The organism is Frankiales bacterium, from assembly GCA_016125335.1.
Lineage (GTDB): Bacteria > Actinomycetota > Actinomycetes > S36-B12 > CAIYMF01 > Longivirga.
In genome coordinates this window covers 1-56,799 of the sequence record WGLY01000026.1, presented here as the reverse complement: position 1 = coordinate 56,799, position 56,799 = coordinate 1, and the positions used below count along the sequence as shown (strand labels likewise).

Sequence of the window (56,799 nt, the reverse complement as noted above, 5' to 3'; positions counted from 1 at the left end):
AGGGCGCGGAGGGCCGCCAGCCCGTCGTGGACGTCGGTGAACCTCGTGGTCAGCGGGGCCAGCCCGATGCGGATGCCGTCCGGATAACGGAAGTCGGGCACGACGCCGCGGTCCGTGAGCGCCTGGGTGAGGGCCGCCGCCTCCGGGTGGCGCAGGGTCACGTGCGAGCCGCGCCAGGCCGGGTCGCGCGGCGAGGCGAGGGTGACCCCGAGCCCGGCGAGCCAGGCGTCGGCGAGGTCGACGGCGTAGGTCGTGAGCGCCACGGACTTGGTGCGCACGGCGTCCATCCCGGCCTCGGCGAGCAGGCCGACGCCGACGTCCACGCCGGCCAGCGCCAGCGGCGACGGGGTGCCGGTGAGGAACCGGCGCACCCCGCCTGCAGGGACGTACTCGGGGCCCATGGCGAAGACGTCGTCGTGGCCCATCCACCCGGGCACCGGGTTGGCCAGCGCCGCGTGGTGCACGGTGCGGGCCCAGATCCACGCCGGGGCGCCGGGCCCGCCGTTGAGGTACTTGTACGAGCAGCCGACGGCGAGGTCCGCGCCGATGCCGGGCAGGTCGAGGGCCACCGATCCCGCGGCGTGCGAGCAGTCCCAGAGCATGAGCGCGCCGGCGTCCTGCACGGCGCGGGTGATGCCGGGCAGGTCGGCGATGGCGCCGGACCGGTAGTCGATGGCGGAGAGCAGCACCACGGCGACGTCGTCGTGCAGCACCGAGGCCACCTCGGGCGCCAGGACCGGCTCGACCTGCCCGGGCGAGCCGGGCTCCATCGGCCCGAACCAGCGCACCGACCCGCCGCGCTGGCGGGCCACCTCGGTGGCGACGTAGCGATCGGTGGGGAACTCGCCGCGGTGCACGACGACGGTCGTGCGGCCGGGGCGCAGGTCGAAGGCGGCGTGCAGGAGCTTGTAGAGGTTGACTGTGACCGTGTCGCACACGACGGTCTCGCCGGGCGCGGCCCCGAGCAGCGCGGTGCCGAGGCGGTCGCCCACCTGAAGGGGCAGGTCCATCCAGCCCTCGCCCCACGAGCGGATGAGGCGGTCGGCCCACTGCTCGTGCACCACCTGCTCCAGCCGGGCCGCGGTGGCCGCGGGAGCCCGGCCCAGCGAGTTGCCGTCGAGGTAGACCAGCGCCTCGTCGGGGATCTCGAAGCGGCTGCGGAACGCGGCCAGCGGGTCGGCGGCGTCGAGGGACTCGGCGTAGGAACGATCGAGGTCCATGCGTCCACCCTGCCAGGGGAGGGCGGACCGCGCCGCCGGGTCGGTCAGCCCCCCGCGGGCGATGCGACCGGGGTCGGCGCGCCGGCGGCGGCCAGGGTGGCGCGGGCCTGCTCGGCGGTGGGGACCACGACCTGCTCTCCGGGCACGGGCACCACGCGGCGCGCGACCAGGAACGGGTGGCCGCCGTCGGCGGGGAAGCCCCAGAACACCTCCACCTTCGCGACGTCGCCGCAGGCGTTGGTGTGCACCATCCACTGCGTGGCGCCGTGGTCCGGCGAGCCGAGGTACATCACGACGTGCTTGTAGGGGCACGAGCCGTCGGGGCAGGTGTCGTAGAGCACCAGGTCGCCCGGGCGCAGGGCGTCGGGCGCCACCTCGGCGTAGTGCGGGTCGAGCGCGACGCCGTCCCACGGGACCATGTTCCGCGTCGAGGGCGCCCAGCCGGGGCCGGCGGTGCCGAGCCCCGCCCCCTCGTGGAAGGCGCGGGAGACGAACGACGAGCAGTCGGCGCGGAAGGGCAGCAGTCGACCGGTGCCGCCGCAGGCGTAGGCCGCGCCGAGGTGCTGGAAGGCCCACGTGATGGCGAGCGCGGCCTGCGGTGTGGCGGCCTGGCGCACGGCCTTGGCGCACAGCTCGTGGACGCCGATCGCCTCGGACCCGTCGCGCAGGGTGCCCGGCACCTCCGTCGTGGGGCAGCCGTCCGGCCCGACGGCGACCTGCGGCGGGGCGACGGCGAGCGCCTTCAGCTGGGCGTCCAGCGCGGCGACGCTCGCGCGGGTGACGGCCAGCGCGGCGTCGGCGTCGGCGGAGGCCGTCCTCGCCTCGGCGAGCTGGAGGTCGAGGGCGTCGCGCCGCGCCACCGCCAGCGCGAGGTTCGTGCGCGCGGTGAGCGACGCGCTCACGATGCCGGAGGCGGTGTCGCGCAGGGTGCGGACGGTGTCCAGGCGCGCCAGGAACGCCTCGGGGCCGCCGGTGACCACGGTGCCGATCGCGCCGAGGCCGCCGTCGCCCTGCTGGTAGAGGTCGCGCACGACGTCGTCCGCGCTGCTCTGCGCCTGCGCCGCCTGCGCCGTGTCGAGCCACACCGCGGCGTCGGCGGCCGCGCGCTGGGCGAGCAGGCCGGACACGCCCGCGGCGGCCTTCTCGGCGGCCGCGACCTGGGCCGGGAGCTGACGCGCGGCGGTGTCGCGCAGCTCGGTGAGGGTGAAGTACTCGTCGTACTGGCCGAGGTCCGGGCCGATCCCGTCGTTGGGCGGCTGCGGCGCCAGCGTGGGCGAGGGCGCGGCCTGGGGCTGCGGTCCCGTGGCGGTCGGGTCCGGCGTGCCCCACACCGGGGTCCCGGCGTCGGGGCCCCAGGGGGTGGCCGTGTCCGTCGGCGCCGAGGGGTCGGCCGTCGGCAGGTCGGTGGGCGCGGCGGAGTCGGTGGGGGCGGGCGATCCGGTCGGGGTGTCGCTGGGCGAGGGGACCGCGGGGTCGGTGGGGCCGGCGCCGGCCGAGCCGGTCGGGTCCGGGGTGCTCGTGCCCGAGCCGGACGGCGTGGCGGAGTCCGTCGGGGTGGGCGTGGCGTCGGCGTACGCCGGGCCCGCCACGACCGAGAGCACCAGCGCGCACAGGGCGGCGGCGAGCACCGGGCGGCGGGCGCGGGGGGGCACGGGCCCATCCCTCCGTGCGTGCGGGTACGGACGGCGTACGACGGACGGACGCCGGGCGACGAGCGGGTGACCATCCGGTGACTCCGACGCCGGCCGGCGGCCACGCCGATCGTGCGGGGCTCCGCGACCAGCATGGGAGGGCCGGAAGTCCGTGTCATCGCCGGAAATTGGGGGGTGCCGCTCGCGCGTGGTCACCTCGCGGTCACGGTGCGTCCCGGCTCACGCGAGGGGGTGCCCGCCCGGACCGTAGGATCGCGACGACGCGCCGCGAGGTGCGCGGCCGACGTGGCGCAACTGGCAGCGCACCTGTCTTGTAAACAGGTGGTTGGGGGTTCGAGTCCCCCCGTCGGCTCTCTCGTGAGCTGCGGCGAAGCTCCCCACGATGTCCCGGGACTCCGGCCGCCCGGGTGCGAGGCCGGAGCCGGCGGTCCCTGCGGGCGGTGACATGCTGGCGGGGTGGGCAGCGGCGGGGTGGCACTGGCGGGGTCGACGTTCCTCGCCTCGGCCGTGGAGTCCGTCGAGGCCCTGACGATCGTGCTCGCGGTCGGCGTCACCCGGGGATGGCGGTCGGTGACCCTCGCCGTCGCAGCCGCGTTCGGGGCGCTGGCCCTGCTGGTCGCGGTGGTGGGGCCGGGCCTGGTCGCGGTGCCCCTGGACGCCCTGCGCCTCGTCGTCGGCGCGCTGCTGCTGGTGTTCGGGCTCCAGTGGCTGCGCAAGGCGATCCTGCGCGCGTCCGGCCTCAAGGCGGTGCACGACGAGGTGGCGATCTTCGCCCGCGAGGCGGCGGAGGCGCGCGAGCACGCCCCTGCCGACCCGCACGGCTTCGACGCCTACGCCTTCACCGTCGCGTTCAAGGGCGTGTTCCTCGAGGGGCTCGAGGTGGTCTTCATCGTCCTGACGTTCGGCGCCACTGCGGCGAACGTGCCGCTGGCCGCCGTGAGCGCGCTGGCGGCGGTGGCGGTCGTGGTCGCGGTCGGCTTCGTCGTGCGTGGCCCGCTCGCTGCGGTCCCGGAGAACGTGCTCAAGGGCGTCGTGGGCGTGATGCTCACCTCGTTCGGCATCTTCTGGGGGGCCGAGGGCGCCGGCGTCGTGTGGCCGGGGGGCGACCTCGCGCTCCCGCTCGTCGTCCTGTGCGTGGCTGCCTTCGCGGTCGCCTGCGTCGCCGGGCTGCGCGCCACGATCCCCGACGCCGCGAGGGCCGGGTCGTGAGGGCCGCGTCGTGAGGTGGGTGCGCGCCTTCGTGGCGTTCGTCTACGACTTCGTCGTCGGGGACGACTGGCGCGTGGCGCTCGGCGTGCTGGCCGGGCTGCTGGGCACCGTGCTGCTCGTGCGGGCCGGGGTCAACGCCTGGTGGGCCCTGCCGCTGGCGGCCGCCGCGGCGATGGGCGTGTCGCTGGGCCGCGCGCTGCGGCGCTCGTCCTGAGCGGACCCGTCCTCAGGCTCCGGCGCCCGGCGTCCAGCGCCCGTCGCCCGTCGGGCTGAGCAGCCGCGCCCGGTCGAGCTCGGCCGGGTCGACGTAGCGCGGGATGTCGGAGACGGACTGGGTCTCCACGAGGTCCTCGGCCGCCACCCTGGCCTCGTCCTCGAGCTCGGCCAGCGGCCGCCGGAAGGGGTTCGCCTGCTCCACCCCGCCAGTGTCGCCGTCCACGAGGATCCCGGCAACGACCGAGCGCGGGCGGCCATCGGGCCGGAAGGACGGTGCCGGGACCACGCAGTACCGTTCGCCGCGTGACCACCGAGGCCGAGGCGACGACGGGCGCGCGGCTCGATGTGCACCGCGTGCAGCGGCGCACCCTCGCCACGCTCTCGGCCGCGCAGGTGCTCGGCGGCGTGGCCGTGGCCGGATCAGTCGCGGCGGGGAGCCTCATCGCGGCGTCGCTGGCCGGCGACGGGTTCGCCGGGATGGCGCAGACCTTCGGCGTGCTCGGGTCGGCGCTGTTCGCGCTGCCGCTGGCGCACATCGCGCTCACCCGCGGGCGCCGGGCCGCGCTGTCCACGGGCTACGGCGTCGGCATGGCCGGGGCGGTCGTGGTGGTGGCGGCCGGCGTCACGCGGTCGCTGCCGCTGGTGCTGCTCGGCTGCCTGCTCGTGGGCGTCGCGTCGGCGTCGAGCTACCAGGCGCGCTACGCCGGCACCGACCTCGCCGAGCCCGCGCACCGCGCGCGGCACCTGTCGGTGGTCGTCTGGTTCGGCACGATCGGCGCCGTCGTGGGGCCGAACCTGCTCAACCTCTCCGGCGACCTCGCGCTCTCGCTGGGGCTGCCGCAACTGACCGGCCCCTACATCACGGCCGGGGTGACGCTCGGCCTGGCCGTGCTGGCGCTCCAGCTCTTCCTGCGGCCGGACCCCTACCTGCTGGCGCGCGACCTCGCCGCGGACCCGTCATCGGGGGCGCCACCGCGCCGCCCGGGCCTGCGCGACGGCATCGCGCACCTGCGCCGCCACCGGCGGGCGATGATCGGCGTCACGTCCGTGGCCCTCGGCCACGTCGTCATGGTGATGGTCATGGTGATGACGCCGGTGCACATGCGCCACGTGGACGTCTCGCTCCAGCTGATCGGCCTCGTGGTCAGCGTCCACGTGGTGGGCATGTACGCGTTCGCCCCGGTGGTGGGCTGGTGCGTCGACCGGATCGGGCGCGTGCCCATGGTGCTCGTCGGCGTCGGCGTGCTGCTCGGCGCGTGCCTGGTGAGCGGCCTGGCGCCGGCCGACTCCGTACCGGTGCTCGGCGTCGGGCTCTTCCTGCTGGGCCTCGGCTGGTCGTGCACGCTGATCGCCGGCTCCACGATGGTCACCGACGACATCGCCGAGAACGAGCGCCCCGCGGTGCAGGGCCTCTCGGACCTGGTCATGAACCTCGCGGCCGCGGGCGGCGGCGTGGTGGCCGGCGTCGTGGTGGCCACGTCGTCCTACTCCGTGCTGTGCGCGGTGGCCGCGGTCCCCGTGCTCGCCCTCGGGGCCGTCGCGCTCCCCGCGCTGCGCGCACCGGGTGAGGTCAGCACCGGCGACGCCGGCTGAGTCCGCTACGTACCGGCCGCCCAGCAGCCCCGCCGGTAGCCTCGGGGGAGGGCCTCCCGGCCCGCTCCGGGGCGACGTGCCCGGCCGGGCCGCTGCCCTCACGGACGAAGGAGAGCGGTGAGCCACGACCACGACCACGGGATGCGCGACACCGCGCTCGCCCACCGTGGCCCGCTCGCCGTGGTGCTGGGCATCTCCTCGACCATCCTGGTGGCCGAGGTCGTCGGCGGCCTGGTGTCCGGCAGCCTCGCGCTGCTGGCCGACGCCGGCCACATGCTCGCCGACGTCGCCGGTCTCACCCTGGCCCTCGTGGCCGCGACGCTCTCGCTGCGACCGGCCACGCCGGAGCGCACTTGGGGCTACCGCCGCGCCGAGGTGGTCGCCGCCGCTGCTCAGGCCGCGCTGCTCCTCGCGGTGGGCATCGGCGTCCTGGTCGAGGGGGTGCGGCGTCTGCTCGACCCGCCCGAGGTCGACTCCGGGCTGATGTTCTGGTTCGCCCTGCTGGCGCTGGGCGGCAACGCCGTGTCCGTGCTCGTGCTCACCCGGATCCGCCAGGGCAACCTCAACACCCGGGCCGCGACGCTCGAGGTGCTCGCCGACGCGCTCGGCGCGTTCGCGGTCGTGGTGGCCGCCGTGCTCATCGACCGGCTGGGCTGGCTGCGGGCGGACGCCGTCACCTCCATCGCGATCGCGCTGCTCATCGTGCCGCGCACCCTGCGCCTGCTGCGCGAGTCCGTCGACGTGCTGCTCGAGGCCACGCCGAAGGGGGTCGACCTCGGCGACGTGCGCAACCACCTGCTGGGGGTCGCGCACGTGCTCGAGGTGCACGACCTGCACGCCACGCAGGTGGCGACCGACCTGCCCGTGCTCACCGCGCACGTCGTGGTGGAGGACGAGTGCTTCCACGACGGGCACCTGCCGCTGCTGCTCGACGAGATGCAGAGCTGCCTCGCCGACCACTTCGACGTCGAGCACTCCACGTTCCAGTTCGAGCCGCCCGGCCACGGCGAGCACGAGCACCCGGTGCACGCCTGACGCGAGCCCGACCACCGCCGAGTGCTTGCCCGAGCCGCGTCAGCGGCAGATCATGGCGAGGCAGGTGGTGGCACGGTCGTCGAGCGAAGGCGCTGGGATGTCGGGTCAGGAGTGGTCGGCCGAGACCGTCGCCGGCATCGTGCGCGAGCACGCCCACCTGCGCGGCCCGCTCCTGCCGGTGCTCCACGCGGTGCAGGAGCGCATCGGCTGGATCCCGCCCGACGCCGTCCCTGTGATCGCGCACGAGCTCAACCTCTCGCGCGCGGACGTGCACGGCGTCGTCACCTTCTACGCCGACTTCCGCACCGAGCCGCCCGGCCGCACCGTGGTGGGGGTGTGCCGCGGCGAGGCGTGCCAGTCGCGCGGGGGCCGCGACCTCGAGGCGCACGCGCAGGACGCGCTCGGCGTGCCCTTCGGCGGCACGACGCAGGACGGCGAGGTCACGCTCGACCAGGTGTTCTGCCTCGGCAACTGCGCGCTGCCGCCGTCGGTCACGGTCGACGGCCGGCTGCACGGACGGGTCGACGCGGCGACGTTCGACCGGCTGCTCGCGGAGGCCCGGTGACCACGGTCTACGTCCCGCGCGACTCCGCGGCCCGCTCGGTCGGCGCCGACGAGGTGGCACTCGCCGTGCTGGCCGAGGCCGAGCTGCGCGGGGCCGACGTCACGCTCGTGCGGAACGGGTCGCGCGGCATGCTGTGGCTCGAGCCGCTCGTCGAGGTGGCCACACCGCAGGGCCGGGTCGCCTACGGGCCCGTGCGCGCCGACGACGTCGCGTCGCTGTTCGACGCCGGCCTCCTCGAGGGCGGCGCGCACGCGCTGGCGCTGGGCCCCACGGAGTCGCACGAGTGGCTGGCCCGACAGAACCGGCTCGCGTTCGCACGGGTGGGCGTGGTCGACCCGCTCTCGACCGACGACTTCCTCGCGCACGGCGGCCTCGCCGGGCTCCGGGCCGCGCTGGCGATGCCGCCGGCCGACGTCGTCGAGGCCGTGGTGGGGTCCGGGCTGCGTGGGCGCGGCGGCGCCGGGTTCCCCACAGGGATCAAGTGGCGCACGGTCGCGGAGGCCGACGGCCCGCTGAAGTTCGTGTGCTGCAACGCCGACGAGGGCGACAGCGGCACCTTCGCCGACCGCATGCTGCTGGAGGGGGATCCCTTCGCGCTGCTGGAGGGCATGGCCGTCGCGGCGCACGCGGTGGGCGCGACCGAGGGCTACGTGTACGTGCGATCGGAGTATCCCGACGCCGTCGCCACCCTGCGCTCGGCCGTCGAGCTGGCCCGCGCGGCCGGGTGGCTCGGCGAGGACGTCCTCTGCTCCGGGCTCACGTTCGACATCGAGGTGCGCGTGGGCGCAGGGGCGTACATCTGCGGCGAGGAGACCTCGATGCTCGAGAGCATCGAGGGGCGCCGCGGCACGGTGCGCCCCAAGCCGCCGATCCCCGCCCTGTCCGGGCTGTTCGGCCGGCCCACCGTCGTCAACAACGTGCTCTCGTTCGCCTCGGTGCCCGCCGTGCTGACCGGCGGGCCGGCGTCGTACGCCGCCCTGGGCACCGGCCGGTCCCGCGGCACGCAGGTGTTCCAGCTCGCGGGCAACGTCGCGCGCGGCGGGATCGTCGAGACCGAGTTCGGGCTCACCCTGCGCGAGCTCGTCGAGGGCTACGGCGGCGGCACGGCGTCGGGCCGCCCGGTGCGCGCGGTGCAGGTGGGCGGCCCGCTCGGCGCCTACCACCCGGCCGACGGCCTCGACGTCCGGCTCGACTACGAGGAGCTCGCGTCGGTGGGCGGCATGCTCGGCCACGGCGGCGTGGTGGTGTTCGACGACACCGCGGACATGGGTGCGCAGGCGCGCTTCGCGATGGAGTTCTGCGCCGTGGAGTCGTGCGGCAAGTGCACGCCGTGCCGGGTGGGCGCCGTGCGCGGCGTCGAGGTGATCGACGCGATCCTGCACGGCCCGTCCGAGGAGAGGGCCGGGCAGGCGGCGCTGCTCGAGGACCTGTGCGAGCTGATGGCCGACGGCTCGTTGTGCGCCATGGGCGGCCTCACGCCGCAGCCCGTGCGCTCGGTGCTGCGCCACTTCGGCGAGGACCTCGGGCTCACCCCCGTGGCGAGCAGGGACGGCACATGAGCACGCCGGGGCCGCGACGGGGCGGCGCGGGACGCAGCACGGTGCCGACGGAGGAGGTGCGCTGATGGGACGGACCGGGACGGTCGACCTCGGCACCCCGGCGGTGCCTGGCAAGGCGACGGTGCAGGTGGTGGTCGACGGCATCCCCGTGGTGGTGCCGCCGGGGACGTCGGTGATGCGCGCCGCGGCGCTGGCCGGCATCGACGTGCCGAAGCTGTGCGCCACGGACTCGCTCGACGCGTTCGGCTCGTGCCGGCTCTGCCTCGTCGAGGTGGAGGGCCGGCCGGGCACGCCGGCGTCCTGCACCACGCCGTGCACGCCGGGCATGACGGTGTCCACGCAGACGCCGAGGCTCGAGCGGCTACGGCGCGGCGTGATGGAGCTCTACGTCTCCGACCACCCGCTCGACTGCCTGACCTGCCCCGCGAACGGCGACTGCGAGCTGCAGGACATGGCCGGCGTCGTCGGCCTGCGCGAGGTGCGCTACGCCGAGGGCGTCAACCACCTCGACGGCCCCACCGACGACAGCAACCCCTACTTCTCCTTCGACGACAGCAAGTGCATCGCCTGCTCCCGGTGCGTGCGGGCGTGCAGCGACATCCAGGGCACCTTCGCCCTCACCATCGCCGGCCGCGGCTTCGACTCCCGCGTGGTCGCGGGTGCGGGCGAGTCGTTCATGCAGTCCGAGTGCGTCTCCTGCGGCGCGTGCGTGCAGGCCTGCCCCACGTCGACGTTGCAGGAGAAGACGGTCATCGATCTCGGAGTGCCCACCCGCTCGGTGCGCACCACGTGCGCCTACTGCGGCGTCGGCTGCTCGTTCGTCGCCGAGCTGCGCGGCGACCAGGTCGTGCGGATGGTGCCGGACAAGGACGGCGGGGCCAACGAGGGCCACAGCTGCGTGAAGGGCCGGTTCGCGTGGGGCTACGCCACGCACCGCGACCGGCAGCTGCGGCCGATGGTGCGCGAGACGACGTCGGACCCCTGGCGCACCGTCGACTGGGACGAGGCGATCGCCCACACCGCGCGCCGGCTGCGGGAGATCCAGGAGGAGCACGGCGTCGGTGCGATCGGCGGCATCACCTCCTCGCGGTGCACCAACGAGGAGGTCTACGTCGTCCAGAAGATGATCCGGGCGTCGTTCGGCAACAACAACGTCGACACCTGCGCGCGGGTGTGCCACTCGCCCACGGGCTACGGGCTCAAGCAGACCTTCGGCACCTCCGCGGGCACCCAGGACTTCCCGTCGGTGGAGCACGCCGACGTCGTGCTGCTGATCGGCGCCAACCCCACCGACGGCCACCCCGTGTTCGCCGCCCGGCTCAAGCGACGGCTGCGCGAGGGCGCGAAGCTGGTCGTCGTCGACCCGCGCCGCATCGACCTGGTGCGCTCGCCGCACGTCGCCGCCGAGGAGCACCTGCAGCTGCGCCCCGGCACCAACGTCGCGATCGTGAACGCGCTCGCGCACGTGGTGGTCACCGAGGGGCTGGTCGACCGCGCGTTCGTGGCCGAGCGCTGCGAGGCCGACAGCTTCGCCGCGTGGGAGGCGTTCATCGCGAGGCCGGAGAACAGCCCGGAGTCCGTGGAGCCGATCACCGGGGTGCCCGCCGACGCCGTGCGCCGCGCCGCGCGGCTCTACGCGACGTCGGCCGCCTCCGCCATCTACTACGGCCTCGGCGTCACCGAGCACTCGCAGGGCTCCACCATGGTGATGGGCATGGCGAACCTGGCGATGGCGACGGGCAACGTCGGCCGCGAGGGGGTCGGCGTCAACCCGCTGCGCGGGCAGAACAACGTGCAGGGCTCGTGCGACATGGGCTCGTTCCCGCACGAGCTCCCCGGCTACCGGCACGTCGGCGACGCCGCGGTGCGCGGGATCTTCGAGGCCGTGTGGGGGACGACGATCGACCCCGAGCCGGGACTGCGGATCCCGAACATGTTCGACGCCGCACTCGCCGGCGGCTTCCGCGGGATGTTCGTGCAGGGCGAGGACCTCGCGCAGTCGGACCCGAACGTCGAGCACGTGAAGGCGGCGCTCGGCTCGCTCGAGCTGCTCGTCGTGCAGGACCTCTTCCTCAACGAGACCGCCAAGTTCGCCCACGTCTTCCTGCCCGGCACCTCCTTCCTGGAGAAGGACGGCACCTTCACCAACGCCGAGCGGCGGATCAACCGGGTGCGGCCGGTCATGCCGTCGGCCACGGGTAAGCAGGAGTGGGAGGTGGCCTGCGAGCTGGCCACCGCCATGGGCTACCCCATGTCGTACGGCTCGGCCGCCGAGATCATGGACGAGATCGCCGCGACGACGCCCACCTTCGCCGGCGTCTCGTTCGACCGGCTCGACGCCGTGGGCAGCCTGCAGTGGCCCTGCAACGACGCCGCGCCCGACGGCACGCGCGTGATGCACGTCGACGGGTTCGTGCGCGGGAAGGGGCACTTCGTCGAGACGCCGTTCGTGCCCACCGACGAGCGCACCACGCGCCGCTTCCCGCTCATCCTCACGACCGGCCGCATCCTCACCCAGTACAACGTCGGAGCCCAGACCCGCCGCACGCCGAACGTGCTGTGGCACAGCGAGGACGTGCTCGAGGTGCACCCGCACGACGCCGAGACGCGCGGGATCGCGACGGGCACGCCCGTGACGGTCACCAGCAGGGTCGGCGAGACCGTGCTGCGGGCGAAGGTGACCGACCGCGTGCCGCAGGGCGTCGTCTACACCACCTTCCACTTCCCGGGCAGCGGGGCGAACGTGGTGACCACCGACTACTCGGACTGGGCCACCAACTGCCCGGAGTACAAGGTGACCGCCGTCGAGATCGCGCCCAGCACGCGGCAGCCGCTCACCGACGCGCAGATGGCGGCCGGCCAGGCTCCTGTCGGGGGCCGCGCGTGAGCTCCGCCGCGGACACCGACGCCACCCTGGTGCGCATGGCGAACCAGATCGCGGACAACGCGGCGTACCTGCCGCACGACGAGGCGGTGGCCATGGTGGCCGCGCACCTGCGCTCGTTCTGGGCGCCGTCCATGCGCGAGCGGCTCACGGCCTACGTCGACGAGGGCGGGGAGGGGCTCGGCCCGCTCGCCCGGGCGGCGCTCGACAGCCTGCGCTGACGCGCCTGCGGCGTCCGGCGCCCGTGTCCCGCGTCCGGCACGAGGTCACGTTCGGGCCACTGGCGGTCACGACGTCGGCCCGGCATGGCAGGGTGTCCCGGGCGCCCGTCACGGCGACAGTGCAAGCACCTCCCGGCAGCAGCTCCGGCCGCGCCGGGAGGTCCGGCGTGGAGGGGGAGTCGGCTCGTGGAGGCGCTGCGGCTCGCACTGCGCGGACTGCGCTGGCGGGCCGGGTCGTCGGCGGCGGTGCTCGTGGTCTCGGTGGTCGCCATGGCCGGCGCCGCCCTGGGCCCGCTCTACGCGTCCAGCGCCTCGGAGTCCCTGGTGCGCGACGCGCTCGCGAGCGCGCCCCCCGTCACCACCGGGGTGCTCTCGCGCGGCAACATCGCCGGGCAGACGCAGTTCACGCCGAACCAGCTCGCGCAGGCGGTGCAGGCGCGGGCGGCCGACCCCCGGCTCGACCCGTGGTACGGGCCGCCGACGCTGTCGCTGACGGTGCTCCAGGGCAGCCCCAGCATCGAGGGTCGCGCGCTCGGCGTGGCCGAGGTGAGCTGGTACCGCGGGCAGTGCGGCGGTGTCACGATCGTGTCCGGCCGGTGCCCGGACGGGCCCGGCCAGGCGATGGTGTCGGCGCGGCTGCTCAAGGACTCCCACGCCCGGCTCGGCACGACGATGCGCCTCGGCATCACCTCGGACCCGCGCGCCGACACCGTGACCCTGGTCGGCACCTACGACCCCACCACGGCGGACCCGGCGGTGTGGGGCCTGGCCCACCCGGACCAGTACTCGACGCCGAGCAACCCGGACGCGCCGGACATCCTCGACGAGGTGCTGGTCGACCAGGCCACCATGGAGCGCAGCAACGGCGACGTCGCAGCTGTCGCCTTCCGCGCGCTGAACGCGGAGTCGGTCCACCTCGGGGACGTCCCGGCGCTGCGCGCGACCGTCGCCACCGTCACCGACATCACCATCGCCCCGCCGCCGATCGTGGGCGCGCCGCAGATCTCCGGCGGACCGCCGGCGACGCTGTCGATCAGCGGGCTGCCGGACTTCCTCGACTCGCTCCAGCCCGTGCTCGACAACGTGGCCGCGACCTCGTTCGCCGTCACCGCGCAGCTGGTGCTGCTCGCCTGGTTCGTGCTCTTCCTCGTGATCGCGGCCACCAGCGAGGAGCGCTCCGGCGAGATCGCCCTGGCCAAGCTGCGCGGCATGACGCCGCGCTCCACCGTGGCGTTCGGCCTGGCCGAGCCCGTCATCCTCCTGGTGGTGGCCCTGCCCGTCGGAGCCGCCCTCGCCTACGCGGCCGACGTCTGGCTCACGCGTCGCTACCTCGTGCCCGGCACCGACGTCACCCTGACGCCGCTCGTGGGCCTCGCCCTGCTCGTGTGCCTGCTCGGCGGCGCGGTCGCCGCGGGCCTGGCGGTGCGCGGCATCCTCACGGCGCCGGTGCTCGAGCAGCTGCGCCGCACGTCCGGGCGGCGGGCCCGGCTGGTGCGCTCCTCGGCCGTGGACGCCGCCGCGGTCGCCCTGGCCGCCGCCGGCATCTACGAGCTCAACCGCGGCGGGTCCGACTCCTTGGCGCTGCTCGCCCCGGGCCTCATCGCGCTGGCGGTCGGGCTGCTCGCGGTGCGCGCGCTGCCCTGGCTCGCGCGCATCGAGGTGGCGCGCACCCGCCGCTCGCCGAGGCTGGCGTCGTACCTCTCCTCGCGCAACATCGCGCGCCGGCCCTCGGGCCTGCGGATCGTGGTGCTGCTCTCGCTCGCCGTGGGACTCGCGGTGTTCGCCGTCGACGGCTGGGTCGTCTCGGCGGACAACCGCGCCGACCTCGCGCGGGCGCAGGTGGGTGCCGCGCGCGTGCTGCACGTGCACGCCGGCTCGGCCGGGCAGCTGCTCGCCGCGGTCGAGCAGGCCGACCCGTCCGGCACGCACGCGATGGCGGCGACCCAGAGCGACAACGGGTCGGGCGGCCTGCTCACCGTGGACGCCTCCCGGCTCGCGGCCGTGACGTCGTGGGACCCCGGCTGGGTGCACATGGCGCCGGCCGACCTCGCGGCCGCGCTGCACCCGCCGCAGCAGACCGATCCCCTCCCCGTGCAGGGCAGCCTGACGCTCACCGCCACCTACCAGGGCCAGGGCGAGCCCGTGCTGCTCAGCGTGGTGGTCCGCAGCGCCACCGGCCTGCCGTCGTCGGTGACCATGGGCGTGCTGCGGCGGGGGAGCCACAGCTACACCGTGCCGCTACCCACGTGCGTGGCCGCGGCGTGCTCGCTCTCGGCGTTCACGTTCACCCACCCCATCGAGCTCCCGGCCACCAACACCGTGGGCACGGTCGTGCTGGGCGACGCGCGCGACGCGCAGGGGCCGGTCGACCTCACGGCGCCGGGGCAGACGGGCTGGCGCAGCGGGGCCTCGGGGCTGGTCAACCGGATCGACTCGGGGGCCGTCGTCACGTCGCTCGACGGCGGTGCCCTGCACGTGAAGATCCGCGTCGAGCCGATCGCCGACGGCGCGATCGAGGTCGCCGACCACCCGCTCTCGCTCCCGGTGCTCCAGGGCAGCAACGCCGTGAAGGCGAGCGGCGCGCCCGAGGGCTACGACGTCATCGCGGGTCTCGACGGACGCTTCACCGACGTGCAGATCCTCCAGACCGGCGTGCTGCCGAGGCTGCTGCGCTCGGGCACCATGGCCGATCTCCCGTTCGCCCTCGCCGCGACCGGCACCGTGACCGACCCGCTCGACTACCAGGTGTGGCTCTCGCCCGACGCGCCGGCGTCGATCGTGACCGACCTCCAGGCCTCGGGCCTGTCGGTGGTGCGCGAGGAGTCGCTCGACTCGACCCAGGCCGAGCTCGACCGCGGCGGCACGGCTCTCGCGCTGCGGCTCTTCCTGCTCGCCGCGCTGGTGGCGCTCGTGCTCGGCGCGGGCACGCTGCTGGCCAACGCCTACGTCGTGATCCGCCGGCGCGCGTACGAGCTCGCGGCCCTGCGGGCCATCGGCGCGCCGCGGTCCGTTCTCGTCCGCGCGGCCCGTCGCGAGCAGGTGGCGCTCGCGCTCACCGGCGTCGTGCTCGGTGCCGGTGCCGGCCTCGTCGCGGCTGGGATCGCCCTGCCGCCGCTGGTCGACAGCGCCGGCGCGGACGGCCCGCCGCTCTGGTACGGCCCGGCGTGGCTGCCGGTGCTCGCCGTGGTCGCCGTGATCCTGGCGGTGCTCGCCGTCGTCGCGGACGTCGGGGCCCGGCGCACCGTGCGGCGGGCCATGCCGGACCTGTTGAGGCAGGTGCAGGAATGACCGTCACCACGACGCGACCGGCCGGGCTGGCGGTGCGCTGCGAGGAGCTGGTGCACATCTACCGCACCGGCGACCTCGACGTCGTCGCTGTGCGCGGCGTGGACCTCGACGTCGCGCCGGGGGAGCGCGTGGCGCTGCTCGGTCCGTCCGGATCCGGCAAGTCGACGCTGCTGGGCATGATGGGCGGGCTCATCCCGCCGAGCGCGGGACGCGTGTGGGTGGGCGACGAGGAGATCGGCGGCCTGCCCGAGCGTGCGCTGCTGCGCATGCGCTCGCAGCGCGTCGGGCTGGTCCTCCAGGGCGCGGCGCGCAACCTGCTGGCCTACGCGACGCCGGCGGACAACGTGCGCTTCGCCAACCGGTCGCTGCCCCGGGCGCGCCGTCGATCGGCGATGCAGCCGCAGGAGCTGCTGGGGGCGCTCGGGCTCGGTGCGGTGGCGGACCGTCCGGTGCCACTGCTCTCCGGTGGCGAGCAGCAGCGGGTGGCGCTGGCCGTCGCGGTGGCGAACGGCCCGGGCCTGCTGCTGGCCGACGAGCCCACCTCGCAACTCGACCATCCCGCGCGCGACGCCGTGCTCGATCTCCTCGACGAGGTGAACGAGCGGTTCGGCACCACGGTCGTGGTCGTGACGCACGACCCCGAAGTGGGCCAGCGGCTCGGGCGCACGGTGACGATGCGCTACGGCCGTGTGGGGCAGGAGGGCCACCACGGCGAGCAGTTCGCCGTCGTCGGCAAGGACGGCAGCGTGCACCTGCCCGACGAGGTGGTGGCCGACTGGCCGCCCGGCACGCGCGTGATCGTCGAGCGCGACGGTGCCGAGGTGCGACTGCGCAGGAGCGAGACATGACGAGCGCGCATCCCGCTGAGCCCCGCGACGGCGTGACCGTCACCGCGCGCGGGGTCGTCGTCGTGCGCGGCGGACGCCGCGTGGTCGACGAGGTCGACGTCGACGTCGTGCCGGGCCGCGTGCTCGCGGTGACCGGGCCGTCGGGCTCAGGCAAGTCGACGCTGCTCACCGTGCTCGCCGGGCTCGTCCCGGCCGACGGCGGCACCGTCGACCCGGCCGACCGCGCCGCGCGCACCGGCGTCGTCTTCCAGGGCTACGGGCTGCTGCCGGTGCTCACCGCGGCGGAGAACGTCGAGCTGCCGCTGCAGCTGCGCGGCCTCGACCGCACGGTCGTGCGCGACCGGGCGCAGGCCGCGCTGGCGCGGGCCGGGCTCGCCGACGTCCCGGACCGCCTGGCGGAGGAGCTCTCCGGCGGCCAGCGCCAGCGGGTGGCCGTGGCGCGCGCCCTCGTCGTCGCGCCCGGGCTCCTCGTGGCGGACGAGCCGACCGCGGAGCTCGACGCCGACACCGCCGCGGTGGTGCTCGCCGCGCTGCGGGAGGAGGCTGGTGCCGGGGCCGCCGTCGTCCTAGCGACGCACGACCCCGAGGTCGCCGCGCTGTGCGACGACACGCTGCACCTCGTGGACGGGAGGGCCGAGCGATGAGCGACGCCGAGGTCCGCGCGGTGCTGGAGCACAAGCGGTCCGACCTGCTCGAGCGCATCGCCGGGATCAGCGCGGCCCCCACGGACAGCGGCGGCATCTCCTTCGGCAAGCGCGTGGGCGATGGCACGAGCATCGCCGTGGAGCGGCTGGCGCAGGTGGCCGCGCACGACCAGCTGCTCGAGCAGCTCGCCGACGTCGACCGCGCGCTGGCCAAGCTCGACGCCGGCACCTACGGCACCTGCGACGTCTGCGGCGGCCCCGTCCCCGAGGGCCGCCTCGAGGTGCACCCCTGGGCCACGCGCTGCGTCGCCTGCGCCGAGGCCTGACCCCGTCGTTACTGCCCGGATGACCGGATCTGCGGCCGTTCTCCGGTCATTGCGGCAGTAACGACGGGTCCCGGACCGGGAGGTCAGGGGGTGGTGACGCCGGGCAGGCTGCTCGCCCCGGTGTAGCCGGGGAACACCTCGCCCACCTGGGCCACGCTCGCGCCGGTGCGGTTGACGAGGACGTCGGCGAGCACGGCGCGGTAGTCCGTGGTGGCCGTGAGGTCGCCCTGGGTCAGCTTGTCGGCGGCCAGAGTGGGCCAGGTGCCGTGCACGCCCTGCACCACGTGCCCGCCGAGCACCATCATCACGTTGCCCCAGCCGTGGTCGACCCCGCCGGACTCGTTCTCCTGCACGCGGCGTCCGAACTCGCTGATGGTCACGAGGGTGGTGCTGTCGAGCCACGTGCCGAGGTCGGTCGCGAACGCCTTGAGGCCCCGGCCGAGCTCGAGCAGGTTGCCGCGCATCCAGCCGTTGTCGACCGTGCCGAGGCCGGCGTGCATGTCCCAGTCGCCGAGGTCGATGGTGAGGGCGCGCAGGCCGACGTCGGCCTTGATGAGCTGCGCCGCGTTCTTGAGCGCGTTGCCCAGGCCGCCGCTCGGGTACGACGCGCCGTTCGCCGGCGTGTACGACGCCAGCGACGCCGCGGTGTCCAGCGCGCCGAGGGTGCCGGCCGCCGAGTCGTGCAGGCCGGGGGGAGCCTGGTCGTGCAGCGCGTTGAGGGCCGCCGACCACTTGGCGCGGCTCGCCGCGCTGCCCGCTCCGCTGAGCCGGAAGCCGCTCACCGAGTCCATGCCGAGCACGGGATAGGGACCGGCCAGCGACTCGGGGATCGACGACGAGCCCATCTGCACGGCGCTGAAGGGACCGCCGACGGAGTGCAGCGCCAGCGTGCGGTCGAGCCAGCCGGACCGTGCGCTGGATCCCGGCGCGGCCCGCTCCATCTCGTCCATCGCCGAGAAGTGCGAGCGGTTCGGCGCGCTCATGCCCGCGGCGTGGACGAACGCGAGCTTGCCGGAGGTCCACAGCGCCTGGAGGTCGGCGAGGCCCGGGTGCAGCCCGAACATCGGGTCGAGCTGGAAGGCCGCCGACGCCGGCACAGCGATCGTGGGCCGGTTCGCGGCGTAGTTCGGGTCGCCGATCGGCGCGACGGCCGACAGCCCGTCGAAGCCGCCGCGCAGGGAGAGCACGACGACGGTGTCGCCGGACCAGCCGGGGTCGGCCGCGAACGCGGCACGCATGCCCACGGCCGGCCCGGCGGCGATGGCGACGGAGCCAACGCCGAGCGCCTTGAGCAGCGAGCGGCGGGTCAGGCGTCCGGCCCGCGCCCCCTCCTCGCAGCAGCCCTGGTCGACGGGACGGGCGGTGGTCTCGGTCATGACGGGCCTCACCGGAGGGTCGCGTAGGGCGAGTCCAGCAGCGCTGCCACGAGGGACGGCAGGCCGCCGGACACGGCGGAGGAGCTCGACGACACGGCCTTGTCGGCGGTGACGCCGAGGAAGGCGAGCATCGCGGTCTTGTGCGCGGGTGCCAGGACGCGGCCGAACATCCGACGGGCCACGACGTCGAGCAGCTCGCCGTGCGTCGCCGGGAGCGTGGGCCCCACGGCAGCAGCGAGCAGCGTCGGCCGCACGACGTCGGACGGGTACCAGCCCGCGACCATCGACATCGTGTTGTTCCAGCGTGTCAGGGTCGCGGCCGTCGACTCCCACGCGTCGGCGGTGTCCGGCTGCCCCGTCGGGAACGGCTGCCCGAACGGGTTGTGGCCGGCGTCGTCGGCCATGTAGACGAGCTGGAGCAGGGCGTCGAGGTTGTCGAGCGCCGGGGTGACTCCCATGCGCCGTGCCGTCGAGACCAGGTGCTCGAACGGGCGGGCGACCTTGGCCCCGATCGACTGCGCGAACTCGTGCGAGGAGAACAGCACCCGCAGGACCGGCACGATCGCGGTGTCGTGGGCGAGGTACGTCTTCGCCAGCAGCGACACCAGCCCGGCCGACGGGGTGTCGGACACGAAGCGCACCGCCAGCTTGCGCGCCAGCCGCTGCGCGGTCGCGGGGTGGTGGGCGAGGTAGCTCAGGTAGGCGTTCACCGCGGCCTCGCCACCGGTGTCGGTCGCGTTCGCGTGGCTGAAGCCGAGCACCTTCACCGCGCCGGTCCAGTGGTTCCAGGGCTGGTAGGCGTACTCGCCGGAGTCGGAGTCGACGCCGAGCCCGGTGAGCAGGCGGGCCGAGTTGATGACGCCCACCTCGCCGTAGCCCGCGTCGACGCCCACCGTGTGCAGCTCGAGCAGCTCGCGACCCTGGTTCTCGTTCGGGTGCTCGGCGGTCGAGTCACGGTTGTTGAGGTAGGTGAGCATCGCCGGGTGCTTGGTGACGGCTGCCAGCAGGTCCGCGAACCGGCCGAACGCGCGGGCGCGGATCGTGTACGCGTAGTGCGCCCGCGACTCCGCCGTGCCGTCGGCGTAGATGGTGACGTTGAAGTGGTTGCCCCAGAAGTCCTCCATCACCGTGAGGAGCTGCCGCTTGCTCAGCAGCGCGCGGACGGTGAAGTCCTGGAGCACCGAGTTGTACTGGTCCCAGCCGTTGATGGTGCCGGTCTCGATGCCGTGCTTGACCCGCCAGATCGCGGCCCCCTGCGCGGGCAGGCGGGACAGCACCTGGGCGCAGGCCGTGTCGCTGACGTGGCTCGGCGACATCTGGGCCTCGAGCCATCCGACGTAGCCCGTCGACCGGACCGCTGCGAGGTCGGCGTCGGTCGGCCCGTAGCCGGCCCGGTTGAGCAGGTGCCGTGCCCAGTCCGTGGTGTGGTACGCCGAGACCGCGGAGAACGGCCCGGGCGAGACCACCGTGACGCCGGCCGTCGGGTTGGGCTTGGGCTTGGCCGCGGCCTGCAACTTGAGCTGCAGGTAGCGCGAGAACACCAGCGCCCGCTTGGTCCGCGACCACACGTAGGGCACGCGGAACCACGTGCCGTGGGAGTTCTTGAGGTAGACCGCCGTGCCCACGAAGCGCGCTACGACGGTGGCCTTCGTCGCCTTCGTGACCGTCGTGACGTGGGTCGCGGAGTTGTACCGGTAGGAGACGACGCGGTAGATCGTCACCTTCTTGATCACCGGGGTGGTCGCGGTCGCCGTCGTGGCCTGCGCCGCCGGAGCGGCGGCCACACCGGTCGCGGCGGCGGCGACCACCGCGCCCGCCCCCAGGACCTGACGGCGCGAGACCGTCGTCGGGTCGAGTCCCATGGCACCCCCAGCGTGTGCTGCCGGACGTGCGCCCGGCCCTGTCGTGCGGGGGTCTTCGTCGTCGCCCTCGGCGCGGTTGCTGCGCCGAACGGGGATTCCCGTTGCGCGCGTTACGAAAGTCAGCCGAACGGCGCAGCCGGGGCGGCCCCACCTGCGGCTGCGCCCGCTGCCGCTCTGCGCCGTGTGGGTGGCGACGGCGCGGATGCCGGGACGCGAGAAGCGCCCCGCCGGCGGTCGGCGGAGCGCTCCTCGGGGTCCTCGGGCCGGCTTCCACGACGGTCCAGGATCTCGGACTGATCGACGTCATTATCGGTGGGACCGCCCGGCACCTGAGCATCCACCGGACGGACGGCGTCGGGCGCCGCGGGCCACCGCGCCGACAGCGTCATTCGTTCACCCAGCACTCGTCTGCTGTTCATGCGCTGCTTCTCCCGCCACCGCCCGGCGCATGGAGCATTCCGGCATCCGGCTGGCGCACGCCGATCCGCTCCCACGGCGCGACCGGCTCAGGCAGGTCGCGAGGCACCGGCGTGACGGAAGGACAGCGGTGGCGACCCCTCGGTTCCAGCTCGTCCCGGCCCGGGTCCCGGACCCGGACTCGGGCGTCACCGAATGGGTACGCGCCTCCGAGGCGACCGGACCGGTCCTGTGGCGGCTGCTCGGCGCCAACAACCGCGAGCTCGGCCGGAGCCCGGAGACCTACCCGGACGCGGCCTCGTGCGAGCAGGCGCTGCTCCGGCTCGCCGCTGCCCTCGAGGGGAGCGTCGCGGGCGTCGTGCCCGTGGCCGACGGCTTCGGCTGGCGGTGGCAGATCGTCTCCGAGGGCGAGGTGCTCGCCGCATCGGTCCGCGTCCTGGCGCACGAGCGCGACGCGCGCCACGCCCTGCACCAGTTCCTGGCCACCGTGCCCGACGCCCTCGGCCGGTGGCGGGCGAGCCATGGCTGGGAGGCCGTCACCACGCTCCGCCCCGGCGCCGACGTCGCCCTCGACGAGTCGGCGCTGCCCGTCGTCCACTACGGAGGCGCCTCGTGAGCACCATCACCATCGAGTCCGGACCGGGGCCGGCGCCGCGCGTGGTGGCCGGGTCGAGCCTCGACGCACGCCGCGTGTCCGCCTGGTTCGGCGAGCGCAAGGTGCTCGACCAGGTCTCGCTGCCCATGCCGGCGCAGACGGTGACGGCCCTGATCGGTCCCTCCGGCTGCGGCAAGTCCACCTTCCTGCGCATCCTCAACCGGATGCACGAGCTCGTGCCCTCCGCGCAGATGTCCGGTCAGGTGCTCCTCGACGGTGTCGACATCTACGACGCCGGCAACCGGATCACCGACACCCGCAAGCGGATCGGGATGGTGTTCCAGAAGCCCAACCCGTTCCCTGCGATGTCGATCGCGGACAACGTGACCGCGGGTCTCAAGCTCACCGGCACCAAGGTGGGGCGCGCCGACCGCGACGACCTCATCGAGCGGTGCCTGGTGCGCGCCGGGCTCTGGGCCGAGGTCAAGGACCGGCTGAAGCAGCCGGGCAGCGCGCTCTCCGGCGGGCAGCAGCAGCGGCTGTGCATCGCCCGCTCGCTGGCCGTGGACTCCGAGGTGCTGCTGATGGACGAGCCGTGCAGCGCGCTGGACCCCACGTCCACCCGGCGCATCGAGGAGACCATCCTCGAGCTCAAGGACGAGGTCACCATCGTCATCGTCACGCACAACATGCAGCAGGCCGCGCGGGTGTCGCAGCAGTGCGCGTTCTTCCTGGCGGAGCAGGGGACCCCGGGCGTCATCGTCGAGGCGGGGCGGACGGACGACATCTTCGGGAACCCGCAGGACCCGCGGACCAGCGACTACGTCCACGGACGGTTCGGATGAGCCACCAGGCCGTCCTCGAGCCCGTCGAGCCGGCCGCGGACCCGTCGGGCGACGCCCCTCGCCCGATCGACCGCAGGCCGTCCGGCCCGGACCGCGCCTTCCACTGGACGGCGCGCAGCATCGGCATCACCGTCCTGGTGATCTTCGGCGCCATCGGCGTCTTCCTCGGCTACCAGTCGATCCCCACCTTCCAGCGCTACGGCCTGTCGTTCCTCACCGAGAACGAGTGGCAGCCGCGGATCGACCAGATCGGCATCTCCGCGGTGATCCTCGGCACCATCGAGGTCGCCCTCGTCGCGATCGTGGTGTCGTTTCCCCTCGCGCTGCTCACCGCGCTCTACATCAGCGAGTACGCACCGCTGCGGATCAGGTCGTTCCTGGTCTCGGCCATCGACCTGATGGCCGCTGTGCCGAGCATCATCTACGGGCTCTGGGGCTTCTTCCTGCTGCAGCCGTATGCCATCTACGTCGCCCGGTGGATCAACCAGTACCTCGGGTGGATCCCCATCTTCCGAGTCGACGTCGACCCGGACCTCGCGGCGAACTGGCAGTCGAGCTTCACCTCCTCCGCCTTCATCGCCGGCCTGTGCGTCTCGATGATGGTGATCCCGCTGGCGACGGCGGTGATGCGCGGCGTGTTCGTGCAGGCCCCGCCGGGGGAGCGCGAGGCGGTCCTGGCGCTCGGGGGGACCCGCTGGGGCGTTGTGCGCTCCGTGGTGCTGCCCTTCGGGCGCGGAGGCATCATCGGCGGCACGATGCTCGCGCTGGGCCGTGCGCTGGGCGAGACCATCGCGGTGCTGCTGATCATCTCCCCGGCCTTCGACCTGAAGTTCCGCCCTCTCGAGGTCGGCACGATCACCACCTCGTCGCTCATCGCGGGACTGTTCGGCGAGGCGACCTCGAACCAGCTCTCGGCCCTGCTCACCGCCGGCTTCGTGCTGTTCCTCATCACCCTGGTCGTCAACACGATCGCCGCCGTCTTCGTCAACCGGAGCCGCAGCGGCGCCGGCACGGACATCTAGGGGCCCACGATGACCGCAGTGCGACCCGAGGCCGAGGTGCAGGTGCCGCCGGCGATCGGTGACACGGCCGAGGTCCCCGTCGTCGTCGGCCCGACCGGGCCGCCGGCGCCGCCGTCGGACCCCCCGCGCCCCGGGCGGCGGGCGGCCGACGTGCCGCGCATCATCGGCAAGCGCACCTCGGACGAGATCCTCAGCTTCCTCGGGTCCGGCGTCGCCTCCCTCTGCCTCACCTGGGTGCTCTACTCGCTCGTGCTCGGGCTGCAGGGAGTGCTCGGCTTCTGCATCGTCTGGTACGTCGCGTTCCTGGCGATGTACGCCGGGGTGACGGCGCTGTCGCAGCCGAGGACCCTCGTCGTGGACCGGCTGATGGAGGCGGTGGTGTCGGCCGGGGCGCTCGTGGTGTTCGGCGCGCTCGTCACCACGCTCGTCTACACGGTGATCAAGGGGATCCCGGCCCTGCTGAACGCCAACTTCTACACCGAGGACATGGCAGGCGTGCGGCCGACCGACCCGCTGTCCGCCGGCGGGATCCTCCACGCGGTCGTCGGCACGCTGATCCAGGTAGGGATCGCGGTGGTGATCGCGCTGCCGCTGGGCATCGGCACCGCCGTCTACATGACCGAGGTCGGCAGCACCGGCGCGCGGATCGTCCGCACGGTGGTGGAGGCGATGACGGCGCTGCCGGACATCCTCGCCGGCCTGTTCATCTACGTCACGCTCATCCTGGCGCTGGGCGTCCCCAGGTCGGGGTTCGCCGCGGCCATGGCCCTCACCGTGATGATGACCCCGATCATCGCCCGATCCGCCGAGGTGCAGCTGCGCGTGGTTCCCGGCGGCCTGCGGGAGGCAAGCCTGGCGCTCGGCGCGAGCCAGTGGCGCACCGTGCGCGGCGTGGTGCTGCCGACGGCGAAGGCCGGACTGGCGACGGCCGTGATCCTGGGCATCGCCCGGGCGATCGGCGAGACCGCGCCGGTGCTCATCACCTCCGGCGCCTCGACATTCCTCAACGTGAACCCGTTCCAGGACCCGATGAACTCGTTGCCGTTGTTCAGCCTCTTCGCGGTGCGCAGCGGCCAGGACCTCTACATCCAGCGCGGCTTCGGCGCCGCCACGGTGCTCCTGATCCTCGTGACGTTCCTGTTCGTCCTCACCCGCTGGCTCGCCCGCGACAAGCAGGGCCGCTAGCCGGGCGACGGCCCGGCCCGACGCACCCGCCCACCCCCGCGCGACACGAAGGACCCCACGACCATGCGCAGCACTCGAGCCCAGGCACTGGCCCTGGTGGCGGCGGCTCTCGTCGTCACGGCCATCGGAACCCAGCCGGCAGTGGCGGCCAGCCACGCCCTCATCCAGGGCTCCGGCTCCAGCTGGTCGGCCAACGCGGTCAACCAGTGGGTCGCGGACGTCCAGCCCAACGGCCTGCAGGTGGTCTTCACCGCGAGCGGGTCGGCGCAGGGCCGCAAGGACTTCGGGTACAAGCAGAACGACTTCGCGGTGAGCGACATCGGATTCCAGGGGGTCGACCCGGTCACCGGCGACACGGACACCTCGCAGGGACGCGACTTCGTCTACCTCCCGATCGTGGCGGGCGGCACGTCGTTCCCTTACCAGGTCCGGGTGGCCGGCAAGCTCGTCCGCAACCTGCGGCTCTCCGGCCAGACCCTCGCAAAGATCTTCACCAACCAGATCACGAACTGGAACGACCCGGCCATCACCGCGGACAACAACGGAAAGGCGCTCCCGTCGCTGCCGATCATCCCGGTGGTGCACTCCGAGGGCTCGGGCTCCTCGGCGCAGTTCACCGCCTATCTCGACTCGCAGTTCCCGAGCATCTGGCGACCGTTCCTCGGCACCAGCGGGCTCACCGAATACTTCCCGCGCAAGGGGAAGGCCATCGCGCAGAACGGCTCCGACGGCGTCATCAACTACATCGCCTCGGCCGCCGGCAACGGCGCGATCGGCTACGACGAGTACTCCTACGCGCTCGCGCAGGACTACCCCGTGGCCAAGGTGCTCAACAAGGCCGGCTACTTCACCCTGCCCGACCAGTACAACGTCGCGGTCGCGCTCACCAAGGCCGTCATCAACCAGGACAAGACCTCGCCCAACTACCTGCTCCAGAACCTCCAGCAGGTCTACACGTTCACCGACAAGCGGACCTACCCCCTCTCGTCCTACTCCTACGGCATCATCCCGACGGCGTCGAACGACCAGACCATGACGACGGCGAAGCGGCAGACCCTTGCCGACTACCTGTACTACTCGCTGTGCCAGGGGCAGCGCGAGATCGGCCCGCTCGGCTACTCGCCGCTGCCGATCAACCTCGTGCAGGCCTCGTTCGACCAGGTGGCCAAGCTGAAGGCAGCCGACCCCGGGGTCGACCTGACCAAGCGCAACGTGAGCTCGTGCAACAACCCGACATTCATCGCCGGCCAGCCCAACCGCAACTACCTCGCCGAGATCGCGCCGATGCCGCAGGCCTGCGACAAGGTCGGGGCCGGTCCCTGCACGGACTCGATCCCCAACACCGCGAACCCGGGCAGCAACGGCAAGCCGGGCGGGTCCACCGGCGGCAGCGGCTCGGGGAGCGGCTCGTCGTCCGGGGGCTCGAGCTCGGGCGGCTCGTCCGGCGGGAGCGGCGGCACGGGGGCCACGGCCGGCGGCGGTGGCGGTGGGGGCGGTGGTGGCGCCACCACCCCGGCGTCGGGCGGCACGGACCCGGGTGCGGCCCCCAGCATCGACCCGGCCACCGGGCAGGTCGTCGACCCGGCGACGGGCGGTAGCGGGAGCGGCGGTGGCGCGGGCGCGGCCGAGCCGGTCGCGGTCACCTTGAGCTCCTCCACCCAGACCGCCTCCGCGGTGCCCGTGTTCGCGCTGCTCACGGCGCTGGGCCTGATCGCGGTGATCGTGCTGCCACCGGTGATCCACCGCCGGCTCACCGCCCGACGGGGTGCGCCGTGAGGACCCCCGCCCGGCTCCTCGCGCTCGCCGCGGCCCTCGCCCTCGTCGCCTCGGGCGCGGCCGCCGGCATCCCCGGGGAGCAGACGGCACCGGCCGAGGCCGCGACGTCGGGCGGCCAGTCGACGACGAAGACCGTCACGGCCACCCGCACGCACCTCGACGCCGCCGGAAACGACGTGGCCACGACGGCGTACAGCATCTCGGTCACCGTCGGCGACACCCACGGCCTGCGCGACCGGCAGGCGGTCCCGGTCTCGTGGACCGGAGCGCCGCAGAGCGGGGGCATCGTCGCGGACCAGAACTCCGCGGCCGCGGTGGTGATCGAGCACCCCGTGGTGGTCCTCGAGTGCCGCGGCGTCGACTCCAGCACCGTGCCCGCCGCCCAGCAGCTGAGCCCGGAGACCTGCTGGACGCAGTCGTGGGCCGAGCGCTTCAAGGCCGACTACTCCACCGCCTACCCGGAGTGGCGGATGGACCGCTATGCCACGGCCGAGGAGCGGACGCAGTTCGCCGGCGCGCCGTCGCCGCGGCCGGCGGCCTGCACGGACATCGGGATCTCCGAGCGCTGGGTGCCGTTCGTGTCCGAGAGCGGCACTCGCTACTACGGCGGGTCCTCGGCCTGCGCCGGCATGCCCCCGGAGGCCACGTCGAACCTGACCGCCACCAACCTGCCGAGCAACGAGACCTTCGCGGTCACCGGGGCCGACGGCACGGGCTCGATCCTGTTCAACGTCCGCAGTGCCGACAGCAACGCCTCGCTCGGCTGCTCGGACACGGTGGCCTGCAGCGTCGTGATCGTGCCGGTGGTGGGCATCTCCTGCGACGAGGCCGGCGCGGGCCTGCCCGTGGCCGACCGTCCCCTCGCCCTCGACCTGCCCGACATCGACGCAGCCTGCACCAGCAACGGCAACTTCGCTCCCGGGTCGCAGTTCGTCCAGGGCGACCTCTCGTCGTCCGCGGTCAACGGCTCGCTGTGGTGGTCGGCGTCGAACTGGCGCAACCGGGTGAGCGTGCCGCTGCACTTCGCGCCGTCGGCGAGCGTGTGCTCGGTGGTGGGCGGGAAGGCGCCCATCGCCATCTACGGCTCGGAGCTCATGACGCAGGCGACCCTGCAGTGGGCCCCTCCGTTCTGCCTCGACTCGAAGAAGACGCCGTTCCAGCACGTGCAGACCGGTGAGCCCCAGGCCGCGAACCTGCTGAAGGTGGGCAACATCGAGGCGGCGTTCGCCAGCAACCTTCCCTCCGGGGGATACAGCAGGCCGGTGGTGAACGCCCCCGTGGCGCTCACCGGCTATGCCGTCACCTTCTCGATCGACGACGCGCAGGGACGCCTGCTGACGTCCCTGCGCCTCAACGCTCGGCTGCTCGCGAAGCTGCTCACCGAGTCCTACCCGTCCTACCTGGGGGTCAAGAACGGCAACCCGGCGGCCGGGATCCCGCCGGACGAGGGCTTGAAGAACAACCCGCTCAACCTCACCTTCGACCCGGAGTTCCAGGCGCTCAACCCCGACGTGCCCACCGACCTCAACATCGCCGCGGCCTCGACGATCCTCACCGTGAGCAGCTCGACGGACGTCATGACGGCGGTGACGAGCTACATCGACGCCGACCCGGAGGCGCACGCGTTCATGGCCGGAGAGCCCGACCCGTGGGGGATGACGGTGAACCCGGCGTACAAGGGGATGGCGCTGCCGGTGAGCACCTGGCCGCTGCTCGACGACTACGTCTACCCGTTCACCCGGGGCCAGAACGCCTGCTTCTACTACGCACCGGTGCCGTACCTGCCGCAGGTGGCCGCCCCGATGCTGCGCTTCGCCTACGTGACCCTCAACATGCAGTTCTCCATCGCGAACTCGCAGCTCAAGTGCACCAACCCTAACGCCAACGACTCGACCAACCTCTCGGCCGTGAAGCTGGTGGCACAGGGGCGCCAGACACCCGGACTGAGGTTCGTGCTCGGGATCACGAGCCTCGCCGACGCCGAGCGCTACCGCCTCGCCACGGCATCGCTGCAGACCTCCGGGGTGACGCCCTCCTCGACGAGGTTCACCGACGCGACCGGACGCAGCTTCGCGGCTCCCACGGACGCCGCGCTGAAGGCGGCTGCCGGGTTCCTCGCCCCGGACGACACCACGCACACCTGGGTCCTCCAGCGCACGAGGATGTCGTCGGACCCCGCCGGTGCCGGCGCCTACCCGGGCGCCATGCTCGTGTCGATGTCGGTGCCCACCACGGGTCTGCCCGCCACGGACGCCGCCGCCTACGCGGCCTTCATGACCTTCGCCGCCACCACCGGCCAGACCCCGGGGACCGACCCCGGACAGCTGCCGGCCGGCTACCTCCCGCTGAGCCCGGCCAACGGGTTGAGCGCGCTGTCGGCCTACACCGCGCGGGCAGCCGTCGCGGTCGCCGCGCAGAACGGCACCGTCCCCAGCGTCACCGGCCACGACCCGACCCCGACCCCGACCCCCACACCCCGGCCGACCCCCACGCGGACCACGGCGAGCTCAGGACAGAGCGGCGGCACCGGGTCAGGAGTCACCTACCCGACCACCACCCCGGACACCGGGTCGAGCGCGTCCGCGAGCGCGGCTCCGAGCCCGACGCCCACCCCGTCGCCGAGCACGTCGAGCCCGAGCGTGACCCCGGTGTCGCTCGGCACCACGCCCGAGTCGCCGATCGGGCCGGTGGGGGTGCTGCTGCCGGTGCTGCTGGGTCTCGGGCTCGCCTGCGTGCTCCTGGGCCCCGCACTCGCCTGGCGCCCGCGCGGGAGGCTGTGATGACACTCGTCGACGTGCGGCCGGACGACCCGGCGCTGCCGGTCCCGCAGCCGGCGCCTCCTGCGGGCCGGGCCGCGCGCCGTCGGGCGGCCCCTCCGCGCGAGCGCGGCCCACGCCGGCCTCTGGGACCCGGGCGCGCCCTGCTGGCGTGGGTGCTCACCGCCGTCGGGCTGCTGTGCCTGTGGCTCGTGCTGTTCGCGACGGTGCTCTCCGGGCTGCAGGCAGCCGGCGCGCAGCGCGGCCTCTACGACACCATGCGCGAGGAGCTGTCCCTGGCCACGGTCCCCGTGGGCGCGCCGATCGACCCCGGCGCGCCGGTTGCCCTGCTCACCGCCCCGGCGGCGGGCTGGCAGAACCTCGTGGTGGTCGAGGGCACGTCGTCCGGGATCCTTCGCGACGGGCCCGGGCACCGCGCCGACACCGTGCTGCCCGGACAGGCCGGGGTGGCCGTTCTCTACGGCAAGGGCGTCACCTACGGCGCCCCCTTCGGCCGGATCTCGGGGTTCCGCCCCGGCGACGACATCGACGTGGTCACCGGGTTCGGCGAGTTCCACTTCACCGTGAGCGACGTGCGCCGGGCGAACGACCCGCTGCCGCCGCCGCTGGAGCCCGGCACGGGACGACTCACGCTGGTGTCCGTGGAGAGCGGGCCGGGCCTGCAGTCGCTGCTGCCCGACCAGCTCGTCTACGTCGACGCCGCGCTCAAGGGCGACCCCGCCGCCGGCGGGGGCGGGCGTCCGGCGCAGGTGTCCGCCGCGGACCAGGCGATGGGCACCGACCCCGCCGCGCTCGTGCCGCTGCTGCTGTGGGTGCAGGCGCTCGCGCTCGTCGTCGTGGCGACCACGTGGGCCGCCGTGCGCTGGGGCGGCCGGCAGACCTGGCTGGTCGCCACGCCCATCCTGGTCGCCGTGCTGTGGGGCACCACCAACACGGCCATGGTGCTGGTGCCGAACCTGGCCTGACTCTCCCGAGGAACCTGCCCGTCGTCGTCATGTGAACCTGTCGTTCACCCGTCGTACGCCTGCCCTGCACCGCCGCGGCGAGGTCGTCAGCGCGGTGTCCGCGGCCGCTCACGCAGTGTCGACGTCCGGCGCGAACCGGCCACTGACCTCGGCCGAAACCCGTTGACGCACAGGGATTCCCAGCGGGGCGGTCGCGCCACCGATTAGGCCGGATGGGTTCATGAACAGTTCACCCGCGCCGCCCTGGCCGTACCCCTGACGCCGATTGACTCGCGCCGTTCGTCCACCCCACCTGTCCGGAAGGGGACAGCACATGCGCAAGGTCAGCAAGGTCAGCCTGGGTCTCGCGACGCTCGCCGCGACGGCCCTCTCCCTCGGCCTGGTCGGGCCGGCCACGGCCGATCCGTACCCGACCTCCGGTGACGCCGTGCTCGGCGGCTCCGACACGATCCAGTACACGCTGGACTTCGTGGCCGACGGCACGCCGTCCGGCGGAGCGGGGTTCAACGTCAGCAAGTCGAACCGCATGATGTCGTTCGACGCGACCGGCGACGCCAACGGCCGCGCGACGTACAACGCGGACGGCACGCCGCTCGCGACCACCATCGTGATGCGCGCCGGCAACGGTCCGGTGCCCCGGCCCAACGGCTCGCACGGTGGCGCCGGCGCTCTGTTCAACGCCCAGTACTTCTCCGGCGGCACGACCGCCGGCGTGCCGATGGAGAACATCGCGCGCATGTCGGGCCTGCCCTACTGCACGCTCGAGGACGGCGGGGCCGCGGCGGCCGGCTTCGGTGGTCTGCACACCTACAAGTTCGCGACCGAGAACCTCACGGCCGCGACCGCGACCGTCACCAACGCCCCGTCGACGATCTCGATCGCCGACCTGGTGAAGATCTACGACGGCACGTACACCACGTGGAACCAGATCCCGGGCAACTCCGGCGGCTCCACCGCCACGATCGACCCGCTCATCCCGCAGCCCGGCTCGGGAACGCGCAGCACCTTCGAGGCCGACCTCACGGCGGCCGGCTGGGGCGGCACCTATGGGCCGGCCGTGCGCCAGGTGCAGGAGAACGACTACGCCGCCCTCGACGGCCTCCCCAACGCGATCGCGCCGTTCTCCAACGGCCGCATCGGGCTGAACAACAGCGGCTTCTTCGGCGCTGCGGCGAAGAACAAGGTCGTCGCGGTCACCGGCACGGGCAGCTACGTGCACGTGCGCAACCTGTACCTCGTGGTGCGCCAGAACGACATCACCAGCACCACCCCGTACCTGCCCGGGTCGCCCTCCAACTTCGTCCAGGCCATCATCACCAACCCGAACTCGGCGGTGCGCAGCCCCGCCTACGCCGCGAACATCGCGGCCGCCGGGCAGACGCCGGCCTTCCAGGACCTCGGCCGGGCCAACGTGGCCGGCACGTCCTGCGACGGCTCCAAGTAGCACGCAGCCACACCGCACGGCACAGCTCGACCCACGCAACGCTTCCACGTTCGTTCGTCTGACGGGACAAGGACTGATCACATGAAGATCCGCAGCAAGGCCGTCGCCGGGGCGCTCGCCCTGGCGACGGCCGGGGCGCTCGCCCTCGTCGGGGCCTCCCCGGCGAGCGCGGCGGCGACGTCGCCGTTCGACCCCTCGGGCAACGGTGCCACCCAGGGCACCATCACGTTCTACGACTCCACGGGCGCGCCGATCACCCACGGCCCGCTCGCCACGCCGCCGGCCTACGCGGTCGCCGACACCTACTCCGGCCGCCCCGGCGACACGTTGGCGTCGCTCTTCGCCGTGACGCCGCAGAGCACGGCCCCGCCGTCCTCGTGGCCCAGCGAGCAGATCTCGGCCTCGGACGCCTACCCGGCGACGCTGCCGGGCGCGCTGGCCGGCAACACCCACGCCGCGGTGTCGAGCACGTTCCTCTGGTTCGACCCCGCCACCGGCCACCCGTTCTACTACCCGAACAACGACGCCAACACGGCGTGGCAGGGCCTCTACCAGCTGCGCATGTTCACCTCGGGCCCGGGCCAGTCGATCGACGTCACGCAGTACGCCTCGGCGACGATCGCGGTCGACCAGGTCGCGGGCGAGTGGACCCAGGTGTACCCCGCACCCGTCTACGGCACCTCGGTGACCACGCCGGTCGCGTCGGTGGCCAGCCCCGCGGCCCACGGCACCTCGATCACGCTGTCGGCCACGGCGACGGCCGCTGATTCGACCCACCCCGCGGGCACGATCCAGTTCAAGGACAACGGCGCCGCCCTCGGCGCGCCGGTGGCCGTGGACTCCTCCGGCGCGGCCACGAGCGCCAGCTTCGTGCCCACCGACGGCAACCACCTCTACACCGCGGTGTTCACGCCGACCAGCACCTCCTACACGGCCTCGGCCGAGTCGGCGGCGCTGTCCTTCGACGTGACCCCCGCGGCCACCGTCAGCGGTGTCGACCTCGGCGTCGACGTCGTGAGCGGCCCGGCCTACCAGCCGGTGACCCTCACCGCCACCCTCACCACCACCCCGCCCGGGTCCGTGGTCTCCGGCACGGTGACGTTCAAGGACAACGGCGTGACCATCGGCTCGAAGAGCGCGGCGCCGTACAGCATCACGCTGTCGACCTTCGCCGCCGGTGCGCACTCCTTCACGGCCGTCTTCGGCTCCGGCACCTCCGCGGTGACCAGCGCCGCGGTGTCCGCGACCTACGACGCGCCGTCCTGCACCACCTGCACCGACCCGCAGACGATCCAGGTGACGGTGGCTGCCGGAACGCTCACGATCAGCACGCCGTGGGGCCCGAGCAACCCGTTCGACCTGGGCACCATGCAGCTCTCGGCGGACGGCAAGCGCCTCACCGCCTCGGGCGACTTCGGCCGCGTCGCGAGCGCCGCCGACGGCGTCACCATCACCGACACCCGCGCCGGTGACCAGCCGTGGACGGCGTCGGTGACGGCGAACGACTTCAGCGACGGCACGAACGCCATTAACTCGGCGAACCTGTCGTTCGACGCCGTGGTCGCGAACTACTACAGCGGCAACGCGCTCAACGCCGCCACCAAGCCGATCGTCGTCAACGACGTGCCGACCCACACCGTGGACGGCTACGCGGTGGGCGACACGGCGTCGCTCGGTGACGGCCTCAACGGCGGCCCGCACCAGTTCGCCAGCGCCGTGCACGGCACTGGCACCGTCGGGGTCGGGGGCACGATGAACCTCGTCGCGCCCACGTCGACCGTCGCCGGCACGTACCAGGCCACGGTCACCTTCACCATCGCCTGACCGCACGTAGTGCACCTCGGGTCGTCCTCGCCGGCGACCCGGCGGAGGGGCGGGACGCGCGACGTCCCGCCCCTCCGCGCGTCCGGGGAATGTCCGCACCGCGTCGCCCGGCGTTCACCCGTCAGGAACCTGTCCGTCGTCTTCACTCGGTGGTGTGCTCCCATGTCCCGCACCGACGCCCGCCCCCCGTTCCGCGCCCTCGCCGCGGCCGTGCTGGGCGGCCTGGCCCTCGCCCTGCTCGCCCCGGGCACCGCGGCACGGGCCGACACCTCCACCCCCTCGCCGGCGCCGAGCACGTCGGGCGGAACGTCCGCGTCCTCGGCCGCGCCGAACCCCGACGTTGCGACCTTCGGAGTCGCTCCCGCCAGCGCGAAGGGCGCCGATGGCAAGCCGTCGTTCGCCTACGGCGCCACCGCCGGCGCGCGCCTCAGCGACCACGCCGCCGTGCTCAACTACGGCGCCAAGCCCATCACCGTGCGGCTCATCGCCGTCGACGCGGTCAACACCGACGCGGGCGGCCTGTCCGGCCTCGACCTGACCAAGCAGAACACCGACCTCGGCAAGTGGGTGGCGCTGCCCCGCTCGGCGGCGAAGGTGACCGTGCCGCCCCGCACCGCGAAGGGCCCCGGCCAGACGATCGTGCCGTTCACCGTGTCGGTCCCCGCGGACGCCTCGCCGGGCGACCACACGGCGCTCCTGCTCGCCGTGCTCTCGGCCAACGGGAAGGACGCGAGCGGAGCCAACATCCAGCTCGACCAGAGGGTCGGCACGCGGATGTTCCTGCGGGTGAGCGGGGTGATCACACCGCAGCTGACCGTCAGTGACGTCATCGCGGAGTACCACGGCGGCCTCAACCCGCTGGCCGCCGGGACGATGTCGGTGACCTACACCGTGCGCAACACCGGCAACGTCAAGCTCGGCGCGGTCGTCGACACCACCGTGGCCGGCCTGCTCGGCGCGACGGCGAAGGGCCCGGAGGGCTCCGTCGGGATCCTCCTGCCGGGCAACGAGGTGCGTCAGACCGTGGTGGTGCCCGGCGTGTGGCCGCAGTTCCGCGAGAGCGTCAAGGTTGTCGCCCACCCGAGGCTCACCTCCACCGACTCGGCCCCGGGCCTGTCCGACGCGTCGGGAGAGACGAGCGTGCTCGCCGTGCCCTGGAGCCTGCTGCTGCTCCTGCTGCTCGTGCTGGCCGGGATCGTCGGACTGGCCGTGTGGCTGGTGCGCCGCCGCGGCGGCGGGGGCCCGCCCACCGGCCGCCGGGCCCGCACCGAGGCCCCCCGCGGCCGCCGCGAGGCCGCTGCTCCCCGGGGCCGGCGCGAGGCGCCCGCCAACCTCCGTACCCGCACCCGCACCAGCTGAGGAGCTCCCGTGCCCTCCCTGACGAGCGTCCGCTCCCGCCTCGCCCTCCTCGCCTCCGCCGTCCTCGCCGGCCTGCTGGTCACCGGGCCCGCGGCGGGGGCCGCCGGCGCCTCCGGTGCGGTGCCCTACACCGATCCCGGCGCGGCCGGCCTCGTGACCCTGTGCAACGACAAGCTGCAGCCGATCACCAGCGGGTCGGTCACCGCGCAGCCGTTCGTGTGGCGGGCGGTCAGCTCCAACCCGCCGCCGGCGCCCTGGAACGGCAGCGACCGGCTCGCCTTCCTGCTGTACGCCCAGCCGCGCAAGGGTGTCGCCCCGGAGTCCTGGAACGGCGACGCGCTCACCGCCACGTCGTCGTACGAGTCCCCGGACCACGCGGTGGCGCAGGCCACCCCCATCGACCTGCCGCTGAGCGTGTACCTCAAGGAGTTCCCGGCCTCGTGGGACGGCTACGTGCAGATCCGTCTCTACTACTCCGCGCCCGGCATCGGCCCCTCACAGGTGTACGCCGCGGTCAACCTGCACGTGGACGGCAACCGCTGGACGGTGGCCGGCCCGCAGGGGACGGCACCGTGCGCTGTCGGCAAGGCGACCTCGCCCGAGACGCTGCTGCCGAGCTACTCGGCGTCGGTCGCTGCGGTGAAGAGCCAGCAGGCGGCCGCGCGCAACGGGTCCGCAGGTTCGGCCGGAGGCGCCGACGCGTCCTCGGCCGCCGATTCGTCCGACTCGCCCGCGCCGGGGAGCGGGACCGACCCGGCCGCCGCGGCCGGCGACCCCGCCTCGCCGGTGGCCGCCGTCTCCGGCACGGGAGGCTCGGGGTCCGCCGGATCGAGCACGCCCCTGGTGGTCGGCATCGCCCTCGCGGCTCTCGGCGCCCTGGCCGCGCTCGCTCTCGTCGGCTACCAGCGCGTCGCGGCGGGCCGCGTCGCTGCCGCGCCGCGTCACTCGGCGCCTCGGGGCTGACTCGGGCAGGGGTCGTTCAGCCGACGTTCACGCACTGTGCGCGACAGCGTCGCCCAGCACTCCGGCGACAGATGACTCGGGTCGGCAGGGTGCGCGCTGGTGCCGAGCCGTCGGCGCCGCTCGGTCCTTCGACAAGGAGTCCCCGTGAGACATGGTCGCCGCTGGGCAACCACGGTCGCGTCCGCCGCCACGGCGGCCGCGGTCGCCGTCACCGTCGCGATCTCGGGCGCCACGCCCGCGAGCGCGGCCGCGACCTCGCCCTTCGACCCGCCCGCCTCGACCACCCTCAACGGGGCGACGCAGGGCACGATCAGCTTCTACGACGCGAGCGGGAACGTGCTGACCCACGGCCCGCTCGCGACGCCGCCGGCCTTCGCCGTGGCCGACACCGACGCCGGTCGCAGCGGCGACACCAAGGCCTCGCTGTTCGCGGTGACGCCGTCGAGCACCGCCCCTTCCTACAACTGGGCCAGCGAGCAGATCTCGGCCTCCGACGACTACCCGGCCACGCTGCCCGGGGCACTGTCCGGGAACACACACGCCGCGGTGTCGACCACCTTCCTCTGGTTCGACCCGAGCGCCGGGCACCCGTTCTACTACCCCAACAACGACGCGAACGCGGCGTGGCAGGGGCTCTACCAGCTGCGCATGTACACGTCCGGCCCGGGCCAGTCGATCGACACCACGCGGTACTCCTCGGCCACCATCGCCGTCGACCAGGTCGCCGGTGAGTGGACGCAGATCTACCCGACGCCGAGCGTCACGGCGACCGCCACCTCGGTGACCGCGCCCGTGCCCTCGGTCACGAGCCCCGCAGCGGCCGGCACCGCGATCACGCTGACCTCGGTCGCCTCCGCGGGCGCCGACCACCCGGCGGGGACGATCCAGTTCAAGGACGGCGGGACCGACCTCGGCGCGGCCGTGGCCGTCGACGGCTCCGGCAGCGCGACGTCGGCGTCGTTCACCCCGGCCTCGGGCTCGCACTCGTTCACCGCGGTGTTCACCCCGACCGACACCACGACCTACAGCGGGTCCACCTCCACCGCTACCTCGTTCAGCGTCGACGCCGTCCCCGCGGACGACACGACCACCAGCATCGACATGGTCGACCCGGCGGCGACGGCGGACACCAGCACGCCGATCCACGTCACGGTGACCGTGGCCGACTCGACCACTCCCGCGACCACGCCCACCGGCGCGGTGTCGGTGAAGGCCGACGGCACCGAGGTGGGCACCGGCACCCTGGACGGCAGCGGAGAGGCCGTGGTCACCATCCCGGCGTCCACCCTCACGATCGGCGACCACACCCTGACCGCCGACTACGCCGGCAACGCGAGCTTCAACGCCAGCTCGACCGCCTCCGGCACGGCGTACTCGATCACGCTCGCCGCCCCGGCGGACGTGTCGGCGCCGACGGTCGGCGGTGCCCGCGTGGGCGCGGCGAGCACGTGCACGGCCGGCGTGTGGACCTACGCGGGCACGTACTCCTACGCGTGGTACCTCGACTCGGCGACGACGCCGTTCGCCACCACGGCCCGCACCGCGGCCCTGCCCGCCGGCTACGCCGGGCACCGGGTCACCTGCACGGTGACCGCCACCAACCCGGCCGGCTCGGCGAGCGCGTCGTCCGCGGCGGTCAAGGTCGCCCTCGGCGCCGCGCCCCGTGCCACGGTGCGGCCCTCGATCCTGGGGCTCTACCGCGGCTACGCGCTGGTGGGTCGCACGGTCAAGGCGCGGGTCGGCTCGTGGTCGCCGCGGCCGAGCCGCTACGCCTACACGTGGAAGGTCAACGGCCACGTCGTGTCGCACCGCTCCTCGCTGCGGATCGGCACCGCGTGGCGTGGCAAGACCCTCGTGCTGGTGGTCACCACGGTGAAGCCGGGCTACGCGACCGGCGCGGCGTCGAGCCGCGGCGCCCGGGTGCGCTGACACCACCGACGGGCCGCGTCCCCTCCGGGGGGCGCGGCCCGTCGGCGTGCCCGCGGCCGTGCGTCCGCGCCGTCCCCTCACCCTGCGAAGCCGCGGCGTCACCGTGGGCCGAACGTCATCGCCCGGGCACGGCCTGTTCACCCGTCCCACGCCTGCGCGTCATGATCACCGCCGCCCGCGTACACCTGCCGCCGCCACGGTGATCGACTGCTGGCCTGGCGGGCGACGAGGGAGCGACGGATGGGGACCGGGGTGCACCCGCGTGCGCTGCGCCGCGCCCTCGTGCTCCGGCTGGCGGCTCTCGCGCTGCTGGTGCCCGCTACCGCGGGCGTCGCGCCGCTCGTGGCGGAGGCCGCCGCACCGCCGTCCGCGCAGTCGCTGGTGGTGTCCGGCGTCCAGCAGCCTCGGCAGGGGGGACCGGCGGTCACGACGTTCCGGGTCGACGTGAGCCCGGCGCAGGCCCACGGCAGCGTGCGTGTGTCGACGCCGGACGGCGTCGTGGGGCAGGCCCCGGTCCGCGGGGGCACCGCGTGGGTGCGCGGCTACCTGTCGCCGGGCGCGCACGTGGTGTCCGCGGGCTTCCTCCCGGATGACGCCGCCGCGTCGGTCACCGTGGTGTCGGCCCCGCTGGCCGTCACGGTCGACCGCGTGCCGGCCATGCGGGTGGTGGCCGTCGACGGCCGCGTGGTCGGCGTCGGGGAGCAGGTGCTGCGGCACGAGCCGACCTACGTCGACCTCACCGGGTTCCGGGCCCGCGACGAGGTCGCACTGCTCCTCCACGGGACTGGCCCGGACGTCGAGGTCGGTGAGGTGACGACGTCGGCGGACGGTACGGGCACGGGCCGGATCTCGATCCCGCGCCTGACCCGCTCGGGCTTCTACGAGCTCGTCGCCCGCACCCCGGTCGACCGGGTGTCCCAGGTGGTCTACGTGTGCAACCCGGACACCCGCCCGGACCCCGGGGAGGGCAGCCACGGCGGACGACCCCCCGACCCGCTCCCGCCCGGTGGCGGCAGCCGGGGCGTGCCGCTGCCCGGCACCGGTGGCCGGGGCACCGGCGGGGGCGAGGACGCCGGCTCGCCGCAGGAGCTGCCGCGCACGGGTGCCGACGTCGGGCCGCTGGCCCTCGTCGCCGTGGCGCTCGTGGTGGCGGGATGCGCGCTGCGCGTCCTCGCGGGGCAGCCGGGTGCACCGGACCCGTGCCGCGTGGCCGGGGACCGGCCGCCTCACTCGACCCGCTGAGCCGCCCGCCGTCCGTCCGAGAGCCGCACGACGACACGGTCGCCGGGTGACGCCGCGCAGGACAGCCACGCGACCTCCCCGGGCTCGAGCCGCACCGCGCAGCGGCCGCCCGGCTCGACCCGCGCGACGGCGCGCGCCCCGGGCTCGGTGAGCAGCAGCGGCGTCCGGATGCGTCCTGCCGAGGCCACCACGTGCTCGGTGAGGGCGACCGCGGGCACCTCGACCGTGGCGGTGGCGCGGGGCGCGGCCGGGCCGTGGCCCGCAGGTGCTCCCGGCGATCCGTCGTGGTCGTCCGCAGCGGCGACGGCCGGGCCGACCAGCACGGCGACCAGGCCGACCGCGAGGGCGGTCGGCAGCGCAATGCGCAGGGCGCGGCGGTGTGGTCTCACGTCGCTCCTGGGGGTGCGGGTGTCGGCGTCGTCAGTACAGGTGTCGGCAGGGATCGCGGCCGGCAGGAGCCGGGCGCGCCGGGAACGTGCGGCGGGGTGCCACCCGGTCCGGCGGGTCAGGGGGCCGACGGGACGCCGATCAGCACGACGGGCGCCGCCGGTGCCGGCGGCTCCATCGGGACCGGGCGGGCCACCGCGGCCACGACCGCGAGGGCGAGCAGCGGCGGGAGGAAGGTGCGGAGGATGTCGCGCTCTGCCCTGGTCATGGCGCCTGCTCCTTCCGAGCGTGCGGACATCGACGGCATCGACGCCGGCCGGCACCGGTCCCGAGCGCGCTGGGCCGTCCGGCGTACACCGGTGTGACGCACGAGACGCCGGCCGAATGGGGCCGTGTCGTGACGACGCCCCCGCCGGGGACGGCACGACGATGGGGCCGTGGACGCGGACACCCGGGCACGCCGGCTCGCGGCGTACGAGCGCTGGGCCGAGCCGCTGGTGTTCCTCCTCGGGATGCTGTTCCTGGTGGGCCTCATCGAGACGGCCAGCGCCCAGGGCGACACGCGCACCGGGCTGTGGCTCATGGCGGTGGCCTGGTTCGGGTTCGTCGTCGACCTGGTGGTGCGCTGGGTGCTCGACCCGGAGCCGAGGTCCTACGTGCGGCGCCACGCGTTCGCCATCCTCGCGGTGCTGCTGCCGGCGTTCCGTGCGCTGTTCGTCTTCTACATCTTCGTGCGTCTCGCCCGGGGCCGGCGCAAGCTGCGCGACCGCGTCCAGTGGTACGCCTTCTACCTGACCCTGCTCGTGGTGACCTTCGGCGCCGCCCTGGTGCTCGAGGCCGAGCGGCCCTACCCCGGCTCGAACATCCACACCTACGGCGAGGCCGTGTGGTGGGCCGCCGTCACCGTCACGACGGTCGGCTACGGCGACTACGTGCCGGTCAGCGCCCTCGGCCGATCCCTGGCCACGCTCATGCTGGTGAACGGCGTCATCGTCCTCTCGGTGATCACGGCGTCGATCTCCTCGCGGTTCGTGGCCGCACCGGACGAGGGGGAGCGGCCGCTGACCCTCGACGACCTCGACGACCGGCTCGCCCGGATCGAGGACGCGCTCGCCGCGCTGGCCAGGGCCCAGGCGCCGGACGCCGTCCCCACCGCTCGGCCTTCATCCGGCGGTCCTGCGCCCCAGGTCCCTCCGGGTCCGGGCCCCACCTGAGGGTCGACGGCGCCAGGGAGCCCTCGCGTCCGGTCGGCGATGTCGGCTCAGCGGGCCAGCAGGATGGCGGCCACGGCGAGCAGCCCCACGAGGGCCACCCCGACCGCGACGGTACGCACGGCGGCGCGGTTCACCGGCGAGGCCCCGAGGGTCACCGCGCGGTCGATCTGCGCGTGCCGCAGGTGCGCGCCGTAGCCGGTCGCCGCGGCCGCGGCCAGGAGCGCGACGCCGGCCCCGGTCAGCACGACGTCCGCGCGCACGATGCCGTAGCGGGTGAGCACGAGCGCGGCGACCGACGCCGAGAGCGCCGTGCGCCGCCACGCCAGGCTGGTGCGCTCGCCCTGGAGGCCGGCGTCGCGCGCCGGTGCCGGCCCCGGGGTCACGACGTCGCGCCGGGCGAGAGCGCCTGCACCAGCAGCGTGACGGCGATGACGACGGCCACCAGGGCAAGCCCGACGCTGAGCCAGAGCATGAGCGGGGTGCCCGGCAGCGGCTCGCCCCGCCGCATGGCCGCCTCGCTGCGGCGCCAGTGCCGGTAGGCGCCCACGCCGGTGAGCAGCCCGAAGAGCGCCAGCACCACCGACACCGCCGTGCGCACGCCGGCGATGGAGAACGACGGCACGAGCTGCTCGAGGGCCACGGCCCCGGCGATGAACGCCAGCGAGGTGCGGATCCAGGCCAGGAAGGTGCGCTCGTTGGCCAGCGAGAAGCGGTAGTCCGGGTCGCGGCCCTGCTGCCACCACGGCGCCCCGGCGTCGGCGCCCGACGCCGGCGCGGGCCCGGCGCCCGGCGTCGGCTCGGGGCCCGGCCCCGGTGCCCCGTCGCGCGTCTGGTCCACCGGCCCAGTCTCGCAGCCCGGCCCCGCCGATCGGGGCGCTCGCGGGCGGCCCGCCTAGGCTCGGTCCGTGTTCACCGACGTCGCGCGGGTCGTCCGCGCCTCCGCGCTGCCCGACGAGGCCCTCGACCCGTCGCCGCTCGAGCAGTCGCAGGTGGTCGCCGGCGCCCCCGAGGTGCGCCTGCTCGAGCTGCACGACTCGGCGGCGCTCGGAGTCGGCCTCTGGCAGCACTCGGCCGGGGTCAGCACCGACGTCGAGGCCGACGAGGTGTTCGTCGTGCTCTCCGGCCGGGCCACCATCGAGGTCGAGGACGGCCCCACCCTCGAGGTCGGGCCGGGCGACGTCGGGCTCCTGCCCGCCGGGGCCCGCACCACCTGGACGGTCCACGAGACCCTGCGCAAGGTGTACGTGGCCCGCCCGCCCGCGGCCGCCGAGGTGAATGACAGCGGTGGGATTCGCCCCTAGAGTGGGTCCGGCGGGCTCGTGCGAGCCTGGCCGCGCGGCCTGCCATCCTGGGGTCGTGCCAGTTCGGAGAGGGGACCGTTCCCATGGACGCCGCACGCGCAGCCGAGCCGATGCCCGGCGGTGAGCCGCTGTCCGACCGGGACCGCCGGATCCTCGAGTTCGAGCGGCAGTGGTGGAAGTACGCCGGTGCCAAGGAGCAGGCGATCCGCGACCTGTTCGACATGAGCGCCACCCGCTACTACCAGGTGCTCAACGCGCTGCTCGACAACCCGGCCGCACTCGAGGCCGACCCCATGCTCGTCAAGCGCCTGCGCCGCATGCGTGCCACCCGGCAGCGCGCGCGGTCGGCACGCCGGCTCGGGATCGAGCTCTGACACACTGCCTCGCACCGAGGAGGGCCGTGGGTACGGTCCCGGGTGAGGCGGGCACCGTGCCCGCACCGCTGCGCGAGGCGCTGGGGGGGACGAGATGACGTCGTTCGACGACGACGACGCACCCGCGCGCGGATCGGTCGACCACGCCGAGCCCGAGCCGCCCCTCAGCGAGACCCAGCCGATCCCCGTGGCGTTCACCGCGGCGGTCGACCCGCACCTGCCCTCCGGCCCGGACGACTACCACTACGACGACGTCCTGCCCGAGCACCCCGTGGGCGGGCGCAAGGCGCGGCGCGAGGCCGCGGAGGCGCTCGCCGCGGCGGAGGCCGCCCGCACCGCCGGCCTGCCCCCCGGCACCTACCCCGCGTCCGCCCCGCAGGCCTCGCTGCGGCCCGCGACGCCCTCGCCGCTCGGCCGCCTCGTCGTCCCCATCGCCCTGGCCCTGGTGTCCGCGGTGGCGCTGTTCGCGGCGTGGAACCACCTCCAGGCCTCCGGCGCCCCGGCCGTCCCCGTGGGCGCCGCCGGCCCGACGGCGCTGGCCTCGCCGCCCGTCCCCACGCTCGGCACCGCCAGCCCGGCGCCGAGCTCCTCGCCGTCGTCGAGCCCGAAGGCGAGCTCGTCGCCCTCGGCCCGGCCGAGCACCACGCCCTCGGCGAGGCCCAGCGGCAGCCCGTCGGCCTCGGGCGGGGCCGGCGCGCCGAGCGGGCTGCGCACGATCGACCCGACCTACACCGCCACGGACCGGCAGCCGCCGGTGATCGTGCTCAACGCGACCAACCGCGCCGGCCTGGCCGCGCGCGTGGCGGCCCGGCTGCGCGCCGACGGCTGGAAGGTCGTGCAGATCGGCAACTACCGCGGCGGCGACGTCGCCCGGACGACCTCGTTCATGATCGGCCACCTCGCGGCCGCCTCGACGCTCAAGCGCGACCTCGGCACGGTGACGCTCGTCGACGGCCTGCTGCCGGGGATGGCCGACAAGCACCTCACGCTGGTGGTCGGGGCCGACTACCCGGCCTGAGCGCGACGGCCCGGCGTCCCCGCCGGGTGAGGGGTCGGGTCGGGCGCTCGGTGTAGCCGCCGTCGGCCAGCCCCGCGCCGCGCTCGAAGGCGTTGCGGCTCCAGTGGTCGCCGGTGCGCAGGTAGGACCAGCCGACCGCGCCGAGGTAGAGCGGCAGGAACGCCAGCGTGCAGCACGCCCACTGCGTGGCGTGCACGGCCTCGTGGCGCAGCAGGCGGGGCGAGGGCTCCTCCACCCGCAGCAGCACGACGTTGCCCACCGTCACCGCGGCCGCACGGGGGAAGCCGTCGCGGACCCCGCGGGCGAGCAGCAGACCGTCGGGGCCGGGCTCGATCCGGCCGCCCCCGGCCCGGGCGAGCGCGAGGCCGAGCAGCGTCGACCCGTTGAGGGCGTTGGCCGCCAGGCGGGCCCGGTGCGCCGCGCGCACGGCCGGCTCAGGCCCGGTCCGCGCGGCGTGCGGCGTACTCCGCCACCGACACCAGCGGAGGGCGCTCGAGGGCCGCGACGTCGTGGGTCACCGTGGTGAACCCCGACACCCCGCGGTCGAACTGCACGAGGGTGTCGCCGAGCGCGACCCCGATCCCGTCGTCGCCGGACCGCGACGCCGCGGAGCCGTGGCCTGCAGCGCGGTCGAGGGCCGTGCGCAGGATCTCGGCGGCCATGCGCCCCAGGCGCCGCTCGTCGTGGTGGCGGTGCACGCGCACCCCGAGGTCCACCTGGGCCACGGCGTCGAGCCCCAGCAGCGCCACGGTGTCGACGAGCAGGGCGAGCTCGACGCCGTACCCGCACGGGAACGCGAGCCGCTCCAGCAGCGAGCGGCGGGCGGCGTACTCGCCGGCGAGCGGCTGCACGACGCCGGCCAGCTCGGGCCACAGCAGGTTGAGCAGCGGTCGGGCGACCAGCTCGGTCACCCGGCCGCCGCCGGCCGGCACCACGGTGGAGCCCTCCACCAGGGGGCGCTCGTAGACGGCCTTCACCAGGGCGACCGAGTAGTCGGCGAGCAGCGGGCCGAGCAACCCGCTGACGTAGGCCGGGGTGAACGACTGGAGGTCGGCGTCGACGAAGACGACGACGTCGCCGGTGGTGGCGGCCAGCGAGCGCCACATCGCCTCGCCCTTGCCAGGAACCACCGGCACGTCCGGCAGCACGTCCTCACGGGCGACCACGCGCGCCCCGGCCCGCCGCGCGACCTCGGCGGTGCGGTCGCGCGAGCCGGAGTCCATCACCACGAGCTCGTCGACCAGCCGCCGGTGCGCGGGCGCCCCCTCGCCGAGGCTCTCGCGCAGCGACTCGACGATGCGCCCGACCGTCGACTCCTCGTCGAGGGCGGGCAGCACGACGCTCACGGTCGTGGCGCCGCGCGCGGCGGCCAGCCGCTCGACGGGCCAGTCCTCGGCCGAGCTCGTGCGCCGGGAGAACCACGCCGCCACGTCGGCCCGCACCGCGACTCCCTCCGCCCGCGCCCACCGACGCGAGTGGGCGGCCGGTCTCAGGATCCGGACCGGCGTCGTCCCGAGGATCGGGACTCCCGTACAGTCTCCACCACGTCCGGAGGGTGCGGAGCCCGCTCCCCGACGGCCGCGCGACAGGTCCTCCTGCGCACAACAGAACAGCACGCTCATCCAGAGGGGCAGAGGGACACGGCCCTGCGAAGCCCCGGCAACCATCGCCGAACCTCTCGATGCGCTCGGCCCACGGGCCGGGGTCGCGCGAGGCCGACGGCGAGAAGGTGCCAACTCCGTCCGGCGACCACCAGGTCGTCCGGAAAGATGAGGAGAAAGGCCTCGCCATGACGACGACTCCCGTCGCCCCCAGCAGCACCCCCTCCGTCGCTCCCGACGCCGCGCCGCCCGTGCCGGACTTCGGGCCGGCGACGCACCTCACCTGCCGCGAGTGCGGCCAGACCTACGGTCTCGGCGCCGCCTACGCCTGCGCCGAGTGCTTCGGCCCGCTCGAGGTCGGCTACGACCACTCCGCCGTCACGCGCGAGCTGATCGAGTCCGGTCCCGCGAACATGTGGCGCTACTCGTGCCTGCTTCCGGTGGCGGCGTACGCCGGCGACGAGCGCAACCTCAACCCTGGCCTCACCCGGCTGGTGCGCGCCGACAACCTGGCCCGCGCCCTCGGCATGACGGGCCCGCTGTGGGTGAAGGACGACAGCGGCAACCCCACCCACTCGTTCAAGGACCGGGTGGTGGCCGTGGCCCAGAGCGCCGCGCGGCGGCTCGGCCTCGGCACGATCGCGTGCGCCTCCACGGGCAACCTGGCCAACGCGGTTGCAGCCGCTGCCGCCCGCGCCGGGCAGGACAGCGTCGTGGTGATCCCGAGCAACCTCGAGGACGGCAAGGTCCTCACCACGGCGGCCTACGGCGGCATCCTGCTCGCCGTCGACGGCACCTACGACGACGTCAACCGGCTGTGCTCCGAGCTCATCGGCGACCCCCTCACGGCGGACTGGGGCTTCGTCAACGTCAACCTGCGCCCCTACTACGCGGAGGGCTCGAAGACCGTCGGCTACGAGATCGCCGAGCAGCTCGGGTGGCGCCTGCCGCAGCAGGTCGTCGCGCCGATCGCGTCCGGCTCGCTGCTCACCAAGGTGGACAAGGCCTGGCGCGAGCTGAGCGCCCTGGGGCTCGTCGAGGGCTCGCCGTACCGGGTCTTCGGCGCGCAGGCCACCGGGTGCTCGCCGGTGGCGCAGGCGTTCCGCGCGGGCCACGACGTCGTGCGCCCGGTGCGGCCCGACACCATCGCCAAGTCGCTCGCGATCGGGAACCCCGCGGACGGCCCCTACGCGCTCGACGTCGTGCGGCGCACGGGCGGGGTGATCGAGGACGTCAGCGACGCCGAGGTGGTCGAGGGCATCCGGCTGCTCGCCGAGACCGAGGGCGTGTTCGCGGAGACCGCGGGCGGCGTCGTCGTGGCGACGCTGCGCAAGCTGCTCGCCACCGGGGCGCTCGACCCGGCCGCCGAGACGGTGATCCTCAACACCGGCGACGGGCTCAAGACGCTCGACGCCATCTCCTCGCACGTCGGCCCCACCGCGACGATCGCGCACGACGTCGACGAGGTCACCGCGGCGATCGCCGCCCACCACGCCCGCACGGGCGCCTGACCGGCCGGCGCCGGCGGCGACCGCACCACGAGAGGAACGAGCAGCACGATGAGCGTGTCCGTCCGGATCCCCACGATCCTGCGCACCTACACCGAGGGCGCGGCCGAGGTCAGCGTCGAGCCGGCCGACGCCACGCTGTCCGGCGTCCTCGACGCGCTCGAGGCCCTCGCGCCGGGCATCCGGGCGCGGGTGCTCGACGACAGCGGCGCGCTGCGCCGGTTCGTCAACGTCTACGTCGCGGACGAGGACGTGCGGTTCACCGACGGCCTCGCGACCCCGGTGGCCGCGGGCGCCCAGGTGAGCATCATCCCGGCGGTCGCGGGCGGCTGATCCCGCCGCGGGCGCCGCGTCAGAGGAGCGGCGTCTGCTGGTGCAGGGCCAGGCGCACGCGCCCGCCCGCCCAGACGTAGGTCGAGGCCATGTGGGCGCGCAGCTCCGGGCCCTCGGCGCGGCGCGCCTCGGCGGTGTACACGAGCGTGGTCGCGCCGGGGCCGAGCGGCACGGCGTGCGGCTCGGAGAGCTGGTAGCCCGCCCACGGCTCGGCGTCGCGCAGCGTCTCGACCACGTCGTCGCGGCCGAGGCACAGGCCGCCGGCCAGCAGCATCAGCCCGTCGTCGAGCATGAGGTCCTCGTAGAACTCGGCGCCGGTGCGGCGGCACAGCGAGCGCCAGCCGTCGTGCTCGAGCTCCAGCAGCGGTTCGAGACCCAGTCCTGTCATGGCGGCCACCTACCGCGGTGGCCGCCGGGCAAACCCGGCGTCCGTCCCCGATCCGTCGCGGGTTCAGTCGGGGATCGGGTCGTTCTCCGGGTCGACGTAGTGCAGGGCCGCCTCCTCGGCGGACAGGTCGTCGTCCTCGCCGACGTCGTGCGCGGTGACGTCGTCGTGCTCGCTGTCGAGCGCCTCGTCGTCCTCCACGAGCCGGCCGACGACGACCTCGCGCGGGCCCGTGCGGTGCGGCTCGAAGGTGGCCGCGACGTCGTCGGAGCCGTACTCCTCGACCAGGTCGGCCGTCATGACGTCGACGACCTCGTCGCCCGCCTGCCCCCGTCCGTGGTACGCCGGCGTGCCGTAGGGAGGGGTGCCGGTGCCGTCGTCGTCGCGATCGAGGGTGCTCATGGGGCCATTGTGGTCCGCGGGGCCCGCCATGGCGCGACGCCCCTCCCCGGGCGGGCCACCGCGCTCCGGGGGCGGGACCGGCGCGGCCCGACGGCTTGCACTCGGACCCCGAGAGTGCCAACAATGGGCGTTAGCACTCGACCCGGGAGAGTGACAGTCCGCGAGGACCCGCCCGCCCGGGGCGAGTGGCACGCGAGACCTCGCTGGTGAGGTCGGGGCCGGCAGTGCCTACCACTGTCGCGCCGCGGCCGTCCGTCGCGGGCACCCACGAGGTCCATCCCCCACGTGGAAAGGGATCGGCAGCCACATGGCGAAGATCATTGCGTTCGACGAGAACGCCCGCCGCTCGCTCGAGCGGGGCATGAACACCCTCGCCGACGCCGTCAAGGTGACGCTCGGCCCCAAGGGCCGCAACGTCGTTCTGGAGAAGAAGTGGGGCGCCCCCACGATCACCAACGACGGTGTCTCCATCGCGAAGGAGATCGAGCTCGAGGACCCGTACGAGAAGATCGGGGCCGAGCTGGTCAAGGAGGTCGCGAAGAAGACCGACGACGTCGCCGGTGACGGCACGACCACGGCGACCGTCCTGGCCCAGGCGCTCGTGCGCGAGGGTCTGCGCAACGTCGCGGCCGGCGCCAACCCGATGGCGCTCAAGCGCGGCATCGAGAAGGCCGTCGAGGCCGTGAGCGAGCAGCTCCTCTCGATGGCCAAGGAGGTCGAGACCAAGGAGCAGATCGCTGCCACGGCCTCCATCTCCGCCGCCGACACCCAGATCGGCGAGATCATCGCCGAGGCCATGGACAAGGTCGGCAAGGAAGGCGTCATCACCGTCGAGGAGAGCAACACCTTCGGCCTCGAGCTCGAGCTCACCGAGGGCATGCGCTTCGACAAGGGCTACATCTCGGGCTACTTCGTCACCGACGCCGAGCGCATGGAGACGGTCTACGAGGACGCGTACGTCCTCATCGCCAACTCCAAGATCTCCGGCGTCCGCGACCTGCTCCCGATCCTCGAGAAGGTCATCCAGTCGGGCAAGCCGCTGATGATCATCGCCGAGGACGTCGAGGGCGAGGCCCTGTCGACGCTGGTCGTCAACAAGATCAAGGGCACGTTCCGCTCGGTCGCGGTCAAGGCGCCCGGCTTCGGCGACCGCCGCAAGGCCATGCTCCAGGACATCGCGATCCTCACGGGCGGCCAGGTGATCTCCGAGGAGGTCGGCCTCAAGCTCGACTCGATCGGCCTCGAGATGCTCGGTCGCGCCCGCAAGGTGGTCGTGACCAAGGACGAGACCACCATCGTCGAGGGCGCGGGCGACTCCGAGCAGATCGCCGGCCGGGTCAACCAGATCCGCGCCGAGATCGAGAAGTCGGACTCCGACTACGACCGCGAGAAGCTCCAGGAGCGCCTCGCCAAGCTCGCCGGCGGCGTGGCCGTCATCAAGGCGGGCGCGGCCACCGAGGTGGAGCTCAAGGAGCGCAAGCACCGCATCGAGGACGCCGTCCGCAACGCGAAGGCGGCCGTCGAGGAGGGCATCGTCGCCGGCGGCGGCGTGGCCCTGCTCCAGGCGAGCGAGGCGGCCTTCGCCAAGCTCGAGCTCGAGGGTGACGAGGCCACCGGCGCGAACATCGTCCGCGTCGCCATGGAGGCCCCGCTCAAGCAGATCGCGATCAACGCCGGCCTCGAGGGCGGCGTCGTGGCGGAGAAGGTCCGCGGCCTCGAGCCCGGCTTCGGCCTCAACGCGGCCACCGGCGAGTACGTCGACCTGGTGAAGACCGGGATCATCGACCCGGCCAAGGTGACTCGCTCGGCGCTGCAGAACGCGGCGTCGATCGCGGCCCTGTTCCTCACCACCGAGGCGGTCATCGCCGACAAGCCGGAGAAGGCCGCCCCGGCCATGCCCGGCGGCGACATGGGCGGCATGGACTTCTAGTCGCCCCTGCACAGCACGACGGGCCCGGCACCGCGAGGTGCCGGGCCCGTCCGCGTCCCGCCCCGGTGGAGCGGTGCGCCGTCAGTGGTGGCGCGCGCCCCAGTGATGGTGGTGGTGGCCGAAGTCGAGGTGCGGGATCACCACGCGCACGCGCTTCGGGTTGTGGCCGGTGGCCGCGAAGAACGCGTCGCGCGCGTCCTTGAGCGCCGTCTTGTACGCCGTGCGCGCCGCGGTCATCGCGTCGGTCTTGGCGTGACGTGCGGCGACGACGGCCGGGTCGTTGGCGAAGGCCGTGCGCGCGTCCGCGATCGCCTGCACGAAGGCGGCCCGGTCGGCCGGGGCCTTGGCGCTGGCCTCGAAGGTCGCGATCGCGGCGTTGACGGCGGCCCGCAGCGTGGCCCGGGCCGTGGCCGTGGCGGTCTTGAAGTCGGCGCACGCCGCCTTCACGGCGGCCCGGTAGCTGACCGTGGCGGTGCGCACCGCGGTGCGGAAGTCCGCCCGGGCCGCCGCCTCGGCCGGCGTGGTGGTGGCCGTGTCGTAGGCCGTGTAGGCGGCGTCGATGGCGGTCGTGTACGCCGCGAAGGCAGCGCTGACCGCGGCGTCGCGCGTGGCGGCCGGGCCGGCCACGGCGGCGTCGTAGGCCGCTCGGGCGGCGAGGATCGTCCCCGGGTCCGTGGAGGTGCTCACGATCGCGCGACGGTCGGCGGCCGCCTGCACCACGACCGGGTCGGTGCGGAAGGCGTGCTCCGCGGCCCACAGGGCGCTGCGCAGCGTCGAGGTCGCCTGCGAGACGGCCTCGCGGAGGGCCTTGCGGGCGGCGGCCTCGGCGGGGTTCTGCGCCGAGTGCCATCCGTCGCGACCCGTCTCGGGGCCGCCGTTCGAGCGGTCGTGCGCGTTCGCGGCGGTGGCGAACGGCGAGGCGAGCACGAGCGAGACACCGGCAGCGGTGCCCACGAGCGCGCGACGTGTGCTGGAACGCATGGGGGGTCCTCCAGAGATGTCCGCGACCGTCCTGTGCGCGGTCGCGTGGTCCGCCTCCACCTTCGGCAGGGATGCGCGGGTCGACAAGCACGCGTAGCCCGTGCGGCACACTTCGCGACAGGCCTGCGCCGCCCCTTGGACGTCCCTTGGCACGCGTCGTACGACGCGTCACCCGCTCGGCTCAGCCGTCGCCGCGGTGCGTCCCCGCGGACGCGTGGCGAAACCCCGTGTCGCCCCGGGCGGCGCGCCTGACACGATCACCGCGTGGAGCTGGTCGTGCCTGCGGAGGAGCACCTCGAGAGCTACCTCGCCGCGCTGCGCACGCCCTGGTCGCCGGACGAGCAGCGGCCCGAGCTCGGGGTGGAGCAGATCGCCCGCGTCGAGTCCGACCCCGAGGGCTTCCTGCACGAGCTGCGCTCGGTCGACCCCGAGGGCCGCACCGTGACGCTGCCCGACGGCACCGTGGTGCCGCGGCTGCCGAGCCATCGCCGCTGGATCTGGGACGGCGAGTTCTGCGGCAGCATCGACCTGCGCTGGCAGCCGGGCACCTCTGCGCTGCCGGAGCACTGCCTCGGGCACATCGGCTACGGCGTCGTGCCGTGGAAGCGCCGTCGCGGCTACGCCACGCAGGCCCTGGCCGGGATCCTCGAGCTCGCCGAGGGCATGGGCCTGCCCCACGTCGACATCGTCACCGACCTCGACAACACGGCGTCGCAGCGGGTCGTGCTCGCCAACGGCGGGACCCTGGTGCGCCGCTTCACCAAGCCGAGCACCTCGCACGGCGGCGAGGGCCTGCTGTTCCGCGTGGCGCTGCCCCGCACCGCCGCGCAGGACTGACAGCATCGAGGGCCGCGCCGGTGGCGGTGCGGCCAGGACGGAGGGGGAGCGTGCCGGTCATCGAGGTGGAGGACCTCACCCGCAGCTACGCCAGCGGCCGCCGGCTGGGCCGGGCACCGCGGCGGGTGGTGGAGGCGGTGCGCGGTGTCTCCTTCGAGGTCGAGCGCGGCGAGCTGTTCGGGCTGCTGGGTCCCAACGGCGCGGGCAAGACGACCACCATCAAGATGCTCATCACCCTCCTGCTGCCCACCTCCGGCACCGCACGGGTGCTCGGCCGCGACGTGGTCGCCGAGCCGCGCGAGGTTCGCCGTCGCATCGGCTACGTCTTCGGCGGCGACAAGGGCCTCTACGAGCGCCTGTCCGGCCTGGACAACCTGCGGTACTTCGCGGAGCTGTACGGCGTCCCCCCGCGCGAGGTGCGGCCGCGGATCGGCGAGCTGCTCGAGCTCGTGGGCCTGGCGGGCCGGGAGAACGAGCGGGTGGAGGGCTACTCGCGCGGCATGCGGCAGCGCCTGCACATCGCCCGCGGGCTGCTGCACCGCCCGGAGGTGCTGTTCCTCGACGAGCCGAGCATCGGCATCGACCCGGTCGGTGCGCGCGAGCTGCGCGAGACCGTGGCGGCGCTGGTGTCCACCGGCACCACCGTGCTGCTCACGACGCACTACATGTTCGAGGCCGACGAGCTGTGCGACCGCATCGCCGTGATCGCGGGTGGCCGCATCATCGCCGAGGGCACGCCCGCCGCGCTGAAGTCCAACGTCGCCGACGGGCACGTGGTCGAGATCGAGGTGTACGACGGCATCGAGGCGGCGCAGGCCGACGCCGTGCGCGCGCTGCCCGGCGTCACCGCAGTCGCCGTCGAGGAGGGGGCGCACTCGCAGCTGCTCGTCGTGCGCACCGCGGCCGCGGCGCAGGTGACGCCCGCGGTGCTGGCGTCGCTGACGGGGCGCTCGCTGGGCCGCGTCGCCACCCGGGAGCCCACGCTGGAGGACGCGTACGTCGAGCTGGTGCGCCAGGCATGAGGACGCTGCGCCTGGTGGGCGTCGGATGGTGGATGCAGCTGAAGAACCGCAGCCGCTCGGCCTTCGACGGCCTGCTCTCGATCCTCTACCCGCTGTTCTTCGCGGCCACGATCTTCCTCGTCTACCAGCAGAACGGCGACCCCTCGGTGCTCGTCAGCGCCGCGGTCGGGGCGAGCCTCATGGGCATCTGGTCGGCGGTGAGCACCACGGCGTCCACCACCCTCCAGGGCGAGCGCCGTCAGGGCACGCTCGAGCTGCTCGTGGCGGCGCCCACGCCGTTCAGCCTGGTGATCCTCCCGGCGACGGTGAGCATGGCCACGATCGGCCTCTGGAGCTTCGTCGTCACGCTGCTGTTCGGCCGGTTCGCCTTCGGCATCCCCATCTCCTTCGACCAGCCCGTGGTGTTCGTGATCGCGGCGCTCGTGCTCGCGTTCTCGCTGGGGCTCGTGGGCTTCCTCCAGGCGGTCACCTCCGTGCGCTACCGCGCCGCGTGGGCGCTCGGCTCGCTCTTCGAGTTCCCGGTGTGGCTGGTGTGCGGCTTCCTCGTGCCGCTCAGCTCCCTCCCGTCGTGGGTGGCGCCCATCGCCTACGCCCTGCCACCCACCTGGGGGGTCTCGGCCGTGCGGGCCGCGGCGTTCGGCGGGTCGCCGTGGCGCGACATCGCGCTGTGCCTGCTCACCGGTGCCGTCTACGCGCTCGTCGGCGTCCTCATCGCGCGGCGCCTGGTGGACTCCGCGCGCGGCAACGCCACGCTGGCGCTCACGTGAGGGGGCCGTCATGAGGACGTCGCTGCGCATCTTCTTCATCGGCGGGATGACGAGCTACCGGGCCCTGTTCCACTGGCTCACGCCGTGGATCCTCATCCCCACGTTCGTGCTCTCGCCGCTGTTCCAGCTGGTGTTCTTCGTCTTCGTGGGCCGCGACGCCGGCTACGCCGACGACACCTTCTACCTCATCGGCAACGCCGTGCAGCTCGCGTCGATCCCGTGCCTGTTCGCGATGGGCAACACGATCGGCAACGAGCGCTACTTCCAGACCCTCGGGCTGCTTCTCGCCAGCCCCGCGCGCCGGCTCCCGCTGTTCCTCGGCCGGTCGCTGCCGGTCATCGTCAACGGCTTCCTGGTCTCGCTCGTGGTGCTGGTGACCGGGGCGCTGCTGCTCCGGGTGAGCATGGCTGCGGCGGCGTGGCCCGAGATCGTCGGCGTGCTCGTGGTGACGTCGTTCTCCTGCACCGGCCTCGGGCTCGCCGCCGCCGCCCTCGCGCTGAGGGTGCGCGAGACCGCGGTGCTGTCCAACATCATCGCGGGCCTGCTCATCGTGTTCTGCGGCGTCAACGTCGCGGTGTCGGCGCTGCCGGCGTGGATGCAGCCGATCTCGAACGCGCTGCCGCTGACGCACGGGATCGAGGCGGCCCGCGACCTCGCGGCCGGCTCGTCGTGGGGGCAGGTGTCCGGGCTCGTCGTGGCCGAGGCGGCCATCGGCCTGGCCTGGGCCGCCCTGGGCATCGGCCTGCTCTTCTACTTCGAGGTGGAGAGCCGGCGGCAGGCGACCCTCGAGCTCGCCTAGCCCCAGCGGCGAGGTTCCTCCGGCGGCCGCGCGAGGTCGTCGTCCTCCAGCGCGAGCTCCCACCACCCGACGTCGCGCCAGCCCCCGAGCTTCCACCCGACGCGGTGGTAGACCCCGACCGGCGTGAAGCCGAACGACTCGTGCAGCCGGACGCTGGCCTCGTTCGGCAGGGCGATGCCGGCGTAGGCGCGCAGGTAGCCGAGCCGCCGTACCTCGGGCAGGAGCCGGGCGTAGAGCGCGGACCCGATGCCGCGACGCGTCGCGGAGGGGTCGAGGTACACCGAGACGTCGACGGCCCAGCGGTAGGCGGCCCGCTCGCGGTGCCGTCCGGCGTACGCGAAGCCGACCACGTCGTCCTCGATCGTGGCCACGAGCCACGGCAGCCGCGGCTCGGACGATCGCCGAGCCTCCATCGCGTCGGCGCCGGGCGGCACCTCCTCGAAGGAGGCGAACGAGGCGAGCACGTGGTGGCCGTACACGCGGGCGATGGCCGCGGCGTCGTCGGCCCCGGCTGGGCGCACCTCGGCGGGCTGCACGCGGGGAGCGTACGGCCGACTCGCGCGGTGCCGGGAGCCGGCCGGCGACCGGGCGTCGGCTAGGTTCCACGGATGCTGCGCGCACCGGTGGGCCCGTGAGCGGCTCCGCGCGCGCCACGGGCCCTCGTGCCGCGCGGCGTCGCCGGCTCACCTGGGCGGTCGCCGGCGTGCTGGTGGCCTCGCTCGTGCTGGGCGTCGTCGTGGTGCTCGTCGGGCTCGGCCAGGGCGGCACCCCGCAGGTGGTGGAGCCGCCCTACGACCCGCTGCTGCCCGGCGCGCCCCTGGTGGTCGTGCCGGCTCCGGCGCCGCCCGCGCGCGTGACCGGCATCGGCCACGACGTCTCCTACCCGCAGTGCCGCAGCACGCTGCCGCCCAAGCCCGCCTTCGCCATCGTCGGGGTGAACGGCGGAGCGCCCCTCACCTCGAACCGCTGCTTCGCCGAGCAGGTGGCGTGGGCGCGCACGAGCAAGGTGGGCTACGCGGTCTACGTGAACACGTCGTACTCCGGCAAGGGGGACCCGGTCGCGTACGGCCGGCGACTCGTGGAGGACGCGATCGCGCGCGAGCACGCCGCCGGGGTCAGCGGCACCGCCGTGTGGTGGCTCGACGTCGAGCTCGGCAACACCTGGCGCGGCACCCAGCAGGAGAACGCGACGGTGCTGGCGGCGATGGCCGCGCGGCTCCAGGAGGCGGGCGTCCGGGTCGGCATCTACTCCTCGCCGCCTCAGTTCCAGGAGATCGCCGGAGCCTGGGAGCCGGGGCTGCCGGTGTGGAACGCGACCGGGCCGGGGACGCGCAAGGCGGCGCTCGCGTCCTGCTCGGAGTCGTTCGCCGGGTCGCGCACCGCCATCGTGCAGTGGGTGCAGAAGCGGGGATCCGCCCTGCTCGACCACGACGTCGTGTGCCCGGCGTGGCGCGACCGGGCCGGCGACCTGCTCGACCTCGGGCACGCCGGCTGACCCCCGGTCGACAGCGCGGGACGCGCGGCATAAGTTCGGGCATTGAACGAATCCGTCGCCCGGCTCGCGCGGCCGGGCCGAGCGCAGGAGAGCACCGTGCCCGCAGCAGTCCGTGACCTCGCCGGGACCGTCGTCGCCATCACCGGGGCGACCGCCGGGATCGGGGCCGCCACCGCCCGCCAGCTCGTGGCCGAGGGCGCCCGGGTGGCGCTCGGCGGACGCCGGGTGGAGCGCCTCGACGCGCTGGTCGCCGAGCTCGGCGCGGACGCCGCCGTGGCCGTCCCGATGGACGTGCGCCGTCCCGAGGACAACGCGCGGCTCGTGGACGCCGCGGTGCAGCGGTGGGGCCGGCTGGACTCCGTGGTGCCCAACGCCGGCATCGGGATGTACGGCGGGATCCTCGACCAGACCGACGAGCAGCTCGCCGAGATGATGGACACCAACTACGCCGGCACGGTGTGGACCGTGCGCGCGGCGCTCCCGGCGCTGCTCGAGGCGGGCGGCGGCGACATCGTCATCGTGTCCAGCGTCGCCGGGTTCCGCGGCGGTGCCGACGAGGCGGTGTACGCCGGCACCAAGCACGCGCAGGTGGGGCTCGCCGGCTCGCTCGACCGCGAGCTGCGCGAGCAGGGTGTGCGCGTCACGCTCATCTGCCCCGCGGGCACCGCGACTGAGTTCGCCGTGGGCGCGGGCCGCACCGAGGACGACCCCCGGTTCGCCGACTGGCTCACCGCCGACGATGTCGCGCACGCGATCGTGACGACGCTGCAGCAGCCGCGCTCGATGCGCACGGCGATCTGGACGCTGTGGAGCATGGGGCAGGGCAGCTGACCCGCACGACGCCGGCCCACCACACGCGCGGCCGAGGAGCCTGCGCTCGACTCCCGTGACGCCGGCCGCTGAGGCGATCCCGCACGTCGGCGTCAGCCTCTGGTGCGTCGTGATCGGGCGACGCGGCTGATGCGCTGGGTGGGGACCGCCCTGCGCCTTCGCCGGCGTCCGGTGGTGGCCGATGGACCTGGCTGTCGCCTACGAAGTCGTCGACCGGCACGCCCCCGGATCGTCCGGAACTCTGATTGCGCAGGCTGTCCCGCGGGGGCCCCCTTGCACCTGCCCGAGTAGTCGCGGACTCCGCATCGAACCGCGGCGACGCTGGCGTGAGAGTGCAGCACGTAGGACGCGCCCGTGGGGACCGCACAGCAGGCCGACGCCACCCGGGGACTGACGTGGCCGTCCACACCCTGTGGACGGACGATCGGTGAAATCCCTTGGGATTGCTGGGGATTGGGGGTTGTGCCTGTCAGCGGTCTCCGATAGCATTCCCACATTCATCCGAAACCAGCCGAACATCTGGGAGGTGCCCGATGACCGCCGTCGACGACCGCGACACCACCCCTTCGTTCGGCCCGGTGGGTCTCGGGTTCCACCCGGACTGGGACGTGCACGACCCGATCGCGTGGCTGACCGGAGACCCCCGTGCACTGCTGCCGCTGCTCGAGCAGCCGGTGGACGCGACCGACCTGATCCTGCTCGAGCAGGTCGACGTCGAGGCGATCACCGAGCCGGCCGAGCTGATCGACTACCTGTCCGTCGCGACCCGGCTC

General features: G+C 74.2%; 55 protein-coding genes, 1 tRNA gene and 1 riboswitch (1 of these 57 only partly in view). Of the genes, 41 read left to right on the top strand and 15 right to left on the bottom strand.

The window, feature by feature from the left end; all coding sequences use genetic code 11:
* Together kynU and GC157_14700 are read right to left on the bottom strand one after the other, a co-directional pair.
* Nucleotides 1-1,220: the 5' portion of a kynureninase gene (gene kynU / locus GC157_14705; protein MBI1378710.1), read on the bottom strand. Its footprint begins 49 nt before the window's first position; only the first 1,220 of its 1,269 coding nucleotides appear in the window; the start codon lies at nucleotides 1,218-1,220; its stop codon lies off the left edge, out of view.
* Between the two features lie 44 nt (nucleotides 1,221-1,264).
* On the bottom strand, nucleotides 1,265-2,872 hold the full coding sequence (locus GC157_14700; GenBank protein ID MBI1378709.1) for a hypothetical protein: 1,608 nt from the start codon (nucleotides 2,870-2,872) through the stop codon (nucleotides 1,265-1,267).
* 279 nt (nucleotides 2,873-3,151) lie between these two features.
* Between GC157_14700 and GC157_14695 the strand changes: the two genes are divergently transcribed.
* The 3 genes from GC157_14695 to GC157_14685 all read left to right on the top strand — a co-directional run bounded on the left by GC157_14695 (nucleotide 3,152) and on the right by GC157_14685 (nucleotide 4,295).
* Nucleotides 3,152-3,224: transfer RNA gene (locus GC157_14695), tRNA-Thr, on the top strand.
* A 119-nt stretch (nucleotides 3,225-3,343) separates the two neighbouring features.
* Nucleotides 3,344-4,081 (top strand): hypothetical protein, encoded by a 738-nt coding sequence (locus tag GC157_14690; GenBank protein MBI1378708.1) that lies wholly within the window; start codon nucleotides 3,344-3,346, stop codon nucleotides 4,079-4,081.
* Between the two features lie 10 nt (nucleotides 4,082-4,091).
* Nucleotides 4,092-4,295, top strand: coding sequence for a hypothetical protein (locus tag GC157_14685; GenBank protein MBI1378707.1), 204 nt, complete (start codon nucleotides 4,092-4,094; stop codon nucleotides 4,293-4,295).
* 12 nt (nucleotides 4,296-4,307) lie between these two features.
* On the opposite strand, the gene GC157_14680 is transcribed toward GC157_14685, so the two are convergent.
* Nucleotides 4,308-4,499 (bottom strand): hypothetical protein, encoded by a 192-nt coding sequence (locus tag GC157_14680; GenBank protein ID MBI1378706.1) that lies wholly within the window; start codon nucleotides 4,497-4,499, stop codon nucleotides 4,308-4,310.
* A gap of 143 nt (nucleotides 4,500-4,642) precedes the next feature.
* Between GC157_14680 and GC157_14675 the strand changes: the two genes are divergently transcribed.
* The 10 genes from GC157_14675 (at nucleotide 4,643) to GC157_14630 (ending at nucleotide 17,260) form a co-directional block, all read left to right on the top strand.
* The gene (locus GC157_14675; protein ID MBI1378705.1) at nucleotides 4,643-5,890 is read left to right on the top strand and encodes an MFS transporter; all 1,248 of its coding nucleotides are present in this window, start codon (nucleotides 4,643-4,645) and stop codon (nucleotides 5,888-5,890) included.
* A gap of 117 nt (nucleotides 5,891-6,007) precedes the next feature.
* Nucleotides 6,008-6,925, top strand: coding sequence for a cation diffusion facilitator family transporter (locus tag GC157_14670; GenBank protein MBI1378704.1), 918 nt, complete (start codon nucleotides 6,008-6,010; stop codon nucleotides 6,923-6,925).
* A gap of 97 nt (nucleotides 6,926-7,022) precedes the next feature.
* Nucleotides 7,023-7,490: a formate dehydrogenase subunit gamma gene (locus GC157_14665; protein ID MBI1378703.1), complete on the top strand. Its 468-nt coding sequence runs from the start codon at nucleotides 7,023-7,025 to the stop codon at nucleotides 7,488-7,490.
* Nucleotides 7,487-9,049, top strand: coding sequence for a formate dehydrogenase (locus tag GC157_14660; protein MBI1378702.1), 1,563 nt, complete (start codon nucleotides 7,487-7,489; stop codon nucleotides 9,047-9,049). Before GC157_14665 ends, GC157_14660 begins: the two co-directional genes overlap by 4 nt.
* 64 nt (nucleotides 9,050-9,113) lie before the next feature.
* Nucleotides 9,114-11,936, top strand: a complete 2,823-nt coding sequence (locus tag GC157_14655) for a formate dehydrogenase subunit alpha (protein MBI1378701.1) — start codon at nucleotides 9,114-9,116, stop codon at nucleotides 11,934-11,936.
* Nucleotides 11,937-11,971: 35 nt separating this feature from the next.
* Entirely contained in the window at nucleotides 11,972-12,154 is a 183-nt protein-coding gene (locus GC157_14650) for a formate dehydrogenase (GenBank protein MBI1378700.1), read from the top strand.
* 186 nt (nucleotides 12,155-12,340) lie between these two features.
* Entirely contained in the window at nucleotides 12,341-15,442 is a 3,102-nt protein-coding gene (locus GC157_14645; GenBank protein ID MBI1378699.1) for an FtsX-like permease family protein, read from the top strand.
* Nucleotides 15,439-16,290 carry an ATP-binding cassette domain-containing protein gene (locus GC157_14640; GenBank protein ID MBI1378698.1) on the top strand — a complete coding sequence of 284 codons (852 nt, stop codon included), beginning with the start codon at nucleotides 15,439-15,441 and terminating at the stop codon, nucleotides 16,288-16,290. The genes GC157_14645 and GC157_14640 overlap by 4 nt, the downstream gene beginning before the upstream one ends.
* Nucleotides 16,287-16,934: an ATP-binding cassette domain-containing protein gene (locus GC157_14635; GenBank protein MBI1378697.1), complete on the top strand. Its 648-nt coding sequence runs from the start codon at nucleotides 16,287-16,289 to the stop codon at nucleotides 16,932-16,934. The genes GC157_14640 and GC157_14635 overlap by 4 nt, the downstream gene beginning before the upstream one ends.
* Nucleotides 16,931-17,260: a hypothetical protein gene (locus GC157_14630; protein MBI1378696.1), complete on the top strand. Its 330-nt coding sequence runs from the start codon at nucleotides 16,931-16,933 to the stop codon at nucleotides 17,258-17,260. Before GC157_14635 ends, GC157_14630 begins: the two co-directional genes overlap by 4 nt.
* An 83-nt stretch (nucleotides 17,261-17,343) precedes the next feature.
* Here GC157_14630 and GC157_14625 read toward each other — a convergent pair whose 3' ends face one another.
* The 3 genes from GC157_14625 to GC157_14615 form a co-directional block, all read right to left on the bottom strand.
* Nucleotides 17,344-18,636 (bottom strand): DUF1501 domain-containing protein, encoded by a 1,293-nt coding sequence (locus GC157_14625; protein ID MBI1378695.1) that lies wholly within the window; start codon nucleotides 18,634-18,636, stop codon nucleotides 17,344-17,346.
* Nucleotides 18,637-18,644: 8 nt separating this feature from the next.
* A complete protein-coding gene (locus GC157_14620) occupies nucleotides 18,645-20,498 on the bottom strand; it encodes a DUF1800 family protein (GenBank protein MBI1378694.1) in 1,854 nt (617 codons plus the stop codon).
* A 605-nt stretch (nucleotides 20,499-21,103) separates the two neighbouring features.
* Nucleotides 21,104-21,340 carry a hypothetical protein gene (locus GC157_14615; GenBank protein ID MBI1378693.1) on the bottom strand — a complete coding sequence of 79 codons (237 nt, stop codon included), beginning with the start codon at nucleotides 21,338-21,340 and terminating at the stop codon, nucleotides 21,104-21,106.
* On the opposite strand from GC157_14615, the gene GC157_14610 reads away from it, so the two are divergent.
* The 14 genes from GC157_14610 to GC157_14545 all read left to right on the top strand — a co-directional run bounded on the left by GC157_14610 (nucleotide 21,328) and on the right by GC157_14545 (nucleotide 38,841).
* Complete coding sequence (locus GC157_14610; protein ID MBI1378692.1) at nucleotides 21,328-21,531, top strand: hypothetical protein; 204 nt, start codon at nucleotides 21,328-21,330, stop codon at nucleotides 21,529-21,531. The genes GC157_14615 and GC157_14610 overlap by 13 nt on opposite strands.
* A gap of 125 nt (nucleotides 21,532-21,656) precedes the next feature.
* Nucleotides 21,657-22,355 (top strand): ATP-binding cassette domain-containing protein, encoded by a 699-nt coding sequence (locus tag GC157_14605; GenBank protein ID MBI1378691.1) that lies wholly within the window; start codon nucleotides 21,657-21,659, stop codon nucleotides 22,353-22,355.
* Nucleotides 22,352-23,377 carry a phosphate ABC transporter permease subunit PstC gene (gene pstC / locus GC157_14600; protein MBI1378690.1) on the top strand — a complete coding sequence of 342 codons (1,026 nt, stop codon included), beginning with the start codon at nucleotides 22,352-22,354 and terminating at the stop codon, nucleotides 23,375-23,377. Before GC157_14605 ends, pstC begins: the two co-directional genes overlap by 4 nt.
* 9 nt (nucleotides 23,378-23,386) lie before the next feature.
* Nucleotides 23,387-24,562, top strand: coding sequence for a phosphate ABC transporter permease PstA (pstA, locus tag GC157_14595; protein ID MBI1378689.1), 1,176 nt, complete (start codon nucleotides 23,387-23,389; stop codon nucleotides 24,560-24,562).
* Between the two features lie 63 nt (nucleotides 24,563-24,625).
* On the top strand, nucleotides 24,626-26,338 hold the full coding sequence (locus tag GC157_14590) for a phosphate ABC transporter substrate-binding protein (GenBank protein MBI1378688.1): 1,713 nt from the start codon (nucleotides 24,626-24,628) through the stop codon (nucleotides 26,336-26,338).
* Nucleotides 26,335-29,118: a hypothetical protein gene (locus tag GC157_14585; GenBank protein ID MBI1378687.1), complete on the top strand. Its 2,784-nt coding sequence runs from the start codon at nucleotides 26,335-26,337 to the stop codon at nucleotides 29,116-29,118. Before GC157_14590 ends, GC157_14585 begins: the two co-directional genes overlap by 4 nt.
* Nucleotides 29,118-30,080, top strand: a complete 963-nt coding sequence (locus GC157_14580) for a sortase (GenBank protein MBI1378686.1) — start codon at nucleotides 29,118-29,120, stop codon at nucleotides 30,078-30,080. Before GC157_14585 ends, GC157_14580 begins: the two co-directional genes overlap by 1 nt.
* A 313-nt stretch (nucleotides 30,081-30,393) precedes the next feature.
* A complete protein-coding gene (locus GC157_14575; protein MBI1378685.1) occupies nucleotides 30,394-31,524 on the top strand; it encodes a hypothetical protein in 1,131 nt (376 codons plus the stop codon).
* Nucleotides 31,525-31,605: 81 nt separating this feature from the next.
* Nucleotides 31,606-33,348: a hypothetical protein gene (locus tag GC157_14570; protein MBI1378684.1), complete on the top strand. Its 1,743-nt coding sequence runs from the start codon at nucleotides 31,606-31,608 to the stop codon at nucleotides 33,346-33,348.
* Between the two features lie 162 nt (nucleotides 33,349-33,510).
* Complete coding sequence (locus GC157_14565) at nucleotides 33,511-34,707, top strand: DUF916 domain-containing protein (protein ID MBI1378683.1); 1,197 nt, start codon at nucleotides 33,511-33,513, stop codon at nucleotides 34,705-34,707.
* 9 nt (nucleotides 34,708-34,716) lie between these two features.
* Nucleotides 34,717-35,670 (top strand): hypothetical protein, encoded by a 954-nt coding sequence (locus tag GC157_14560; GenBank protein MBI1378682.1) that lies wholly within the window; start codon nucleotides 34,717-34,719, stop codon nucleotides 35,668-35,670.
* A 151-nt stretch (nucleotides 35,671-35,821) separates the two neighbouring features.
* Nucleotides 35,822-36,013 carry a hypothetical protein gene (locus GC157_14555; protein MBI1378681.1) on the top strand — a complete coding sequence of 64 codons (192 nt, stop codon included), beginning with the start codon at nucleotides 35,822-35,824 and terminating at the stop codon, nucleotides 36,011-36,013.
* The gene (locus GC157_14550) at nucleotides 36,007-37,599 is read left to right on the top strand and encodes a hypothetical protein (GenBank protein ID MBI1378680.1); all 1,593 of its coding nucleotides are present in this window, start codon (nucleotides 36,007-36,009) and stop codon (nucleotides 37,597-37,599) included. The genes GC157_14555 and GC157_14550 overlap by 7 nt, the downstream gene beginning before the upstream one ends.
* A gap of 240 nt (nucleotides 37,600-37,839) precedes the next feature.
* The gene (locus GC157_14545) at nucleotides 37,840-38,841 is read left to right on the top strand and encodes a hypothetical protein (protein MBI1378679.1); all 1,002 of its coding nucleotides are present in this window, start codon (nucleotides 37,840-37,842) and stop codon (nucleotides 38,839-38,841) included.
* On the opposite strand, the gene GC157_14540 is transcribed toward GC157_14545, so the two are convergent.
* On the bottom strand, nucleotides 38,826-39,230 hold the full coding sequence (locus tag GC157_14540) for a hypothetical protein (GenBank protein MBI1378678.1): 405 nt from the start codon (nucleotides 39,228-39,230) through the stop codon (nucleotides 38,826-38,828). The genes GC157_14545 and GC157_14540 overlap by 16 nt on opposite strands.
* Before the next feature lie 435 nt (nucleotides 39,231-39,665).
* Here GC157_14540 and GC157_14535 point away from each other — a divergent pair, with 435 nt between their 5' ends.
* On the top strand, nucleotides 39,666-40,442 hold the full coding sequence (locus tag GC157_14535) for a hypothetical protein (GenBank protein MBI1378677.1): 777 nt from the start codon (nucleotides 39,666-39,668) through the stop codon (nucleotides 40,440-40,442).
* A 47-nt stretch (nucleotides 40,443-40,489) separates the two neighbouring features.
* Here the strand turns inward: GC157_14535 and GC157_14530 are convergent, their stop codons facing one another.
* Together GC157_14530 and GC157_14525 are read right to left on the bottom strand one after the other, a co-directional pair.
* Nucleotides 40,490-40,825, bottom strand: a complete 336-nt coding sequence (locus tag GC157_14530) for a DUF202 domain-containing protein (GenBank protein ID MBI1378676.1) — start codon at nucleotides 40,823-40,825, stop codon at nucleotides 40,490-40,492.
* Nucleotides 40,822-41,280, bottom strand: a complete 459-nt coding sequence (locus GC157_14525) for a DUF202 domain-containing protein (GenBank protein MBI1378675.1) — start codon at nucleotides 41,278-41,280, stop codon at nucleotides 40,822-40,824. Before GC157_14525 ends, GC157_14530 begins: the two co-directional genes overlap by 4 nt.
* 67 nt (nucleotides 41,281-41,347) lie before the next feature.
* Here GC157_14525 and GC157_14520 point away from each other — a divergent pair, with 67 nt between their 5' ends.
* The 3 genes from GC157_14520 (at nucleotide 41,348) to GC157_14510 (ending at nucleotide 43,135) form a co-directional block, all read left to right on the top strand.
* Nucleotides 41,348-41,743, top strand: coding sequence for a DUF861 domain-containing protein (locus tag GC157_14520; GenBank protein ID MBI1378674.1), 396 nt, complete (start codon nucleotides 41,348-41,350; stop codon nucleotides 41,741-41,743).
* 83 nt (nucleotides 41,744-41,826) lie between these two features.
* Nucleotides 41,827-42,117 (top strand): DUF3263 domain-containing protein, encoded by a 291-nt coding sequence (locus GC157_14515; GenBank protein MBI1378673.1) that lies wholly within the window; start codon nucleotides 41,827-41,829, stop codon nucleotides 42,115-42,117.
* Nucleotides 42,118-42,211: 94 nt separating this feature from the next.
* Nucleotides 42,212-43,135, top strand: a complete 924-nt coding sequence (locus tag GC157_14510) for a hypothetical protein (GenBank protein MBI1378672.1) — start codon at nucleotides 42,212-42,214, stop codon at nucleotides 43,133-43,135.
* On the opposite strand, the gene GC157_14505 is transcribed toward GC157_14510, so the two are convergent.
* Both GC157_14505 and GC157_14500 read right to left on the bottom strand, forming a co-directional pair.
* On the bottom strand, nucleotides 43,101-43,562 hold the full coding sequence (locus tag GC157_14505) for a hypothetical protein (protein MBI1378671.1): 462 nt from the start codon (nucleotides 43,560-43,562) through the stop codon (nucleotides 43,101-43,103). The genes GC157_14510 and GC157_14505 overlap by 35 nt on opposite strands.
* A 7-nt stretch (nucleotides 43,563-43,569) precedes the next feature.
* Nucleotides 43,570-44,577, bottom strand: coding sequence for a glucosyl-3-phosphoglycerate synthase (locus GC157_14500; GenBank protein MBI1378670.1), 1,008 nt, complete (start codon nucleotides 44,575-44,577; stop codon nucleotides 43,570-43,572).
* A 173-nt stretch (nucleotides 44,578-44,750) separates the two neighbouring features.
* A riboswitch (SAM riboswitch) is annotated at nucleotides 44,751-44,911 on the top strand.
* A 13-nt stretch (nucleotides 44,912-44,924) separates the two neighbouring features.
* On the opposite strand from GC157_14500, the gene GC157_14495 reads away from it, so the two are divergent.
* Nucleotides 44,925-46,247, top strand: coding sequence for a threonine synthase (locus GC157_14495; GenBank protein ID MBI1378669.1), 1,323 nt, complete (start codon nucleotides 44,925-44,927; stop codon nucleotides 46,245-46,247).
* A gap of 48 nt (nucleotides 46,248-46,295) precedes the next feature.
* The gene (locus tag GC157_14490; GenBank protein ID MBI1378668.1) at nucleotides 46,296-46,577 is read left to right on the top strand and encodes a molybdopterin synthase sulfur carrier subunit; all 282 of its coding nucleotides are present in this window, start codon (nucleotides 46,296-46,298) and stop codon (nucleotides 46,575-46,577) included.
* Between the two features lie 19 nt (nucleotides 46,578-46,596).
* Here GC157_14490 and GC157_14485 read toward each other — a convergent pair whose 3' ends face one another.
* Together GC157_14485 and GC157_14480 are read right to left on the bottom strand one after the other, a co-directional pair.
* A complete protein-coding gene (locus GC157_14485; protein ID MBI1378667.1) occupies nucleotides 46,597-46,965 on the bottom strand; it encodes a DUF4440 domain-containing protein in 369 nt (122 codons plus the stop codon).
* Nucleotides 46,966-47,028: 63 nt separating this feature from the next.
* On the bottom strand, nucleotides 47,029-47,364 hold the full coding sequence (locus GC157_14480; GenBank protein ID MBI1378666.1) for a hypothetical protein: 336 nt from the start codon (nucleotides 47,362-47,364) through the stop codon (nucleotides 47,029-47,031).
* Between the two features lie 307 nt (nucleotides 47,365-47,671).
* Between GC157_14480 and groL the strand changes: the two genes are divergently transcribed.
* On the top strand, nucleotides 47,672-49,294 hold the full coding sequence (groL, locus tag GC157_14475) for a chaperonin GroEL (protein ID MBI1378665.1): 1,623 nt from the start codon (nucleotides 47,672-47,674) through the stop codon (nucleotides 49,292-49,294).
* 81 nt (nucleotides 49,295-49,375) lie between these two features.
* Here the strand turns inward: groL and GC157_14470 are convergent, their stop codons facing one another.
* Entirely contained in the window at nucleotides 49,376-50,275 is a 900-nt protein-coding gene (locus tag GC157_14470) for a hypothetical protein (protein MBI1378664.1), read from the bottom strand.
* A 264-nt stretch (nucleotides 50,276-50,539) separates the two neighbouring features.
* Between GC157_14470 and GC157_14465 the strand changes: the two genes are divergently transcribed.
* From GC157_14465 to GC157_14450, 4 genes are read left to right on the top strand one after another with little or no spacing between them, the layout of a single operon-like run.
* On the top strand, nucleotides 50,540-51,112 hold the full coding sequence (locus GC157_14465; protein ID MBI1378663.1) for a GNAT family N-acetyltransferase: 573 nt from the start codon (nucleotides 50,540-50,542) through the stop codon (nucleotides 51,110-51,112).
* Between the two features lie 50 nt (nucleotides 51,113-51,162).
* Nucleotides 51,163-52,134, top strand: a complete 972-nt coding sequence (locus GC157_14460; protein MBI1378662.1) for an ATP-binding cassette domain-containing protein — start codon at nucleotides 51,163-51,165, stop codon at nucleotides 52,132-52,134.
* A complete protein-coding gene (locus tag GC157_14455) occupies nucleotides 52,131-52,901 on the top strand; it encodes an ABC transporter permease (protein MBI1378661.1) in 771 nt (256 codons plus the stop codon). Before GC157_14460 ends, GC157_14455 begins: the two co-directional genes overlap by 4 nt.
* Nucleotides 52,902-52,911: 10 nt before the next feature.
* Nucleotides 52,912-53,700 carry an ABC transporter permease gene (locus GC157_14450; protein ID MBI1378660.1) on the top strand — a complete coding sequence of 263 codons (789 nt, stop codon included), beginning with the start codon at nucleotides 52,912-52,914 and terminating at the stop codon, nucleotides 53,698-53,700.
* Here GC157_14450 and GC157_14445 read toward each other — a convergent pair.
* Nucleotides 53,697-54,236 (bottom strand): GNAT family N-acetyltransferase, encoded by a 540-nt coding sequence (locus tag GC157_14445; protein ID MBI1378659.1) that lies wholly within the window; start codon nucleotides 54,234-54,236, stop codon nucleotides 53,697-53,699. The two genes, GC157_14450 and GC157_14445, sit on opposite strands and share 4 nt — an antisense overlap.
* 95 nt (nucleotides 54,237-54,331) lie before the next feature.
* On the opposite strand from GC157_14445, the gene GC157_14440 reads away from it, so the two are divergent.
* The 3 genes from GC157_14440 to GC157_14430 all read left to right on the top strand — a co-directional run.
* Nucleotides 54,332-55,195 (top strand): hypothetical protein, encoded by an 864-nt coding sequence (locus GC157_14440; protein ID MBI1378658.1) that lies wholly within the window; start codon nucleotides 54,332-54,334, stop codon nucleotides 55,193-55,195.
* 96 nt (nucleotides 55,196-55,291) lie between these two features.
* Nucleotides 55,292-56,026, top strand: coding sequence for an SDR family NAD(P)-dependent oxidoreductase (locus tag GC157_14435; GenBank protein MBI1378657.1), 735 nt, complete (start codon nucleotides 55,292-55,294; stop codon nucleotides 56,024-56,026).
* 533 nt (nucleotides 56,027-56,559) lie between these two features.
* A partial coding sequence (locus GC157_14430) for a hypothetical protein (GenBank protein MBI1378656.1) occupies nucleotides 56,560-56,799 on the top strand: 240 nt, incomplete at its 3' end.

Coding starts and splice junctions, on each gene's coding strand:
- GC157_14635 (MBI1378697.1), top strand. CDS start 16,287: ATGACGAGCGCGCATCCCGCTGAGCCCCGCGACGGCGTGACCGTCACC.
- GC157_14515 (MBI1378673.1), top strand. CDS start 41,827: ATGGACGCCGCACGCGCAGCCGAGCCGATGCCCGGCGGTGAGCCGCTG.
- GC157_14495 (MBI1378669.1), top strand. CDS start 44,925: ATGACGACGACTCCCGTCGCCCCCAGCAGCACCCCCTCCGTCGCTCCC.
- GC157_14605 (MBI1378691.1), top strand. CDS start 21,657: ATGCCGGCGCAGACGGTGACGGCCCTGATCGGTCCCTCCGGCTGCGGC.
- GC157_14450 (MBI1378660.1), top strand. CDS start 52,912: ATGAGGACGTCGCTGCGCATCTTCTTCATCGGCGGGATGACGAGCTAC.
- GC157_14620 (MBI1378694.1), bottom strand. CDS start 20,498: ATGGGACTCGACCCGACGACGGTCTCGCGCCGTCAGGTCCTGGGGGCG.
- GC157_14555 (MBI1378681.1), top strand. CDS start 35,822: ATGGTCGCCGCTGGGCAACCACGGTCGCGTCCGCCGCCACGGCGGCCG.
- GC157_14590 (MBI1378688.1), top strand. CDS start 24,626: ATGCGCAGCACTCGAGCCCAGGCACTGGCCCTGGTGGCGGCGGCTCTC.
- GC157_14510 (MBI1378672.1), top strand. CDS start 42,212: ATGACGTCGTTCGACGACGACGACGCACCCGCGCGCGGATCGGTCGAC.
- GC157_14480 (MBI1378666.1), bottom strand. CDS start 47,364: ATGAGCACCCTCGATCGCGACGACGACGGCACCGGCACCCCTCCCTAC.
- groL (MBI1378665.1), top strand. CDS start 47,672: ATGGCGAAGATCATTGCGTTCGACGAGAACGCCCGCCGCTCGCTCGAG.
- GC157_14565 (MBI1378683.1), top strand. CDS start 33,511: ATGTCCCGCACCGACGCCCGCCCCCCGTTCCGCGCCCTCGCCGCGGCC.
- pstA (MBI1378689.1), top strand. CDS start 23,387: ATGACCGCAGTGCGACCCGAGGCCGAGGTGCAGGTGCCGCCGGCGATC.
- GC157_14490 (MBI1378668.1), top strand. CDS start 46,296: ATGAGCGTGTCCGTCCGGATCCCCACGATCCTGCGCACCTACACCGAG.
- GC157_14625 (MBI1378695.1), bottom strand. CDS start 18,636: ATGACCGAGACCACCGCCCGTCCCGTCGACCAGGGCTGCTGCGAGGAG.
- GC157_14575 (MBI1378685.1), top strand. CDS start 30,394: ATGCGCAAGGTCAGCAAGGTCAGCCTGGGTCTCGCGACGCTCGCCGCG.
- GC157_14640 (MBI1378698.1), top strand. CDS start 15,439: ATGACCGTCACCACGACGCGACCGGCCGGGCTGGCGGTGCGCTGCGAG.
- GC157_14455 (MBI1378661.1), top strand. CDS start 52,131: ATGAGGACGCTGCGCCTGGTGGGCGTCGGATGGTGGATGCAGCTGAAG.
- GC157_14570 (MBI1378684.1), top strand. CDS start 31,606: ATGAAGATCCGCAGCAAGGCCGTCGCCGGGGCGCTCGCCCTGGCGACG.
- GC157_14545 (MBI1378679.1), top strand. CDS start 37,840: ATGGGGACCGGGGTGCACCCGCGTGCGCTGCGCCGCGCCCTCGTGCTC.
- GC157_14665 (MBI1378703.1), top strand. CDS start 7,023: ATGTCGGGTCAGGAGTGGTCGGCCGAGACCGTCGCCGGCATCGTGCGC.
- GC157_14630 (MBI1378696.1), top strand. CDS start 16,931: ATGAGCGACGCCGAGGTCCGCGCGGTGCTGGAGCACAAGCGGTCCGAC.
- GC157_14615 (MBI1378693.1), bottom strand. CDS start 21,340: ATGCGGCGAGCACCTCGCCCTCGGAGACGATCTGCCACCGCCAGCCGA.
- GC157_14650 (MBI1378700.1), top strand. CDS start 11,972: ATGGCGAACCAGATCGCGGACAACGCGGCGTACCTGCCGCACGACGAG.
- GC157_14655 (MBI1378701.1), top strand. CDS start 9,114: ATGGGACGGACCGGGACGGTCGACCTCGGCACCCCGGCGGTGCCTGGC.
- GC157_14580 (MBI1378686.1), top strand. CDS start 29,118: ATGACACTCGTCGACGTGCGGCCGGACGACCCGGCGCTGCCGGTCCCG.
- GC157_14485 (MBI1378667.1), bottom strand. CDS start 46,965: ATGACAGGACTGGGTCTCGAACCGCTGCTGGAGCTCGAGCACGACGGC.
- pstC (MBI1378690.1), top strand. CDS start 22,352: ATGAGCCACCAGGCCGTCCTCGAGCCCGTCGAGCCGGCCGCGGACCCG.
- GC157_14470 (MBI1378664.1), bottom strand. CDS start 50,275: ATGCGTTCCAGCACACGTCGCGCGCTCGTGGGCACCGCTGCCGGTGTC.